Here is a 57,671-nt window from a genome sequence, read left to right as displayed (position 1 = left end):
GTAACGAAGCGCAGCGGACAATTCGCCATCCGCACCCCCGTATTGCTCCGCCAAATATTTGGCCATTCGGATATCACATTTACCCACGCGAACCGGATATTGCAGTTTCTTCTCATATATCCACATTGCTTCGCATTACCTCCTTTAGATTATCGTTAAGAGGGCTGGCAGGTAGTTTATACCTGCCAGGGCCATGGGGCCTGTGACCATTCCCATGGATACTTTGAATAAGCGCGTCCGAAATTCTGCAGCGGCCCATAGAGCTGCTGAAAATGGTTGGCCAACTGTGTCCTTTCCTGGGTCAACTGGTTGAACTGCTGAATCGAGGCCAAGTCATCCGGGTGAGTATCGAGAAAAAGATTTAGCTCAACCAGGACGAAATCCAGCGCCTGCAGTTTTTCCAACAGTTCATAATACTCGGGATCACAATGCGGTTTCGATGTGGAACTCATTTTAACACCGTCCTTTTCCCCATTTGGATTCATAGGGGCTGTACAATGCCGGCCACAGCGTGCCATGCCTTAATGCTTCTTGCGGAGAGAATTGCGGGAGATTCAGCGGTTGAAAGCACATATATAAGTGCGGAGGTGTGCTGTATGTTTTACAGGTAATAGGCGGGCATGGATCAAAGGGACCGATAAACGGGGCAAAAGAATGCTCATTGGGAAAGCTCAATCTTGGTTCCTCCTTTATGAAATTCCCTTATGCAAAGGACTACCTGGTCCCCTGCATCCTCATCATTAACATATGACGTTCGCCCAATTTATGAACCCGATTTCGTGATAAAACGCAAAAAAACGTCAGGCCTTGTATGATGCCAAGCCTGACGTTCTTATTATTTATGATCTAAGTTCCGGGTTTAAGTTCATCCTCGGATATGGGTTCAGGTGCTTTTTGCTTACTGATTTTCACCCGTGTGATTCGCAATCGCCCTGATTCGGCGACTTCAAAGGTTATATTATCGACGACTTTCTTCTTGCCTTTCGCCGGAGCGCCTTCCAGCTCCTTAAACAGCCAGCCTCCGACGGAATCGACTTCATCGTCTTCGATATCGATGCCCATCAAATCGTTTACGTCTTCGAGAAGAGTTCTTCCGTCAACGGAGTACACGCCCTCGCCCAGCTTCTCGATTTCGGGACGTTCGTCCTCAAACTCGTCATGAAGATCGCCGACGATCTCCTCCAAAATGACCTCGACCGTCAACAGACCGGCCGTTCCCCCGTATTCATCGACAACCAGTGTCAATTGGGAGTGCTTTTTCTGCATCAGCCGGAGCACATGGCTGACTTCCATAGACTCGGGCACATTCAGGATCGGGCGAACCATTTCCGCCAGATTAAGCGGGCGTCCGGCTTCGGGAAGCAGCAGGTCCGTAATATGGACAAAACCGATGATCTGATCTTTATCCTCCACGGCCACCGGATAACGCGAATGCTTCGTCTCCGCCACAATCTTCATATTTTCTTCCCAAGTCAGATTGGTATATAGGCAATCCATATCGGTCCGGGGCAGCATGACCTCGCGGGCCAACATATCGGAGAAATCAAAAATATTGTCCATCAGCTTCATTTCATCCTTATCGATCACCCCGCTCTTGGCGCTCTGGTTCATCAGGATGCGAATTTCCTCTTCGGAGTGGGCTGCCTCTCCTTCGCCCGCCGGTTCAATTCCGATCATCCGCAGCAAGCCGTTTGCCGCTGAGTTCAGCAACCAGATGACCGGCAGGAACACCTTGTAAAAGTACAACAACGGTGCGGATAACCAAAGCGAAGTACCTTCCGATTTCCGGATCGCGAGCGATTTCGGAGCAAGCTCACCGATGACAATATGTAGAAACGTAATAATCGCAAACCCGATCGCAACCGATACGGTCGAGATCAGCGTAGGATCGCTTACGCCCATTTTGTGCATTAACGGCTCAATGAGCAGTTCGGAAACGGCCGGCTCCCCGACCCAGCCTAGTCCAAGCGAGGCCAGCGTAATACCGAGCTGGGTAGCCGACAAATAGGCATCCAGCTTCTTGTTGACCCGAAGGGCGTATACGGCGCGCTTGTTTCCTTCACTGACGAGTTGGGTCAGTCGGGATTGACGTACTTTAACAAGCGAAAACTCCGCAGCAACAAAGAAACCATTCAGGAAAACCAGAACGAACACGATGAATAGATTCAAAAACAATCGGCCGAACTCAATTTCAGTGTGAGCGTTTGTTATGGCGTAGTGCATGTAAAATGCCCTCTTTCCTATAGTGTGATCGCTTTACGGGACTTGAAATCGATGTCTTTGTAATACATGTCGGCGACAAGCAAATTCGGCCCGCAGCAACCCGCCGCATCGCAGTGGCAGTTTACTTTTTGATTCATAGGGTGGTTGTTCAGCCATTCGGCAAAAATGTCATCCAGTCGCATGTCCCGCACATTGCCAAAAGCCGGAATGGCCGCAAAATCGGTCACATACACATCTCCGGTAAACATATTGACATTAACCCGATTTCGCCCGTCAGGATCATTCCTCACCGTTACGTTGGGTTCCTGACGCAAGCGGCGCAGCAGTTTGGCATCCTCCCCCTCGCCGTTACAGGCGAAGAAAGGAAGCGTTCCGAACAGCATCCACAGATCAGGATCCCGTGCGTCAAGGAGAGAATGAATGGCGGTTCGCATATCCTCAAGAGGCAGAACCGGCAATCCCTCGGCAAAATCAGCCGCATACATCGGGTGGACCTCATGACGCTGACAGCCCATCTCCCGAATCAGCCGATGAATTTGCGGCAGCTTGTCATGAGTACGGTAGTTAATCATCGACTCGGCCGAAATGAACATGCCCGCTTCACTTAGCTTTTGACTATTTTCAATCATTTTGAAATACATTCTCTTGGCGACTTCCTCTTGTACGGGATGGCCGCTGCGGGCAAATCCGACCTCGTGAAAGTCACGCTCGCTGGTATAGTTGAACGAAATGTGCATGACATCCAGGTAAGGCAGAAGCTTCTCATACCGTTCGTAATCCAGCGTCAAATTGGAATTGATTTGCGAGCGCACCCCTCTTGCCTTGGCATATTGCAGCAAAGGAACAATAACTTCATCGACCGTCTGCTTACGGAAAGTAGGCTCCCCGCCGGTGATGCTGATCGTCCGCAAATTCTCCACCTGATCCAATGAATTCAATATGACGGACAAAGGGATCTGTTCCGGTTCCTTTAACATGAGGCTGTCGCCGACTGCGCAGTGCTCACATCGCATATTGCACAGATTGGTAACCGTCATTTCCACGCTTGTCAGTACATGCCGGCCAAATTCACGCAGCGACACGATCGGATCCCAGGGGTCATAGCTCGGTGTGATTTCGATTTCTCTATCCGTTTTATAATTCTCTATTTTCATCATTTACTCACCTTATTTCTTTTATTAACCTAAAAAAGAAGAAAATGCACCTCATCGGTGCAGAATCCCCATTTAGGCAGTCCCGTCAAGAGACCGACTCCTCAGTTTTAAATTCCATTCCGTCCACTTTGGTAATAACAATAGATAATTGATTTTTCAGGTCCACATCGTAAGGAGACTTTAATTCCGCACCGAGGGGATCCTCCAGAATACGAATGACCGGGCGATGCGGAATGTCCTTATGTATCTTCACCACTACGCCTTTCTCACCCGTATTAAGTGTCACCGTCATCCCGAGCGGATAAATCGCCACATGATCCCGGAACAACTCCAGCTTCGATTTTTCATACCATTCCCCGCATCCCGTATAAAGCACTTCAAGCGCCTGATGGGGCAGCATCGCCGGCCGGTATACCCGGTGGGTGGTCATGGCATCGTAGGCGTCAGTAATGGCGATCCAACGGGCAAATTCGGATATTTCATCGCCCTTAAGCCCCCGTGGATAACCCTCGCCGTTGATACGTTCATGATGCTGATATGCGCAGTGCGCCGATTTGAGCGGAATTCCCGGCTCGTCCTTGAGCATTTGGAAACCGATCTGCGTATGCTGTTTGATTTGATTGAATTCCACTTCGCTCAATTTGGAAGGTTTGTTCAATAGCTCAATGGGCAGTTTGGTCTTACCGATATCATGAAGCATGGCCCCAAGTCCAAGCAGGGTCAGCTCTTCTTTGCTATATCCGTGGATTTGTCCGAGCAATAGCGTATAGACGCAAACATTAAGCGAGTGCCGGTACAAATACTGATCCATACTGTTGATATTCATCATCATAATCATGGCATCTTCCCTGGAACTAAGATCATCCATGATGGATTCCACCAGACCTGTGAAGGCCTTGCCCAAAAAAGGATATACGATCCCTTTAACGGAAGGCTCCGTCAATTTACGGAAGCTGGTCCGGATTTCCTGAAGCGCACGACGGCGCGTCTCATCTTCGATCATGTCCTGAATGACGACATCATCGGTCCGCGAATCGGCCACATAGACAAAATCCAACCCGTGCAAACGCAGCCGGCGAATAACCGCTTCGCTCAGCTCCGCATTTTCCGACAGTAATATGATTCCTTCCTCGTTATATATCTTCTTTCCAAGTTTCATTCCGGGCTTCAAAGAGCTCACTGGTATCAGCCGCAAAAAACCACTTCCGTCTCTCATTGTTTGCTGTAAACATAGGATGTATTTGACTATCTTTTATTATTATAGAATACAATGGATCAGCCGGGAATGCATCTTCCGTATTACACTCCGTTTTTTTTCCATCTTGGAAGAAAGCTGTCTTCCACAGCCCCCGCTGTTTGGAGCTCCATTTTCAACAGATCCCGTAAAAAATCGGGCAGCATATACTGTCTTTCCTCCCCGTTCTTTAACCGTTCATAACCAATGCCAAACGTAAACATATCCAGCGTACCGACGTCATAGTCCTTATCGGGTGAGATCGGCACCCCTTGGACGCTGGCCTGTATAATTTTGTCGAACGGCGCTCCGGACGGGTCATATAAAATATCCATGCCATCCACGCAGATCCCGCCAAGCACCTTGCCCCGAAAGCCGAACCCGTAAATCGCCCGATCCGTCATCTCGCTTAGAAGGGATTCCTCCAGAGTATAAAGGATATCCGCTCCCTTCAGCTTCATCCGGCAGGGATTGATCGGAGACGGGCACCGTTCATGCAGCATTCCCTCGCTGATTTCACCTTTGGGAAGATCCATCAGCAGCTGGCCGCTGTTAATGATCGACAGTTCGCTCCCCGTGTATCGTCTGACCGCCTGTGCCAGCAAATTTCCGAATGGCGATTCCGATGTATAGTCAATCGGCAGCTCCCGCTCCGTGACCGCAACAGTCCGATCCATTCTCCGTTTCGCGCCTTCTTGGTGAATAGAGATAGCTTTCAGCACACGCTCGCTCTCTTCCCCGTTCTCCACGGCTACACAGCGTCCCTCGACAACAACAGGTTTTCCGTCCGTCGTGTTTTTGCGAAATGAGATATGACCTAGATACCGCCCGAATTTTCCGGCGGCCGTAATCATCGTCGTCCCGATTCTAAGCGGCTCCTCCAGCAAATGATGCGTATGCCCTCCAATAATCAGGTCGATGCCTGGTATGCTCTTTGCAAGCTCTTCGTCGAGCTTTATTCCCAAATGAGACATAACGATGATCAGATCGACCTGATCGCGCAGTCGCGTTACCGAATCGGCAATGGTCGTTCTCGGGTCAAGCGCTTCAAGTCCCAGCAATTCGTAAAATTCAGGATAAGAGGCCGTAGCTCCGATTAATCCGATCGTCATCCCGCTCCGCCGGACAATCAAATGCTCCTTCATCCACTTCGGAGGCTTTCCGGTATCCAGTTCACGAATGTTTCCGCAAATTACGGGACAGGTCAAACCGGCATAAGCCTGTTCCAGCAATTCTGGAGTAAAGGTCAATCCTTCATTATTTCCTATCGTGATCGCGTCATATCCGGTCAGATTAAGCACATCCACATTAGCTTGTCCCATCGTTCCTTCCGTTTCGGGAGCCGCCCTGTCCATATGATCGCCGATGTCCAGCAGCAATACGGAAGTTTGAGGTGTGGCGCGAAGTTCATCGACCATAGCGGCAATGCGACCCATAGCGCCGAAATGGCTGTGCAAATCATTGGTATATACAATCATTAACGTTTCCTGGTCCGTCTCCGGCTGCATGGCCTTTCCTCCTTATAAAGTGCACCTACTGAATCCGCGCGATATTAGATGAACTTAAGAATGTGATGCTGGCAAGGTAGTAAAATGATTCCGAAGAAGCGGAGCGTTCGCCTTTGATTCCGGATTTCTGCATTATCCGATCTTATAAGATCAAGAAATCTGGAATCAACAGCGATTGTAGGAACATTTTACGGACTTGCCCCACATCCATTTCAATAGCTCATCTTATTTAATTATAAAGAATATTATATACCTTAAATTTATATGTTGTCTTCTTTATATGATATATTAGAATGGTTTCAATACCATTCCGAGGTGAAGTAAAATGATAATCAACATTTCGCTATTTGCAGGCCTTGCCGACCGGATCGGAACGTCAAGCCTTGAATTTAATTGTGAAGTAGCCGAACTGAACACCGATCTCCTGAAGCAGCTCCTCTCCGAGGCTTATCCTGATGCCGCTTCGCTGATCGCTGTTTCCTTCGTTGCGGTCAATCAGGAATATGCCGCAGGCGCGTCCCCGATTACCGAAAAAGACGAAGTAGCGCTCATTCCCCCCGTTTCCGGCGGCGAACCCGTATCCGGATCCCGGAGACATGAGAGTGAAGATGGACTATATGCAATTACGGACGAGGAACTCTCCGTGGACGCGGTGACCGCGAAGGTCATTACCGCAGACCATGGAGCAACCCTGACTTTCACCGGTACAACGCGTGAAATGACTGGGGATCGCCGCACCGTACACTTGGAATACGAGGCTTATATCCCTATGGCTTTGTCCAAGCTTCGGCAAATCGGCAGCGAAATCGGCGAAAAATGGCCCGGTACCCGCTGTGCGATCACGCACCGGATCGGTCTCGTCGGAATCGCCGAAGCGAGCGTAATCATCGCCGTATCTTCCCCACACCGGGCCGGCTGCTATGAAGCAAGCCGTTACGCCATCGAACGTCTGAAACAGATAGTACCTATTTGGAAAAAAGAATCCTGGGAAGACGGTACCGAATGGAAGGGTCACGGACTGGGACCTTGGGACCCATCGGCTCCGGGAAAGCTCTCCTAGGTTGCCGGATCGCAAGTCCTGAATTAGCATTGTCAATCCATTTATTCCCTGTTATGATGAAAGAAACTTCAGAATAACGAGGTGTCATCTTCCTTGAAAGTACACATTATGGATCTCAGTCCCGGCGACCGTTTAGAATCCGATGTTTTCAATCAATTTGGGGTACTAGTTCTTCAACAGGAAAAAGAATTAACAAGTGATGCAATCGTAAAACTCATGCAGCATGGCATTGATTACGTAGATGTCGTACCCTTTACACCTCAAGTTCAAATCCCCGTAGCTCAATCGTTTTCGGAGAGTGTCCAGAAAGTTAAGCCCTACTTCGATAACGCGGTTGACGGATTTGAATCGATTTTCCTGGAAGCGCTAACTACAGGCGCCTTTGAAGATAAACAGGTCGACGAGTTGCTTGAGCCCATGGTCGAACAGCTGGTTGTCCAAAAAGACGTGGTATCTCTGCTGTTGATGCTGAACGACAGTGACAATTATACATATAATCATTCCATGCAGGTTGGAATGCTATCTTATTATATCGCCTCCTGGCTCGGTTATCCCAAAGAGGAAGCCTATGCGGCGGGTAAGGCCGGTTATTTAATCGACATCGGCAAAAGCAAGATCCCTCAAGACATTTTACATAAACCCGGTAAGCTGACGCCTGAAGAATTCGATGAGGTCAAGCGGCATACCACTTACGGACACGATATTATATTGAAATCGACCGGCGACGAATTGTCGGCACTCGTAGCGCTGCAGCATCATGAGCGTGATGACGGAAGCGGCTATCCTAAGGGTCTTACGGAAAAGGAGATCCACCCCTTCGCCAAGATTGCGGCCGTAGCGGACGTATACAGCGCCATGACCTCCAATCGGGTGTACCAGTCGAAGCAGGAGCTGCTGTCCGTTCTGCGGGAATTGAACAGTCTCAGCTTCGGCAAACTGAGTCCGGAACCGACCCAAGCACTGATCAATCACTTACTTCCTAATTTTATCGGCAAAAGAGTACTGCTCAGCTCCGGAGAAGTCGGCTCCATCGTTATGACCAATCAGTCCGATTTCTTCAGACCGCTCGTCCAGACCGATTCCCGTTTCGTCGATTTGTCCAAAGAGCGGGATACCGCGATTGCGGAAGTTTACTTGTAATATTGAGGCCTCTCATATACAAAAAATGTCTTCATAATTTTCAAAACTGGTTTAGTTTCACACCTTAACTACCGATATAGTATGAAGGCAGATTTAGAAGGGTGGCTTAAATGGGTAACATGCATGAACTAAAAATGGCAGTAACCTTGGAACACCAAGTTGTACTAACGCTGGAAGACGGGAATTCCATCGTGGGTTTACCTAAATGGGGGCGTAAACCGGAAAAGGTTCAGATCAGAACCATTGATGGCGCTGCTTGGGTAATGTTGGACGAAATTAAACATGTAACACGGATTATTCCGTTGCAATTCTAGCTACTCAGGAAGAATTTGAGGCAAAGAAAAGCCCGCTGACCTATATGGACAGCGGGCTTTTTATTAGCTATTTCTTAACCGATGGAACCTTCCATTTCGAACTTGATTATTTTCGTGCTTTTTCTCGCTTATCGGAATTTATCGTTTTTTATTAACAAGTGTGAAGAATCCAATAATGGCAAGGGTTTAGAGACCTTCTGTTTATTGGATTTTGGTAACGATTATAAAACATTCGTGGTCTTTATATGGGCAAAATATGGGCAACGATATAGAATGATTCCTCCGCATGTATATCTTCATGTTGTACAGCTAGGACTGGTCGGTCTATCTAGTCCTTTATTACAATTTGCGGTTACGACCCGTAAAGATCTCAGCTAGGAACAATTTACATCGATCAGGCAAATCGGTTTTATAAGGATCAATCAGCACCCGTTTATCACCATCCATCATATAATGCGCCACCACTCTTAACTTTTTGCGCTTAGCCATCTACCTTTGCAATCCTCCTATTCATTGCTTTTATAAGTCCCACTCTTGACGGCTCTCTTTATCGTACTCTCACGTTCCTTCTGTTTATTTAATTTATTGATTTCATCTATGTACTTTGGCAGCACTCTCCCAAGGAATTTATATAGATTCTTCATAGCCTTCTCAGATGGTTGAATAGTGTCCATTTTGTTTTAACACCTCCGAATTTATAACTGTATTTATTATTTCTCATCAGCCCAACTTTTTAAACCTTTAACATATTCGTTTATATAACTGGATTAAGGGGATAAAGGGGAATTAAGTGGGAATGGCTTGATATATAGGGCTTTATAAGCTCTTCTTATTCCCACAATTAACTCTGAATAAGTCGGGGGTTAAGTCTTAGCGCCGGATAAGCTCCCCCAACCTGAACTTTAATTTGCTCAATTTTCGTATAAAAAATGGGGGTAGCGATGTAGATGCAAATAAACACAAAAAGCCCCACCAGATGTTTTCTGGCAGGGCTTCTTTACCGGTGCTACCGGATTACATATTGGCAGGGCAGCTAATATGTTGAGTATAGAATACAGCGTTTGTCTTAATTTGTAAACCACATAAAAACAGGTGTCCTTCACATGATTCCTGATCCTTTTATACTGGTCATACTACTACACCGTTACCCCCCCTTTTTTTTACTTTATATCATTCATTGTCATTGATCTTCCAAGCTGAAAGATTATTTGCACATCATTCAAAATTCTATACCCGTCAGTTTGACGGGAGTTCAAGTTGCTGTTGAGTCCAACTTTGGACTGTGGACTTTAACCAACGTAAAATTGCGTTCGTTGGCCATCAAGCGCAACAAACTTGCTCACAAGCGCAAATATACCGAGCATTAAATAGCCCGGTTAGTACTGAGAGAGATTTCTCCCTTAGTAGATTGCATCTTTCTTTTATATGTAATTAAACCTCAACATTTCTCAACAAAAGGGGTGCAAACAAAATGCAGATCAATACTCGGAAATACTCGGATAAAATCGCGTGATTAGTTGATTCCGCGGTTCTCTCTCGGGCAGTTTCTCGCATTTCTTCGTTGCAACGTTTTTGCGTTGCGTTGCATCGTTGCGTTGCCAATTCTCCCTATTCTTTCGACTTCGTGACGTCGACCGATTTCACTTCGATTGTAACGGCCCCAGCGTTCGATTAGAGCCTTTATTAAGGGACCCGGCTGTTATGTGCGCATTGACAATGATTAAGGGGTGGACGGTCCGTCCAGCCCCTCATGTCCGTGCATTAGCGGTAAATATGTGAGCATTTGTGAGCAATGCGTTGCACCCCTTTTACGATTAAATGATTAGAAATGATAAGGTTTAATCATAACAATCATGTACTTAGAAAGCTCTTATTACTGCATTCAGATATACAAGCATTTACTAGCGTCTTGGCGCAGTTTGTTGCACTTAAACCCTAAGAAACCCTAAGAAAAAAACGGGAGCATGACAATAAAAGGGATGGCGTAAAATGCGCTACCCCTTGGAATTAGACGCTTCTTTTATGCTAGCATTTGCAAGCATCCTGTTGCATTTTTGTTGCACCCCTTTTTCGCATATAATACTGGGTTTTACTAGGATGCAATCTTTCTGTTTGTGTGCATTAAATGCTAGGGAATGTTAGGGTGCAGGAATGTCACAAGATACTTTCCTCTGTGGTAGGACGTTTCATCCTATCATCCTCAATGGTGAGATGACCGAACTTCCCACAACGTTGGGAACATTGGATTTACCGCCATAAAGGGGATGGCTCCCGATACCCTTGGACATCCTTAGCCATACGAAAAACTCTAACCTTCTGAATCGGAATGTTAGAAAGTTACACAACACGGGCAAACACGACCACGTGGTCGCTTTTAAGAACCGGCAGACGTCTACCGCTTTGAGTTGCGACGTCGTATCTGCTGAGCGCCCAGGAAAGCTTTTATAGGCGAATTCGTAGACATCGACGAATAACGGGAGCATATGAGCAACAGATAACGACGTTCAGACGTCTGAAGATTTACCAAAACGTACGACGTCGTACGATTCATTTGTCGCAATTTGCGAGTTAAAGGTACGACGTCGTACCGTATTAACGAATCTGTAAATTCGGATTCGAGTCGGAATATCGGGTTCAATAAAGAGTGCGACGCCGCACCATTTGGAAACCCGGGATTCCATTATAAAATATCCCCTTAAAGCCTCCGGAAACTCCGGGTATTAACTTCAGATAGCTGAACGCAATTTTGCGTTTTGATGTGACAGTGGCTCGCCATCCCAAACCGTGGAACGTGCCACGATTTCATCAGAACGAATGATGTGACCCCGTGGACCGCGGAGCCATCTTTAACAGTGCGAATTCCGTTACAATTATGTTAGGGTTTGCAAGGCGTGTTCGTTGCACGTTAGATCCCTCTCAAAGTTCTGAGAACGCAATTTTCCGTTTTCAAAACCAAACAGGTCGGCACGGATCCGTGCTCATCCTGCGCCGTCTTTTGATCCTGAGTATATACCGCCCTGGTAGGTACTCACTTACCGACAAACTGTCGAATACTGATACTGTCCGTTTTGTGGACTTAAAACCTGGCGACGTCGCCAACTTTGAAAGGGGGTGGCTGATCTTTCAGCAGCCCTGTTTCTGCTTCAGAAACTCCACAGTAACCCATACTATTACTTGATGGCCTACTTTCAAAGTATATCGTCATGGACTCATTTAGCCGGCAGATAGAAGGGCGACCCAAATTTGTCCTACCCTCTGAACCGAAAATTCGGCTGAGTGAATTCTCTGTGTTGAAAACGGAATTCAAGTTCCGGTTTTGATTGCTGAAAACCGAATTCAAGTTCGGATATGATCACCATGCTTTAATCAATTAACGCAACCTACATATGTACAAAATTCATATTTTGACTAAATGTATCCCCTTGTTGTCAATTGCCACAAACCGCGTCATTATAAGGTTTTGCATTTGGCCCGCTTCTCTAATCGTTGTGAATCATAGTTGAAATCGCTTGAAATTGCACTTTTTTGATGTTTTGAGAGGGGTTTTTCACTTAAATTCATCTTCGGATATGGTGATTCGCCATGTCTGAATTTCTAACAGGTTCCCGGAAGTGAAGGACAATTTGTCCGGTACTCACCACAATTTTGTTGTCAGTCGAACGGTCCCCTGATTTGGTGAGCGTTGTAATTCTCACCCTCCAAAATTGGAGGATCACTTTACCACGGTCTTTCTTTATATACTTTTAAATGTTGGTGTTCGTTACCCTTATCGTGCGGATTTCATACGAAGCCACAATGCAATCGTGAATTTCAAGGTTCGCTGAACGCGCACAACAAAGAGGACCCCCTAAACCTCGGGAGTCCTTGATAATGATCACTATTCCTTTACTTCCAGTACATCCCCTTACGCTTCAGCATGTTCTTCACCATGCGATTGAATATCCCAGGCTCATCTACCACATGATTCGGCAAGTCAACCCATACGGCGCTATTAGGAAGCTCTAACTCATCCCGATACGTAAAGAGTAGGCCGGCTGCCTCGTGAAGTATCATCTTCTCTTTCGATGTAAGTCCCAGGCCGTTATTAAACCGAATATGGATACTGTACATGCCGGATTCATCAGCTTCAGCAGCGATATATTTACCTTCAGGAAACCGATCAAAGGGGTTATGGTCATCTAAGTAATAAGTATTAAATTGAATATTACTCATCGTGGCCACACTCCAGATCCTCCGGAATTCATTTCTTCTTCTATCGATCTTTCAAGGGCCTCGCTAACCTTTTGAGCAATTTTATCAATGTCTTCCTCCCCCTTTACGTGTGTATCACCAAAAGAAACAGTAGGAGTAAGAGTCACAAAGTTCTGAATAGATTTCATCTCGGCCAGTTCACGCATGGTCTTCAGATCCTCGCTGCTGATGTCCACCTTATCTTCGATCTTACCGACCTTGTTTACTTTGTCGATCTTGTCAATTGCCGGGCTTTTAGCTGCTAGGCCACCGCCTGTACCTGCAAAGTTTTCACCGGCTCGCGTCATCTTCTCCGCTTCCACTGCCGCTCTCTTTTTCGATCGATCGTCCAGGAAGTCAAGCACCTTCTGTTCCCTCTCCTGGGCTTTGACCGCCGCTTGAGCATAGGCTGCATCCTTCTGAGCGCCTGCATAATCGGAAATCTTATCTGCGATATCCTCCATATTAAATTTCGCTTCGATTTCGTAGCTGGATCCGGTTACTTTGTTGATCAAGCTTAGTACCGCATTGATACCCGATATAATGCCGTTTATTACAGTGTCATAAATCTTACCGATGCTTCCGGCCCACCATTGGAATGGCACAACCAGCCACTCGACAAGCTGCCAAAAGAATGCCGGTATTTCACTAAAGAAGTTCATCACAGAATTAAATGCCCGGTAGATACCAGCAACAACCTTATCATTTGTGTTCCAAAGGTTTATAAGCCATGCTATTAAGGCAATTATGACAGTTACGACAAGGATGAATACATTTGCCTTCATTGTAGCGTTAAGACCGGCCCAGGCCACCCTCAGGCCGTTTGTAACGGCAATCTGCGCAAAGGTTGCAAGAGTCTGTATTGTCGTGGCTGCCACAGCTGCCATCTGCGCCGCCTTCGTGAGAAGCATAATCGCTTGTAATGCTGCAAACGCACCTACAACCCCGTACACTATAGGCGCTATTTGTGGCCAGTTGGTAGAGAAGAAGTTGAATACATTTGTCGCACTATCTAACACCCACATTAATCCATCGACAAAGCCAGATACCACGGCAGTTAGTCCAGTAAAGAATTGATCGCCGCTTGTACTATTTAGCCAGGCGGTTAATTCCATCATTCTTTCCGTGATCTTACTTAGTGGCCCTTCTGTGGTGTTCATAGTCCCTATCCATTCGGCCACCCTGTTTTTCATTAGGGTTATCGTATCGCCAAACGTAACCGGCATCTGCTTAAACTGTTGTTCTATGAAATCGCCCTGAGTTTCAAACGCCCTGACAATAACATCCGCTGTCAATTCGCCTGCCGAACCCATTGCCTTCAGATCCCCTGTAGCTACGTTCATGCTTCGAGAAAGCACTTTTAAAATGCCTGGAGCTGCTTCACTAATTGCTCTAAACTCATCCCCTTGCAATCTCCCGCTCGCCAAGGCCTGGGACATTTGAAGTGTTGCACTCTCTCTTTCAATCGTGCCCGATCCCCCGGCTGTGAGCACCTTGTTAAACCTTTCAGCAAAATTAATCATTTGGTCATTGTTACTAAAGACTCCTTCCGTAAACAGTCCGAGTTTCGATACCAATGCCGCCGTAGCCTGGTAACTCGAACGAGTACGGTTAGCCGAATCCATTACTTTCTTTTGGAGTTGTAATTGGGTTTGTAGATTGTCATTAACCATGCCGAGCCTGGCATTTGCCGATAATACCTGATCGCTGAAATTCATAGCCCCCGACATGGTAGACCATGCCTTTTTAGCCAGTTCAATGCCTTGGTTTACAACTACAATAGAGGCTCCTAACCGGCTAAACGCTGAGCGAGAGTTATTTACTGATCTATTGAAATTGTCTTGAGACTGTTTTGCCATGTTGATTTGACGGTTTATTTCCGCTTCGGCTGATGCAATTTGCTGCTTGGCTGCATTTAACGATTTATCAATGTTTGTATTCCGGTTGGTCACGTCCTGCATTCTCTGCATTGTGGAAACCATCATATTCATACCGTTCACGATGCTTTTAAGTGGACCAGACATGCCGTCGAACATCTTTACCGTTGAACTTACTGTGGCCATGCGATCCCCTCCTGATCCTGTAGGTCATCTTCATCATCACAGCCAATATCATCTATGATAATGATTGTTTTATCCGTTATGCCTGGCGGTAACTCGTCACCTGGGCCAATCAATACTACCGGTATAAATCCTTTATCTCTGATCGCTTGCTCTAACTTTTCTAGTCGCTTCTTCAACGCTTGGTTTGCCATATTATTCACTTCTCCTTTCCAGCTCTGTTAATCGTGCTTCAATCTCCTCTAATTCAACCGCTTTAATGGCCGTATCTAACACTGTTTTAGCAGCCATCACTCTAGCCATAGCAGGGGCCTTTGAATTATCCATAACGCCCTCTAACGTCTCCACAGCCTTTACAGAGGACTGTTGTATTCTTGATATGGCTTGACCTACCGCCTGACGCTTTGCCCCTCTATAAGCCTCCTGGAAGCTGTTGTCCTGCATCCATCTGCGCAATGTTGTTTCACCAATGCCAGCAACTTTAGCAGCTGCGCTAATAGAAGGCTCTGACAATAAAGCAATAACCGCATGCTCTTGCTTCCTGCTTTTCTTCTCCCCATGACCTTTGGAAATATTACTACTCATCTTATTCACCTCTCTTTATACAGAAGGAAGGTGAGAAGTCCCCACCTTCCCCCTCTGTTTAAGCTCCTGGGACGCCATCACGCTCACCTGCATATTGATGTACCCAACTAGGTACTTCGCCCACATTGGCAGCCTTCATAATTTCCCCAACCTCTGTAAGGATTCCGATTTTCCCCTCAGCATCATTAAGCACACTGTGCACATCGACTCCCCAAGAAATTCGGCGTCTACGCGCTCTATCATAATCACACACTGATTCTGCTCTAAACACTTCCTCATAAAGCTGGTACAACTCAGCGTACGCCTCTTGGTGGGCTTTCTGAAGCAACAATAGCATTTGGGCGCGGTGGCTTCTTAATTCATCAAACGTACTGTCTAAAAACTCTTTTAATTCGCCCTCTCTCGCGTGGACGCCTTGCCTCACCGCTTCTATTAACGGCTTCAACTGTTTACCCTTTGATTCCTCAATTCGCCCTACCCGCTCGCGTGCAAACTCTATCTCATCCTTCAGCTCAGCTAATCGGTTCTTAATTTTGTTAAACTCCGACATGCTGTAATGTTTTGTTCCTGCTGTATCTTCTTCATTCATTTGGCGATACTCTTGAGTGAGCTTGGATTGTTCCTTTTCCATGCTCCAAAGCTCGTTTTTCACTGCCGTTAATCTGTCGTCGAATTCTTTTTCCGCTGCTTTAAATTCTTCCAATGCTCTAATTGTCATTAGTTAGTGACCCTCCCGAAAAATTGATCTTCCTGTTCTGTACCGCCGAAATAAATATCTATGCCGGTTTGAATCTTTTCGTTTTCTGTTTTCATTTGCTCGCACATCTCAATGAACGCCTGCTGAACGGTTTTATCCACGCGTTCACCCCCATCCATTTCCTGTCTTTTTGTCTTGTACCCAAGGTGACTTTTCATGAAGATCCTTACGATACTGATCCACTTGGTTCCTCTGTTCCGCTGCTACCTTGCCCACTCCTTCAATTTGGTTACGCCATTCATTTTTCTTCTGATCATCTTGCATTGAATATCACTCCTGGTATTTGATTTAAAAACTCATGAAGCCATCTACCTGCGACTATCTGCGCTCTAATTCTGCAATGGTGGTCTCTTCATCAACCCATCCCAAAAATCAAAATCATCCAGTGGCTCCGGCGGTTCTTCTTTAGGTTTCAAACGGTTAGTGATGATTTCATAATGAAGGTTCATTCTGGCCATGAATTTATCCAGCTCTTCCGGCTTCTTCTTGCTGTACTCATGCAATATAAGCCTGATTAACGTTTCTAAGCTGCCGATCCTAGTCCTGTCCGTTTCAATCGTGACTATGTTCCCCTTCATTCTGATTTCAAAGCGTTTGCCTTCCTTCTTCAAAATCACTCACCTACCATCAAAGTTTTTTATGTTTTTCTAAGTCGACTAGCAAGTGATACTTGTTAATTCCTTCTTTAAAATCGACGGTTGCCGTCAATCCATTAGGGTGCAATCTTCTTACAACCCCTGTTCCCCAATGTTTATTTTCTTTGTGCAGCACACTGTCTCCATCCTTTAACTTCTCGGAAGTCGGATCATCGATCCCGGCATTTTTAAGAGTCACTTTCAAGAGTTCATTTTCGGCTACAAGAGGTAAGTACATCTCGCAATAAAAACACCATTCCCCATCAATATGACACACACATGCGCTACTCATATTGTCCGACCTTTGGACTTGGCAAAATCGCTTCTTCCTGATAACACATTTCTTCAATCGCCGAGCAATCTCTCACCCTCTCTATTAAGTCCTTGATAATATCATTTCTCGAAAAAGAATTTTCCTTCTCGTTCTGGATCGTGATCACCAGATCAAGAATATCCTTTTTCAAGGAAACAACCTCATGTAACAAACAAAATTGACGAATTTCCATATTAATCAGCCTCTTTTCTTCGTGATGAAAGCCATATATTTATTTGCTTGTTGTACCGCAATATCAAAAGGAACATTGTCCACAATAGATTTTATTGATATGGAACGTTCCTTCCCTGGCTGCCATGTCTCACGCCATGCGCTCCACTTACTACCCTTACTCATGATGAATACATGGCTGTTACTGTTGTACTGTGATTCATAAGCTTCACCAGAGATAAGAGGAAGGAACCCGGCCTTTTTAGCTTTCTTGTCCATTCTCTCAACCTCGTTAATGCGAATGATTTCATTTGCTGTTGGCATAGTATCCTTCCTCTCAAAACATTGATTTGTTATTTATCCTCTGAAAAAGGGGATAAAGGGGGTTAATTAGCAAAACCCTTATCCTGATTGGGTTTGTAGCATCTACTTATTCCATAATTAAGTTCAGAATAAGTCGAGGAATAAATGCTTATGCGATCTCGCTTGATTGATTCAGTTCGATTAATCGCTTTGGCCTACCCCGGCCCGAAATGGTTTTTACTGTAATGAGACCGTTATCCTGCATTTTCTTTATTGCCCCTTGAAGTTCGTCACTCTTAACCGTCCCTTTAAACAAATCGTTTATATCCGTTAGGCTGAGACCTTCTGGCTGCTCTTTAAGCCGTTCTAGTATCTTGCTGATAATAGGATCATTGGTAAGCTCTTGTTCACCAAAGATGAACACAACCGATTTATAACAATAATCCCAAACGGCTAAAGCGGCCTTAAGATGTTCGACCCGGACAACGTTTGACAGGTCTAGCAAGGCGTATACGCAAGCTAATCGCATCAGGTAGGGAATAACCCGGCTCGTTGATGCTCCTATGATTCCGGTTGCATCACGCTGTAATGGCTCATATATTCGTTCCCATAATTGGTTAGCAGCTTCATCTCTTTCCATAGGAAGCGGTTCGCCATTTTCATCAACCGGCATTTCATTCATGGCATAGTCACAGGCTTCCTTAATCCTTTCAACCATCGGACCAACGTCCAACTTGTGGAAATCACCGCCACTTGGTAATGATTTAGATTGCTGAACATATAGCCACAGAAATCGGTTTACAAAGCCGTTATGAATCTCGTTACCCGTTAATAGCTTTCTAAGTTCCTCCGGCGTTATATGGCCTAATATGGAGATGTGGGAACGTGATGCTTGCATAGGGTTCTTGGTTAGCGTTCTGATCTCTCCGCTTCCATCCCAAGCGTTACGAATTATTGCTGATAATGTGTTGCCTTCCCGGCGCAATACGTTAAGGACAGAACCAAACTCGCTTTCAATGACTAGCAAACGCTTGTCCTCAACTCCGTAATCAGTGATTACATCCTCATATTCACCAGTTGGCTTCCTAGCTTTGCCCTTTCCCTCATATACAGGTTTCGTCTCTATCACCTGGTCCCGGACTGAATAAATAAGCCCCTCACCGCTAGATAGTCCCGACTTTTTACGTGCGTTAAACTCCACATCAACAGCATTCATAAGCTTGAGAACCGGATCAAGAGAAGTCCCTTTCTTCCCTCGGAAGGTTGCTCCAACCAATACAGCAAACAATTTCATGCGATGCTTACCGCCTGAAACCACAAAGTGTGGGCCATCACCGACCATATTCCCATACATAGTTAGGAAGTTGATAAGTACGGCAGCCGGATCCGCTTCGGTATGTGGATCAATAAACCTAACAATTTCACCGGCTAATCCATGAAGCGCCGCTTCTCCTAGCTTCCCATCAAATTCAGGTTTGGGATTGAAAATGAAGTCAAATTCGGACTCGTCAAATTCCCCAGGCTGTGGTATATTATTATTAAGTTTTGAACTACTAGACGGCTTTTTGTATTGCACCACAACACCTTCTAACGCTTTACTTATGGTTCGTTCTCGGTAGTCATCACGGTCCCATTTATCACGCATTAATCCACTGTTCCTGAACAAACGGTCAATTTGTTCGGGATTTTTTGTGTAAAAAGCTATCATATTGCAAAGGGCTTGTTCTGCTTCACTTTGGCTATTGAATGCGCTCCACTTTCCGGAATAAAGCTTTTCAAACTTAGTCCCGTTTTTGGCTTTTCTTGCAAGCTCTAAAATCATTTCATCTTCTAGGCTTGGCCCATTAACAGGTTCAGCTTCATAGGTAGGCGTTTGCACCGGGAACAGATGATTGTATAAATAAATGAGTTCTGCTTGCCTTTCCTCAATCTGTTGCGGTGTTCCGTTTACATGATCGCCGGTGAACACAATGAACCTTAGATCATCGTACATCTCTATGTTGCGTGCCCTGCTTCGTTCCCCCGGCTTGCTTCCCCTTATTACAATGTGAATGCCTTCTCCGCTCTGGCTCCGCTCTGTGTAGCTGTTGAAGCTTAATATGATTTCCCTGGCTTCATCGTCCAGCTTTCCGTTCCTTATACAGTGATCAATGTCAATCACCACAATGGAATGATCTGTTTGATTCTTTGTGAGTACCAAGCCGATACCTGAATATGACTTGTCACTTTGAAATGTTGCTAATACTTCATCAAAGCTTGACCAGGTTGAAGGATCGCTAACGGAAGCATGTTGACCACTAATTGAATATGGAACCTTTGTATGCTTGGCCCCTTCCCTGCGCTGCTCCAGCTTCCACAATACCCATTGGGGAACGCTTCTTAATTCTGGCGGTATCTTCTCATATAGCATCCAATCACCGCCTAAGCCTGGGCGGCTTGCGCATGTTCTCCACGCAACCAAGATTCAATGACTTCCCGGTGAAACAAGATCCGACCCCGTACCCGAGCGTGTGGAATCTGCCCCTCCCTTGCCATTGCGTAAACCGTTGTTTGAGATACACCGATCAATTCGGCAGTTTCAGTTACCGTCATTGTGACTCGCTCGATTCTCTTTGCAACTGGTAGTTCCGAATTCAAAGTATTAATATTACTCATTTATGCCACCACCTTATTAATGTTTTCAATCAGACTTGCCATGATTTCGTTCTCTTTCCCGATAGCGATTTGGTTAATGGATACTCCATAGGCCTTCACCAATCTCATGAATGGATCAAATTTCGCTTTGCCGCTGTCCTTCTCATACTTACTCAAGGTTCTCGGGGTAATGCCCCCGATCTTAGCAGCTTCCTTCAGCGTCAGGCCTTTGTTTAAACGAGCCATTTTCAACGTGATTTGATACATGCGAATCGCCTCCGATATTATAGTTAAATTTGAATGAATAGAGAATTCACCATGACCGGCAAACTACATGAATAACAAGTTTGTCATTCCAGTACCTAATAGAACACCTACCAAGAACACAGCAGCGAATAGTACAGCGTCCTTCCGTTCTCTCTGCATCCTGCTACCCCCTCTGTTATTCCTTCTCACCTAGCACAACAATCAACACACCATCTTCATCAAACCAGTGATCACCTAGGCAATAGCCATTTTTGATAAGGGTGAGGATAGCTTCTGATTGTTGAACTAAATCCACACTGTCATTACAAGGGTTTAATTTGAATGTTATATCTTCTTCCCGCTCCCGGATCGTATCGGCGGCCATGCTGATCTTCTCTAGGATATAGCCGAACATTTCCCGATCATGGTTAAAGAGGTCTGACAGGATCGTTCCAACAACTGGAGTAAGCTCCTGTTCAACTTCAAAATCATTCATTTTCCCTTCTCCGGCCTTGTCCAAAACTTCCAAGCATTCTTTAATTGGCAGAATTCCTAAGTTCTCCTGTAAGTACTCCGCATAAGTCATTTTTTCCATTGTTCGTCATCCTCTCAAAATTAATAAATTGAACCACGGTAAGCACACTCAACTTCATTAATAATCGTGCAAGCAATACCCTCCGATCGATCACCTCATCTTCACTTTATGTTTAGATATTAAATCATATTGATCAGTAGTCTGAACAATTTGTTAATTAGAAGATAACAGACGATAATTTAAAAGTCAACACATTATGTTGAATATACAAAGCAAATTGTTTATACTTATAAGCAAATTAATAATAAAAGGTGATGAATAATGATAAAGTGCAATCTGGCTGTCTTGTTAGCCGAAAGAGGGATGAACATTTCTGAAATGTCTGAAAGAACGGGGCTTTCAAGAAATACGCTAAGCGCCCTTCAAAACAATACGGGGAAAGGTATTCAATTCGATACAATGGATGCTATTTGCAAACTTCTCGACATCACTCCGTGTGAATTGTTTACATATGCCGATATCAATGCTTCTATTTTTAGTCATCCAAATAAGAATCAAATTCGTAAAAACGAGGAGTTCGGATATTTAGAGACAGTGAATTATTCAAGTTTTTATGAATTGGAGATTTTTTACAACGAATCACGAATAACATTTCAGGGACTGTTAAATACTTCGCAATATCCTGACCACTCATATATTGTTTTTTCCGTTAAAGTTAAATCCATTCTTGAAAAGATACCTTTGATTTTTAGACAAGAGATTTACAATTCTATTATTGAATGCGCAATAAACGAGTTAAATAATAGCTATGATCTCCCAACTAAAATTGATAAGAAATCTCTGGGAATAAAGTTTCTTGAGGATGACTACATCACTAATGAGATTAGGGAATTTATCAAACAACAAGATGGTGAATTGGATGAATTTTTAGAAAAATAGCTCTCTACCTTGATAGTCCCCCACTTATTCAGAAGCATTTTAGGAAAAAGAAAAGCCCGCAAAGCCTTATGTATCAAGGGATTTGATTTTAATCCCCTTTATCCCCTTTTTCAGAGGAATATTATTTAATGCGTACCTTAATGCGGCGATAATGCGTAATGGCAAATGCACATAAAAGCCTTATATACCAACAGTTTTTCTTAATTATTGCGTTAATGCGTTTAATGCGTACACATAAAAGGGAGTGAACAAACTTATGGCTTCATTTCGTAAACGTGGGGCAAAGTGGGAGTATCGCATTGTATACATTGACAGACAAACAAGGAAGCAAAAAGAGAAATCAAAAGGTGGCTTTCCAACAAAGAGAGAAGCCCAGATCGCTGCCGGTGAGGAAGAAGCAAAGATAAGGCATTTTGGATTTAGTGAGAACGGGGAAGAACAAATAGACCATTTTTTCAAAGAATGGTTAGAGGTATACAAAAGGCCAAACGTTAAGCCTATAACCTACTCTGTCCAGGAACGGAATGTAAGGCTTAATATTTTGCCGCGCTGGGGCAAATACAGATTAAAAGAACTTTCCAGAAATGAGTATCAAAGATGGATTAACGAGTTACGGGGACATTATAGTGAGGGAACAGTGAGACGTATTCACAGTATATTCAGCAGCGCCATGACAGACGCTGTTCATGAATTCCAGATACTCCGAATCAATCCGATCCAGAAAATCAAGATCCCTAAAGACGTGGAGAAGTCCGGAAGCATATCATTTTTCACACGGGAGCAGCTAAACGCTTTCTTAGAATCTACAAAACCCATGAAGAATTCCAAATATCAGCATTCAATTCAGCATTATGCTTTATTCTCGTTGCTGTCTCGTACGGGTCTGCGGATCGGTGAAGCGCTGGCGCTTACTTGGGACGATATAAATTTTGAAGCTGGTAATCTAACCGTATGCAAAACCCTTGTTTATCCTCTCAATTCCCAGCCTTATATCTCAACACCAAAATCAAAAAGCAGCAATCGAACTGTAAAGCTAGATGATGCAACATTAAAGCTCATGAAACGCCATCGGATCAATCAAAAGGAAGTTGTCCTCCGATATGAAAACTATAAGCCTTCCGATCAGAATCTAATGTTCCACCAACAAGATGGCCGCTGGTTGCGTACTAATGTAGTCAGAGAGTACTTCAAGGAAGTTTGTAAAAGGGCCGGCGTTCCTGTGTTGTCTCCACATGCTTTGAGACATACACATGCCGTTCATCTACTGGAAGCAGGGGCAAACTTAAAATACGTGTCCGAGCGACTAGGACACAAAAGTGTGAAAGTCACTGCGGACACGTATCTACATGTTACCGAGAAAATTGAAGATGATGCTTTGAACCTCTATGCCCAGTACATCGAAAAGTAAAATGGGCAAATTATGGGCAAATCGCGTTTCGGGAGCATAGAAGCCTTGATATATAAGGCTTAACCTATGCTTCCTTCCATTTCGAACTTGATCAATCTGTTCATTTCCACCGCATATTCCATCGGCAGTTCCTTGGTGAACGGCTCGATGAAGCCCATGATGATCATTTGCGTCGCTTCGGCTTCGGAAAGCCCGCGGCTCATCAGATAGAAGAGCTGCTCCTCGGACACCTTGGATACGGTAGCTTCATGCTCCAACATGATGTTGTCGTTCATGATCTCGTTATATGGAATCGTATCTGACGTTGATTCATTATCGAGAATGAGCGTATCGCATTTGATGTTCGATTTGGCGCCTTCCGCCTGGCGTCCGAAGGATGCCAGACCACGGTAGGTAACTTTACCGCCGTGCTTACTGATCGACTTGGAAACGATCGTGGACGTGGTATCCGGCGCAAGGTGAATCATCTTGGCCCCTGCGTCCTGATGCTGTCCTTTGCCCGCTACCGCGATCGACAGCACGCTGCCTTTCGCGCCGCGGCCTTTCAAGATAACAGCCGGGTATTTCATCGTCAGCTTGGAACCGATGTTGCCGTCGACCCATTCCATTGTGGCGTTCTCTTCAGCTACCGCCCGTTTGGTAACGAGGTTGTAGATGTTCGGAGCCCAGTTCTGGATCGTCGTGTAACGAACGCGAGCGTTCTTTTTGCAGATGATTTCAACGACGGCGCTGTGCAGGGAATTCGTGCTGTAAATCGGAGCTGTACAGCCTTCCACATAGTGCACGAAGCTGTCCTCGTCGGCGATGATGAGCGTCCGTTCGAATTGGCCCATATTTTCCGAATTGATCCGGAAGTAAGCTTGCAGAGGAACTTCACATTTCACGCCTTTCGGCACGTAGATGAAGCTTCCGCCCGACCATACGGCGCTGTTCAACGCAGCAAACTTGTTGTCCGCCGGTGGAATGACCGTTCCGAAGTATTCGCGGAAAATTTCCGGATGCTCTCTGAGCGCGGTATCGGTATCCGTGAAAATAACGCCTTGATCTTCCAGATCCTTTTGCATGCTGTGGTATACGACCTCGGATTCGTACTGCGCCGATACCCCGGCCAAGAACTTCTGTTCAGCTTCAGGGATACCGAGCTTGTCAAAGGTTTCCTTAATTTCGGAAGGAACCTCTTCCCAAGTCTTCCCTTGCTTTTCGGAAGGTCTTACATAGTATTGGATATCGTTAAAGTCGAGTTCATCCAGGTCTCCGCCCCAACGCGGGAGCGGCATTTTTTCGAATTGCTCCAAGGATTTCAGCCGGAAGTTCAACATCCATTCCGGTTCGTTCTTGATCCGGGAGATTTCCGTGACGATTTCGCGGGTCAAGCCTTTACCCGATTGAAAAACCGCCTTATGCTCATCCCGGAAGCCATATTTATACTCTTCCATTTCAGGCGCTTTCTTTGCCATGGCTGCATTACCTCCTTAAATATTATGATTCCTCGTTGATGCCCTTCTTGAGCGCGTTCCATGCTAACGTAGCGCACTTGATGCGGGCAGGAAATTTATTGACACCCGATAATGCTTCAATATCTTCATAATCCTCGAATTCCGCCGACTCGCCCTTCATCAGGGAAGAAAAGCGGTTCGCCAGATCCATTGCTTCTTCATAAGTGCGGCCTTTGACGGCCTCCGTCATCATCGAAGCGGAAGACATACTGATCGAGCAGCCCTCGCCTGTAAACCGCGCATCCTTCACGATGCCGTCCTCGACTTTAAGCTGAAGCGATATGCGGTCACCGCAGGTTGGATTGTTTAAATCCACCGTTAGTCCACCGTCTTCGAATTTTCCGCGATTGCGCGGATTTTTATAATGATCCATAATAACGCGGCGGTATAAATCATCCAATTGCATTACGCGAAGTACTCCTTTGTTTGGATTAGAGCTTCCGCCAATCGGTCGATGTCTTGCTCCGTATTGTACAAGTACAGGCTGGCTCTCGCCGTCGAGCTCGCCTGAAGCCAGCGCATCAATGGCTGACAGCAGTGATGGCCCGCCCGGATGGCGATCCCCTGCGCATCAAGTACAGTGGCCACATCGTGCGGATGAACGTCCAGCAGATTAAAGGTAACCAGGCCGACCTCGCGTTCGCGGGGACCGTACACCGTAACTCCTTCAATTTCCGACAACTTGCCCATGGCATATGCCGCGAGCTTCGTTTCATGCCGATGGATTTCATCCAGACCGATCTCTTCCAGAAAATCAATGGCTGCCGCAAGACCGACAGCTCCGGCAATAATCGGCGTTCCGCCTTCGAATTTCCAAGGGAGCTCTTTCCATGTCGATTCGTAAAGGCCGACATCGTCGATCATCTCGCCGCCGAACTCAATGGGTTCCATCGATTCCAGCAGTTGCTTCTTACCATATAGTACCCCAATCCCGGTCGGAGCGCACATTTTATGTCCGGAGAATGCGTAGAAATCACAATCCAGGTCCCGTACGTTCACCTTCATGTGCGGCGTGCTTTGCGCACCGTCCACAACCATAACGGCCCCGTGGCGATGGGCGATCTCGGCCATTTCCTTCACCGGATTTACCACGCCGAGCACGTTGGATACATAAGCGGTGGAGACGATTTTCGTCTTGTCGGTGACCGTCTTCTCCACATCCTCCAACGCAATGCTGCCGTCAGGCTGCATCGGGATGAACTTCAAGGTCGCCCCGGTCCGTTTGGCAAGCTGCTGCCAAGGAATGAAGTTGCTATGGTGCTCCATCTGGGTAATTACGATTTCATCCCCGGCCGATAAGGCCGAGGGGCCATAGGAGGAGGCCACCAGGTTCAGTGCGGTTGTCGTACCACGGGTAAAAATAATCTCCTCGGTACGATTAGCTCCGATGAACCGTGCAACCTTCTCCCGGGCGCCTTCGTAGGCATCCGTAGCCCGGCTGCCCAGCGTATGAACGCCCCTGTGCACGTTTGCGTTTTCCCATTCGTAATAACGCTGAAGTGCTTCCAGTACGGCGAGAGGCTTCTGTGAAGTTGCCGCGCTGTCGAGATAAACGAGCGGATGGCCGTTAATCTCTTGATTTAATATAGGAAACTGTGCTTTGATCAGTTCCGCGTTCATTGTCCTAACTTCCTTTCCACCAGTCCCTGCAATTGCTGTTGCAGTTGCTCCAGTGGAATATCGGAAACGACCGGAGCGAGGAAACCGTAGATAATCAAACGCTCAGCCTGCTCGCGGGAAATCCCGCGCGACATCAAGTAATAAATTTGCTCCTGATTGACCTGACCTACGGAAGCCGCATGGCCTGCCGTTACATCGTCCTCGTCGATCAATAGAATCGGATTGGCGTCCCCGCGTGCTTTCGGGCTAAGCATCAGCACTTTCTCTGTTTGCTCTCCGTTCGCCTTCGTTGCGCCTTTCTCGATCTTGGTGATCCCGTTAATAATCGCGGTAGACTGCTCCCGCATTACCGCACGGGTAATCATTTGGCTATCGGAGCTCTTGCCGAAATGTACCGCTTTGGTCGTATAGTTCAGTTTCTGAGAACCGGAACCAACAGCGATAACTTTAGCGTCGGATAAGGAACCGTTGCCTTGAAGCACGGACAAGGTTTCGCTGGCGGAATCCCCGGCGTTCATTTCACCGACGATCCATTCAATGCTGCCGTCGTTGTCGACGATCGAACGGCGGTTGATCAGATCCGTCGTTTGTTCATTTAAATGATGGACCGAAGCAAATTGCACCTTGGCCCCTGCTTTAATGAATACTTCCGCAGCACCGTTATGCACGACTTTGCTGTCGTATTGTCCGGAAATATAATTATCGACGTAAGTAACACGGCTGTTCGCCTCGGCAATGATCAATACGTGCGGAGCGAATGAAGACGCGGCATCGTCGATCAGGAAAATGCTTTGCAGCGGAATATCCACTTCCACATTTTTCGGCACGTACAGGAATACGCCGCCGTTCCAAAGTGCCGCATGCAATGCCGTCAATCGGTTCTCTTCCGGCTTGACTAAAGTATGAAGATAAGGTTTTACCAAATCCTCATGCTCGCGAACCGCCGTTTCGAGATCGGTGAAAATAACACCCTTTGCCGCCAGTTCGGCGGACAGGCTCGCATATACAGCTGCGCTATTGTGCTGAACGATCAAATTGCTGTCTTCCTTCAAATCGACCAAGGAAGCGACGCTTTCCGGAAGCTGCTGTGTTACCGACGGACGCTCCGTACGAAGCGTTCCGAAATTGCTCAAGTCCCAACGTTCGAGTTTAGTCTTTTCCAGTTTCGGCAAATCCAGTTCCGCGGCCAGCCGAAGCGCATTAACGCGGCTTTCGGTCAACCAGGCCGGTTCCCCGTTGTTCACGGATGTGCTTTGAAGCGCATCTGGTTCTACCGGAAGAACGGTTTGTGTAGTCATCTTTGGTTCTCCTCCTTCCGCCTAGGCTTCTTGACCTACGGTTTCATCCACGATGCCCAATTCTTCTTTAACCCAATCGTAACCGTCGCGCTCCAGGCGTTCAGCCAGTTCAGGCCCGCCGGATTTCACAATACGGCCTTGCATCATAACATGGACATAATCCGGAGTAATATAGTTCAGCAAACGCTGATAGTGAGTAATGATCAGGAAGCCGCGCTCTTCACTGCGCATAGCATTTACACCGTTCGCAACGATCCGCAACGCATCGATGTCAAGGCCTGAATCGATTTCGTCCAAGATGACGATTTTCGGATCAAGCAGCATCATTTGCAAAATCTCGTTACGCTTTTTCTCCCCGCCCGAGAAGCCTTCGTTCAAATAACGGTGTGCGAACTCAGGGTTCATTTCCAGATCCTTCATTTTGCCTTCCATTTGGCGAATGAATTTGATCAGCGAAACTTCATTGCCTTCACCGCGGCGGGCATTGATCGCGCTGCGCAGGAAGTCGGAGTTTGTAACGCCGGCGATTTCGCTCGGATACTGCATCGCCAGGAACAAGCCGGCGCGAGCACGCTCGTCAACAGCCATATCCAGTAAGTCCTCGCCGTCCAGAGTAGCCTTGCCGTCCGTAACTTCATACTTGGGATGACCCATCAGTGCGGAAGCCAGCGTACTTTTCCCGGTTCCGTTCGGTCCCATGATCGCGTGAATTTCTCCGCCCTTTATTTCAATGTCGATCCCTTTCAGAATCTCTTTGCCCTCAATTGTCGCTTTAAGTCCCTCAACAACGAAATGTGTAGCCATGTTTTTACTGCTCCCTCCATTAGTCGTTAAAATCTATGCCTTTATTCTGTTGCCATTATACCATACTAATTATCACTTTAGAATTATTCTAAGTGATTCTCACTGATTCTCACTACATTCTAACCTACTTTCAAAGCTTAATCAACGTACCTTGGCGGAGAACCGCCGTTTCCATAAGCTTTGTCACAGACATTTGGAATTTGCAGATATTGTCGAAAACAGGAACGGGCCTGGCCATGATGGCCAAGCCCGTGTCATGTAAGTCGTTCTTTTTGAAAATATTACCCCAAATAAGAACGCAGCATCCACATATGTTTTTCAAGTTCGCCTTTAAACCCGGTCAGCAAGTCGCTCGTCGCCTCATCGCCTTCCTTGTCGGCAAGCTCAATACCTTCCTGGAACGATTCGGACAAGGTTGCAAAATCCTCGATCAGATTCTGAACCATTGTTCGTGGATCTTCCTTGCCGGTTGCCTCCTGGATCGTGGCGATCTCCAGATATTCCTTCATGGTTGCCGCAGGGCTGCCCTTGATCGTAAGAAGCCGCTCAGCTACCGCATCCATTTTTTCCGTAACCTCATTGTACAGCTCTTCAAATTTAACATGCAGAGTGAAGAAGTTTTCCCCCTTCACATACCAGTGATAGTTGTGAATTTTCACGTAAAGCACGTTCAGGTTCGCAACCTGCTCATTAAGTACTTGTTCCAAACTGGATTTCTTTGTCTTGCCGGATGTCTTAGAGTCCGTTTTAGCCATCATAAACCCTCGCTTTCTATAAAGGTATGTTACGCCAATATTCTAACTTTACCCGAGCCAAGTTTTGCCGAAACAAGCAGCTTGTCCTTCTTATTATAACTGATGTCTGCGAAAATGGAAAAGAAAGCCGATCAAACCTGACCAAACGGGCTTTCCGTCATATATTTCCAAGTAAATAATCCAAAATCAGAACGGTTTAGGACTATGCTTGTCCCCCCTCCGGTGCTATGATGGTTAATGCAACGATATTTAACACGTGTTTTTGGGGGCTATATGGACAATCAGAACGAACATCACAAGAAAGAAGATTTAGGCTATTTATTCAATGTAGAGATCCTTGTAAGAAACGACTCCAATGCCAAGGCGCTGCAATCTTTACTGCAGGTACTTAACAGCGGCGAAAGTATCATTGATTACAGAATTAACTCAGGGATCGAATTGGGAGAAATTATCGAATCCTTACTCACCGCAAAAAAACAGTCCATTATCTCCAAATCCTATAAAAGACTAACCGCGACCGATCAAGCCAAAAAGCCTGCGGAAGCGCAGACGGCGAAGCCCAAGGCTGCCGCCAAAGAAGCTGCGGCTCCGGCGGAATCCGCCCGCTTTGAAGAAATCGCCAAGAGCGGCGATTTTGAAAACTGGATTAAGAAATATATTTCCGGGAATCAGCTGGTTCGCTTGCTGGTCAATCGGAATGGGGAGCGAATGAGCATCCCCTGCCGGATCTTGAATTTCCTGCCGGAGACTTATACGATCAACGTGTACCATGTGGATGAAAAGCAAGTATACACTTTCAATCTTAGCGAGATTATCGATTTTATCGATAAATAAGGGATACTTAGTTGCCCTTATATTACAAAAACGGCTGGACCTAGTCTGCTTGCAGACGGGCCAGCCGTTTTCTTTATCATAGGTTCATCTTATATCCTCAATTGCTACTACTTTTCTTTTTTTAGCAGAGCCAATGCAAACATCAACCAGCCGACGATAAACGATACGCCGCCGAGCGGAGTAATCGGTCCAAACCATTTCCAGCCGGTAACGGCGAGCAAATACAAGCTGCCCGAGAACAGGATAATTCCCGTCAGGAATAGCCGGTTTGCCCACAGCAGGCGTTTCTGATCCAATCCCAGCCCGGCTGCGAATGCCGCCAATATCATAGCAATCCCGTGGATCATATGATAATGCACCCCGGTTTCATATGTACCGATCGCCTTCTCCCCGATCTGAGGCTCCAGAATATGTGCTCCGAAGGCTCCAAGCGCTACGGCAACCAGCATTACAATCGCGCCGATTCCGGCAAATTTCCGCTGCATCTATTTTCCTCCCTGTAAGAAGATTAACTTCTACTATCATAACCTAGGATCGTCATGCAATCCAGAGAACCGGCGCTCTTCCGGCAGCGAGCTTTTCCGTATAATGAAATGTAGTTATTGATTTTTACTGAAATATGTGAAGAATTAAACAAAAGGATGATTTTCTCAAAAAAGGAGTCTAACGAAAAATGAATTCATTTGAACAAGGCAATATGAACGGGATGCCCCCTTACCGGGAACCAAATGCCGCCCCTGTCGCCGAGCTCAAGCATTCCGGCCCCGGCATCGCTTCTTTCATCATTATTTTGGTGGCTATTGTCGGCTACATTTTTTCCATCGCAATGATCACCGCTGCCGTTATCGGCATCGTGGACCAGCCTATTGAAGCCATCACCGAAAGCCTGATGGAGCAAGCCGGAGCGATCCTCGGCATCCTGTTGATGATGGTCGCCGCCATCCTTCATTTAGTCGCTCTCATTCTAGGCATAATAGGCCTGCTGATTAAGAACCGCAAAAAGCTTTTTGCTATTCTCGGCCTATCCCTTTCGGGAGGCATATTAATTCTGCTCATCATTTTGTTTGCTTTAGGCTCACTATAATGTATCTCTTGCATTACTTATTGCTCCTATGATTTCACTCTTCACCGATCCCCTGTACCAGCGGTTTTCCGGCCCGGTTTGAGGGGATCTTTTACTATACGAACGAAATACTGCGATCAAAAGGTAGACTTTTGAAACGCTTTATTAAAACGATGTTAAATAGATGAGGTTTTTGATAAAATATAAGCTGGACTATCTGAATTTAAGGAGATACTTATGTCAAAGGTCAAAATATTCGCAGACAGCACTTCTGATCTGCCGGCGGGATGGAAGAGTCAATATCAAATCGGAATTATTCCGCTTTACGTCGTATTTGAAGACAAGACTTACAGGGACGGATTGGATATCACCCCTCCGGATCTTTACAGTAAGGTGGAATCCGGCGGAAGCTTGCCAAAAACAACGGCTCCGTCACCAAGAGACTTTATGGAGATGTTCGCTCCCCATATTGAGCATGGTGAAGATATCGTTTATATCAGCCTGTCCTCAAAGCTGTCTTCCACCTACCAGAACGCTTTGATAGCGGCTGCCGAATTTCCCGAAGGCCGTGTGCATATCGTTGATTCCCTTAATCTTTGCAGCGGAATCGGCCTGCTTGTAATGAAAGCCGTAAGAGCGGCCGAAGAGGGAATGAGTGCAACCGAAATCGTGTCTTTGCTGGAAAAGTCTCGGCCTTTGGTCGAAACGGAATTCGTCATCGATACTTTGGAATATTTATATAAAGGCGGACGCTGCTCAGGCATGCAAAATTTCATAGGCAGCCTGCTGCAAATTCGTCCTGTATTAAAAGTGGTCGACGGGAACATCATTCCGGCCTATAAAGTACGCGGCAAGAAAGAAAAGGCGGTTCAGCAAATGCTGGACAATGCGCTCGCCAACGTTGGAGAGATGGACAAAGATTTAATTATCGTCGCCCACACGCTTGCCGAAGAGGAGGCGCTGCGCCTAGCTGCAATTCTTAGAGAACAGACCAGCGTGCGCGAAGTGGCCGTCGCTGAAGCCGGGTGCGTTATTTCGAGTCATTGCGGCCCGCACACAGTAGCAATTATGTATACCAAGAAGGCATCCAACTAAAGCACCCGCATATCCGAATTCAAGGGAGGATTTGAATCATGGGAGCCATTAAATTTTTTGCTGACAGCACTTGCGATCTGCCGCCGGCATGGATTGAGAAATATGATATAGGCATTGTCCCGCTGTACGTTACGTTTGGGGATACCAATTACCGCGACGGCGTCGACCTGCAACCCCCTCAGCTTTATCAAAAAGTGGACGAAACCGGGCGGCTCCCGAAAACTGCCGCCCCGTCTCCGGCCGATTTCATGCAGGCATTTGCGCCGTTCATTGAAGAAGGTCGGCAAGTTCTTTACATAAGCTTGTCCTCGGAACTGTCTTCAACCTATCAGAATGCGTTGATTGCCTCCGAGGAATTTAGCGAAGGCCAAGTAACGGTATTCGACTCGCTCAATCTGTCCACCGGGATCGGCCTTCAGGTCATGAAGGCGGTCCGGGCAGCCGCCGAGGGCAAGAGCGTCACCGAGATCGTAGCCTTGCTCGAAGCGGTTCGTTCTCGTGTTGAAACCGAATTTGTTATTGACTCGCTGGACTATTTATATAAAGGCGGCCGATGCTCCGGTATGCAAAACCTGGTCGGCAGCCTGCTCCGGATTCGCCCGGTCATCAAGGTGACTGAGGGCAAAATGACTCCGGCATATAAAGTCCGCGGCAGCCGGGAGAAAGCGCTGGACCAACTGCTGGAGAACGCCATTAGCCGCATCCCGGAAATGGACCGTGATCTTATTTTCATCACGCATTCTTTAGCCGATGCGGATGCGGTCCAACTGCAAAAAGTTCTTCAGGCTAAGACAGGGGCAAGAGAAGTTGCCGTGTCCAACGCCGGCTGCGTCATTTCAAGCCATTGCGGCGCCAAGACCATCGGCATTCTATATACAAAATCATTAAATTAATTATACCGCAGCATTAATTTACGTCTCAAAATCCCTCGCCATTGGCGGGGGATTTTTAATTAATACCACTCGGATAAATCATTCTCGAACCGATCGGACGGAGGTTGGCCCGGGTTTTCATTTCTCTAACGGACACAGAAGCCGCTATTTGGACGATTTAAGCAGGTTTTGAATTTTAACGGACATCACGGCACTTATCATGGTGCTTTTTGCGGAACAAAGTCCCTTTTTCTCCGGATAAGGCCTTCTGTGTCCGTTAGAATTTCAAAACAGAGGATTTGATGGAAATAACGGCACTGATGTCCGTTAGCAGGCTAATGACGAAAAAGGCGGATAGCAAAATGAACGCAGCCAAGGGCCGCGTTCATTTTTGGTATATTCCATTACGGTTGATCACCGTCTTGTGACGCCGAAGCAGAGCCCCGAGCGCTTCGCGCATTGCGGAACCGTAAGCTCTAATGCTTCCGGGAGCCCTCACGCGAGAGCAGCTCCGCGCCCCATGTATCCAGCAGCTGCCGAATATCCCGCTGTTTGAGCGGTTTGGTGATGATCGTTTCCATGCCGCTCGCCATGCATCTTTCACGGTTTTCAACTCCGCCGCAGGAGCTCACGCCGATAATGACAGGGAGCCTGTCCAGCGGCAACAGCTGACGAATTAGCCTGGCTGTTTTGATCCCATCCATTACGGGCATCTCGATATCCATAAAGATGAGATCGTACTTCCTTCCGATCAAAGCCTCAATCACTTCCATACCATTATGAGCTACATCCGGCTGATATCCCAGCTTCTCCAACATCTGAACGAAGGCCTGGCAATTTACCGGATGATCCTCCGCAATGAGAACCGATAATCCGCGGTTCTGAAGGTCCTCCTCCGACGATTCCAAAGGTTCCAGAAGCAGGCTTCCCGCTGCTTCTCTGCTTACCGCGATTTCTTCCAAATTCCCCGTCTCATTTTGGAGACTTTCCGGCAACTCCTTGTTTGATGAATCGCAAACCAGGGTAAAGCGGAAGACGGAACCTTCCCCTTCTATACTTTCCACGGAAATGTGGCCGCCCAGCATTTCAACGATTTTTTTACATATGGCCAGCCCCAACCCGGTTCCCCCATACTTGCGATTCATAATCGGATGAACCTGGGAAAAAGATTGAAACAGCCTATGCAGCTTGTCCGCAGGAATCCCGATCCCCGTGTCGGTAATGCTGAATTCGAGCAGATCCGCCGAACCATATCCGGGAGCACGCTGAATACGCACGCTGACCTGCCCCCGGTCCGTGAATTTCAAGGCATTGCCGATCAGGTTGACCAGAATTTGACGCACCCGTGACGGATCGCTATATAAATAGTCAGGGACATCAGGTGCAATGAAATAACTGATTTCGAGTCCCTTTTTGTCGGCCTCCGGCAGGAACAAATCGACCGCGCTTGCCACACAGCTCTCCAAATGGAAGGTTTCGTATTCCAGCGCCATTTTTCCGGCCTCAATTTTGCTGAAATCCAAAACATCGTTCAAAATGGATAACAGCGCCCGGCTGCTGCTGGAAATAATCTCCGCATAATAACGCTGATCCTCGCTCAAATTCGTATCCATCAGCAGGTCGGTCATGCTGATCACGCCATTCATCGGCGTGCGGATTTCATGGCTCATCATCGCAAGGAATTCCGATTTGGCCTGGGTCGCACGCTCCGCCGATTCTTTGGCTCTCAAGATTTCCCGTTCCCCTGTAATATCGTTAAACACGACGACAGCGCCGATCAGCTGCCCCCGCTCGATCATCGGATTGACGCGATATTCCACCAAGAAACTGGAACCGTCCCTTCTCCAGAATACGTCCTCTTTCACAATACGCGGAGTACCGTCGCGCATCGTCTGGATGATCGGACATTCTTCCAAAGGGTAAGCGGCTCCGTCGCTTTTGGTGTGATGAATCAGAAGATGATTCGACTGGCCGATAAATTCCTCCATATCGTAGCCGAGCATGTCCGAGGCCGCCTGGTTGATGAACACGGTTTTGCCGTTCTCGTCCAGCCCGTAAATCCCTTCGGAAACGGAGCCCAGAATCAGGGAATGGAGATAGCTCAGCTTCTCAATTTGTTCGACATACCGCGTTCTTTCCGTAATATCGCTGGCGATTCCATAAACGCCGACCACCTGTTTATCCACGATAATCGGTACGTTCGTTACCGCAATTTCCAGACGGCTACCATCTTTGCGGGTCACGGTCGTCTCATAATTTTGCGGGATGCCTTCTCTGGCTTGTTCAAAATGATGCAGTGTATGAGCCAAATCTTCCCGGTCGATGATCTGCTGGAAATTCATCCCCAGAAGTTCTTCCCCGGAATAACCCATCAATGCTTCCAGATTGGAATTCAAAGAGGTATATTTGCCGTCTAAATCCATGGAATACACACTGGACGGACTATACTCGAACAGCGAACGATAACGCTGCTGGCTCTCCTGAAGTCGCCGCTCGCTCTCTTTGCGCTCTGTTACGTCGCGGGAAATGGAGATAATTTCGCCGATCTCTCCGGAATACGCCAAATAACGGTACCTTCCCGTACTCTCAAACCAAATGTAGCTCCCGTTCTTATGACGGACTCGATACGTGATTGTATAGACGCTCCTGGAATTCATCTGGATTTTCATCCGCTCTTTTACCATTTGCACATCTTCGGGATGCACATAGTCATAAGCGCTGGTTCCGATCAATTCCTCAGGATCATACCCCAGCAGCGTAGTGGAGGATGGTGAAACATAGATATACCTGTTGCTCTCATCCGCAGAATGCCTGGAGATCAAATCCATGGAGTACTCTGAAATGAGCCGGTATTGTCCCTCGCTTTCCCGGAGCGCTTCCTCTATCCGGTTTCTCTCCGTAATTCCGCGGGCCTGGTTAATTTTTTCCGCAGTAATGTCCTTGGTAATCGAAAAAACACCGACCACTCCAGTATCATGAATGATCGGAATATATGTTGAATAAGCGTCGCGAATTTCCCCGTCCTTTCGCCGAAAGGCGATTTCAAAACTTCCCGTTTCTCCGCGTAACGCTTTTCTAAAATATTCTTCCTTCTTTTGCTGCCCTTTTTCACAAAATAGCTGATCCAGACTCAGTTGCATAAAATGCGTAGCCGGATACCCGGTCAGCTTCTCGGTCGCCGGATTCACTTCCACATATTTACCGTTCACATCAATGATGCAGATCGCATCAGGCAGATTCTCGTACAGTAACTTGTATGTGCTATCCTCGGAAATGAGCTGTTTCAGAAGTCGGCTTTTATCATAGGCCACGGCTAAGGCTCCTTTACTTCTAAGGTAGAGTGGACAAGTTATGATCTTTATCACCATCCATTCTACCCGATTCCTGGAAACGGTGAATAGGGTCCTTGTGCCTAGAACTCATGTAATAGAAAACAGCGTCCCGCAGGTTTCGGGGCGCTGTCTCTTATAATAAAATCAGGTTCTCTCGCGTTTCTTATAGTTAGCTCGGGACCGGTATTGTTGAGGTGCTCTTGCTGGGTACCTTGCCGGCAGAGAGAACATGTGCACAAGGTGGGTGAACGGAATTGACGCAAACAGCAGGAAAGCAAGAACGATATGGAACTGGAACAGAAAGGGAACGGTTTCCATCAGATGATATTGCGGATTAAACGTGAACAGACTGCGGAACCAGGGACCGATCGTGGTTCGATATTCATAAGCAACCACCGTTGTATTGTATATCAGCGTCATATAGGTTCCCATAGCCGCTACGATCAACACCAGGATAACGGCAAAATAATCGCCGAACCCGGCATGAACGCGTACCCGCCGGTTGGTCATTTTTCGGATCAGAAGAAGCACCAGCCCACCGACGACCATCAGCCCGGCAAGGCCTCCGCCCACGATCGCAAACACGTGATAGGTCTCATCGGAGACGCCAAGTGAATGATACACGCTTCTCGGGATCAGAACCCCCATAACATGACCGATGAACGCGAATATAATCCCGTAGTGAAAAACGGTCGAACCGACTCTAAGCCATTTTTTCTCGAAAATTTCTGTGGAAGGCGCAGTCCAGCTAACTTGACGAAAGGCAAAACGGTACAACAGGCCCACGATCATTACCGCCAAGGTGATATACGGAAACACGACCCACCAGAAAATACCGGTCATCGATGTACCTCCATTCAATTGCACATTTTGTATACCGGCAGACCGGTATCACTGCGGGCGGTTCCGTCCATGCCGAACAAAATCGGATACGGGAGCTCGTCCAGGTCGGCTACTTCCCGTTTACTTTCCAGCCTGCGGACATCTTCTTCCGACGGCTCCTTAAATACTTCGGACATGAGAATCCGGAACAGCTCCCGATAGGGGCTGTCTTCTGCCAAATTGTCACGAATCCGCTTGCTGGCTACCGCCAGTCGAAGCTCCAGCGCACGCACATGGATATGGTCGGATCTTAGCGCGAGCAGTTCGAACAGCATCGGGATATAATCGCTTAATTCCCCGTTCGTCAGGCTGAATCCGGCATCCTGCACGATATGCTGCAGCAATATAAGCGCCGCTCCCCGCTCCCTGCTGTCACCCAGCTCATGAGCGGTCAGGTACAGTCCCGTTTTGTCCTTCCAGTCAAACGTCCATACATAAAGCTCCCTCAATTCCTTAAGCGGTATGGCATAGAGCGACTCCAGCGCCTGCTCCACGCGTCCCCGCAGAACCGGGTCGTCAATGCCGGAGCGAATGGCCTCCAGCATTTCCGGGCGCGTCTCTAGAAATTGATCGTCCGGATAGCCAAGCATTCTTGACGTCACGGCCAGCATCATAGATTTTGTGTCCATTCTTACTCCTCCTTAGCGAATAGATGTGACATGAAGTCGGAGGATGGAGTAATCGATTCTATGCTGCAAGCCCCCTGTTTGTAATGCAGTCCTTCCTCGCCATCCATTTCTCTTCTGCCCGTAGGGATTACAAACCGCTCATTGTATTTTGCGACGGCGAACAATCTAGCCATATCTTCGATTTCATCCACCGTAATTCCGGCCTCTTCCAGCAATTTGCTGTGTCTCAGCTCGTCCATCCCGCCGACGGCCTGGTTTCTCATATGCACGCGCATCGCGGTCATTTTCAGCAGAACCCTCCGAATCACCGAGGTATCCCCCGCTGACAGCAAGGAAGCCAGGTACTCCATAGGAATTCGCATCTGATCTACTGCGGGAATGTAATGGTCTGTCTGCAGATCGTTTTCTTCGATATGATTCATGATCGGGCTGAGCGGTGGCACATACCAGACCATCGGAAGCGTACGATATTCCGGGTGTAGCGGCAGAGCCACTTTCCATTTCACGGCCATTTTGTAAATCGGCGAACGCTGGGCCGCATCGATCCAGGAATCATTGATTCCCGCTTTCCTTGCCTCCTTGATAACTTCCGGGTCGGACGGGTCCAGGAACACGGAAAGCTGGGATTCGTACAAGGCCTGTGGATCTTCCACGGAGGCGGCTTCTTTGACGCGGTCGGCGTCGTAGAACACTACGCCGATATAACGGATTCTTCCCACGCAGGTTTCCGAACAGATCGTCGCCATGCCCGCTTCGGTCCGCGGATAGCAAAAATTGCATTTTTCCGCTTTATGGGTATTCCAGTTGTAATACACCTTATGGTAAGGGCACCCGTTCATGCAGAATCTCCAGCCCCGGCAAGCGTCCTGATCCACAAGCACGATACCGTCCTCATCCCGCTTGTATAGAGCTCCCGATGGGCAGGAAGCTACGCAGGAAGGATTCAGACAATGCTCGCAAATGCGCGGCAAGTACATCATGAAGGTCTTCTCATACTCCATCGCGATATGCTCCTGGAGCTTCTTGACGTTCGGATCGAGCGGAACGATTTCACTGCCGCCGGCCAGGTCATCATCCCAGTTCGGCCCCCACTCCGGTTTGTCCATAAACTCTCCGGTAATAAGGGAGACGGGACGTCCGACCGGCAGGTGTTTGCTTTTGGGACTATGGATCAAATTATCGTAATCATAGGTCCAAGGTTCATAGAAGCTGTCCAGACTTGCCATATTCGGATTGTAAAAAATGTTGGCCAGCTTCGTGATCGGCCCGCCCGCCCGCAGCGTGAGCTTGCCGTTTCGCAGCACCCAGCCGCCCTTGAATTTCTTCAAGTCTTCCCATTCCTTCGGATAACCCGGGCCAGGGCGGGTCTCCACGTTGTTGTACCACATGTACTCCGTACCGGGGCGGTTGGTCCAGGTATTCTTGCATGTCACGGAACAGGTATGGCACCCGATGCACTTGTCAAGGTTCATTACCATAGCGACCTGCGCTTTAATTCTCAAGCCAATCGACCTCCTTCAGCGGACGGATGATGGTCATTGTATCCCTCTGGTTCCCCGTCGGACCGTAATAGTTAAATCCGTAACTGAGCTGTGAATAACCGCCGATCATATGTGTCGGCTTCAGCGTAATCCGCGTGACGCTGTTATGGGTTCCGCCCCGCTGTTTGGTGATCGACGTGCCGGGGACGCCAAGCGTGCGGTCCTGCGCATGATACATATACGCGATCCCTTGCGGAATCCGGTAGGTCAGCACCGCTCTTGCGGCAACAACCCCGTTGCGGTTATACACTTCGATCCAATCATTGTCCTTGATTCCGATGGAAGACCCGTCCTTCTCGTTCATCCAAACCACCTGCCAGCCGCGGAATAAGGTCGACATCTGGTTCGTGTCCGTGAACATCGTATGAATGCCCCATTTTTGATGGGGGGTCAGGTACCGGATCGTCAATGATTTACCGTTGTTAGGAACTTCCTTTTCTCCTTTGAGAAAAGGAACATGCGCAAGCGGCGGCAGATACAGCGGCAAGGCTTCCCCGAAGTCGAGGATCATCTCGTGATCGAGATAGAAGCTCTGCCTGCCGGTCAACGTTCGCCAAGGAATGCTGTATTCCGTGTTCAAGGTAAACGGCGAGTAGCGGCGATTGTCCTTCTCGAGTCCGCTCCATACCGGGGCCGAAATGGCTTGACGCGGCTGCGCCGTTATATCCAGCAGCGTAAAGGCATCCTCCTCCCGCGGCTCCGCGATTTCGGCGAGCTGCTTGCCGGTCTTAACTTCCATGGACCGCCAACCCTCTACCGCACGTTCTCCGTTCGTGGCTCCCGACATGAGCAGAATCGCTTCGATCGCCTGCCGGTCATCATACAAATCCGGCTGGCCTTTGCCGATGCCCTCGCGCTTCGATACGCCAAGCCGATCCAGCAACTGGGCATATACCTTCTCGCCCGGGATCTTCACGCCCTTGGCGCCGTAGCCTTTTTTAATATTCGGGCCGATCGTAATCATCTTGCCGTAGACATTCGGATAGTCCCGTTCCACGAATTGAAAATGCGGCATCGTCTTGCCCGGAATAGCCTCCGTCTCACCGGAGCGCCAATCCTTGATCTTCCCGTGAACCTGGGCAATCTCATCCGGGCTGTCATGGCCGAGCGGGGTCATCACTACATCTTCGCAAACCGGAAGGTGCTTCTTCGCAAATTCGGAGAAGTACTTCGCGATTTCCCGGAAAGCATTCCAGTCGCTCTTGCTTTGCCATGGCGGCTCAATCGCCGGATTGAACGGATGCACGAACGGATGCATATCCGTGCTGCTCAAATCGAATTTCTCGTACCAGGTTGCGGCCGGCAGCACGATATCCGAGAAGAGACCCGTACTGGTCATACGGAAGTCCATACTGACGAATAAATCCGTTTTGCCCTCAGGCGGCACTTCGTCGGTGTGCACCGTTTCCGGCTGCCAGGAATGGCTCGGATCGGTAAGTACCTGGTTGTCCGCTCCAATGAGGTGCTTGGCGAAATACTCGTGGCCTTTACCGCTGTCGCCCAACAAATTCGACCGCCAGTTGAAGAAGACACGGGGAAAATTAGCCGGATCGTTCGGGTGTTCGATCGCCCAATCCAGCTCCTCTTCCTTGAACATTCTCGCTATTTCCGCTTCCGCATCCCGGTCATCCGTGAATCCCTTTTCCCGGACCTGCTTGGCCACGTCAATGGAGTTCTGGCTGAACTGAGGGAATGACGGCAGCCATCCCAGTCTCGCGGCTAACGCATTCACATCCGCCGGATGCATTTTGTTGAACCGTCCGCCCCAAGGCGACTCCTGCTCTTCATTCACTCTGGTTTCATACCGGAACTGCTCGGTGGCGAAATAAAAGAACGAAGTCCCGTTCTGCAACCGGGGCGGTTTGATCCAGTCCCCGGCAAACGCTACCTGCTGCCAGCCTTCAAGCGGACGGACCTTCTCCTGTCCAACATAGTGGGCCCAGCCGCCGCCGTTCACGCCCTGTGTTCCCGTAAGCAGAACGAGATTCAGAATCGACCGGTATATTTGGTCGCTATGGTACCAGTGGTTAGTTCCGCCGCCCATCGCAATCATCGACTTGCCTCCCGTACGGGCGGCATTGTCGGCAAACTCCCTCGCGACCTGGATGCAGTGCGATTTTTTTACGCCCGTGATGGCTTCCTGCCAGGCTGGGGTATAAGGCTTCATATCATCATAATCGGTGGGATAATCACCGGGCAGATTTCGTGGAACACCTACATGGGCCATCATCAGATCATAGACGGTTGCCACCTTGATCGTTTGGCCTTCAGCATTCTGCAGGTATTTGACCGGTACGCCGCGCTGTACCACGGCTCCCTCTTCTTCCGCAAAATAAGGAAAGTCGACAAGTCCGAACTCGTCAGCCTCCTGGATAAACGTCAGCTGAGGATCGATCGTGGTGCCGTCCGGCTTCTCCAGATCCAGATTCCATTCGCTGCCTTGATCCCAGCGGAATCCCTGACTGCCGTTCGGTACTTCAGGCGTGCCGGTGGAGACATCCCAAACCACGGTTTTCCATTCTGCCAGCTCATAAGCCCCGTCTAGATCGGAAGCCCGCAGAAACCGGCCGGAGCGCAGGCTGCCGCCTTGCTCCTCCAAAATAACGAGGAACGGTAAGTCGGTAAACTTCTTCACATAGTCCGTGAAATACGGAGTCTGTTGGTCCACATAAAATTCCTTAAGAATGACATGCGTCATCGCCATGGCGAGAGCGGCATCCGTCCCTACCCTGGCGGGCAGCCAAATATCGGCGAACTTCTCGTACTCGGAATAATCGGGACTGACCCCGACTACCTTAGTTCCGTTATATCTGGCTTCGACCATGAAATGGGCGTCAGGAGAGCGGGTCTGCGGGATATTGGTTCCCCAGATAATAAAATATTTGGTGTTGTACCAGTCCCCGCTCTCCGGAACGTCGGTCTGTTCGCCCCAGACCTGCGGCGAAGCCGGCGGGAGATCCGCATACCAATCGTAGAAGCTGAGTATCGTTCCCCCGATCAAGGATAAAAAGCGGGTTCCTGCAGCATAGCTGACCATGGACATCGCGGGGATCGGGCTAAAGCCCACCACCCGGTCCGGCCCGTATTTACGAATCGTATGAATCGTGGCTCCGGCGATCATCTGACAGGCCGTATCCCAGTCTGCCCGTACGAATCCGCCTTTCCCCCTTGCCGTGACATATCTCTCCCGTTTCTCCGGGTCGCTGACGATGTTCTCCCAGGCGATGACCGGATCCTGCACCGTCTCCATCTCCCGCTGCCACATCTCGTACAGATCACCGCGGATATATGGATACTTCACTCGAATCGGGCTGTAGGTATACCAGGAAAAACTGGCACCACGGGGACAGCCGCGGGGTTCGTATTCCGGGAAATTGGCGCCGGTCGTCGGATAATCGGTCTTTTGCGTTTCCCAGGTGATGATGCCGTCCTTGACAAAAACGTTCCAGCTGCATGATCCGGTGCAGTTGACGCCATGCGTCGATCTGACGACTTTGTCATGCTGCCAGCGGCCCCGATACAGTCCTTCCCAATCGCGATCTCTCGGGCTTTCCTCGGTCCAACCGTCATTGATGGTCTCCCCGCGCTTCAAATACTTGAGGGTCTCGAACAGCTTGTTTTTTTTATCGCTCACAATGACGCCCCTTTCCCGCTTGAATTAGCCACCGGATTAAATCTTTCGCCAGTCAGCTTAAAACTGCCCTGGCCGGCATGCAGTTCCTCAACAAAAACCTCCCACTCCGCGGCGTTACAAGCCGCAATAATCAGGCGCTGAAGATCGTTCAGGTCTTCATTCAGGCCGATTACTTCTCGAACGTCATCCGGCACCGGGCCGAACCGCATCTCCAATAACGCGAGCAAATCTTCCCGATCATTCTGAGCAAACTGTTCCATTTCCGCTTGATTCATCCGGGTCCACCTCTTCCGTAAGGATTTATGCACTTCAGCCTATCTTCCGTAATTTGGATGCGCCTAGGATTCAGACTTCATCATCTTAAAATAATCCGCGATCAGTGTTTTCTTCATTAATTCGGCCGTCTCCCGAAAATGAGTAGCGATTTCGTCATCGCCTGTCTCAATGGCTTCCCAAGAGAATTTCCGGCTGGTGAACTGCCCCAATTGTTCGCCGAACCGCAGATTGACGGTCACCCCGCGTTCGTCCGCGCTCCCCCCGGCCTTGACGTCATAGGGATGCAGGTGCAGCAGCTCAAGCTCGCGTACCAGCAGGTTATACAGCCTCGGTTCGATTAATTGCAAAGGCTTGTCGGGCAGCATAGCAGCCAGAGAGTAGTTGTTCTCAATGATGGTCATGATGCACCACCCCCTCGATTTCTTTTTCCAGCATCTCCATCTCATCCCGATTATGAAGCTGATCCAGCACGATCAGGGATTGAAAACGGTAAAGAATTTCTCTGGATACCTCTCCGCCAGCCAGCATAATCTTGACCTCCTGAACAATTTCCCTCAGCAAATCATGATCTCTGGTCAAGGCAATGATGACCGGTTGGAGCTCCGGTTTCATATTTAAAGCTTCAATATATAGACCCTCTTCCTCACTTAAAGCATGCTGAAGCGTACGAGTTTCCCAATGCTCCACGGTAATGTATGCAAGCTCCAGGGCTCTTTCCCTTTCACCCAGCTCCAAAGCGCGTCCAAACAGTTCGGTCAGCTCTCTGGCTTCCTCCAACGCTGCTTCATGAATGGATGAATGACTGTCAACCTTCCTTAATGCCGGTCCTGACATACCGCTCACTTCCTTTCTCCTGGTTTTGGAATTCGGTTGCCAATGCTAGCATTCGCGTCCTCTGTATCCGATCGAAGCACGGAGTCGGCCTGCGATAAATCGCTGAAAATGGCAACATATTGCTTTACGCTGTCCTGATCGTCCTTCAGTGCGGTAACGGAGAGCCATTCCCGGTAAATATCCCCGTTCGCCCTTCGGTTGACGATCTCGCCCTGCCATTTGCCGGTCGCCTGCAGGGTGGACCAAAATGAATCATAAAAAGCTTTGTCGTGATAACCGGAGCTTAACAAGCTTGGATTTTTACCGATGACATCCTCCTTGGAATACCCCGTGACCCGCGTAAATGCCGCATTCACGGATTGAATGACGCCTTTCGTATCGGTCACCATGATGGCATCCGCCGTTGACCTGATAATGTCAGCCGCGAATTCCAGTTTGTTATTGAAGAATACCCATAGAACAAGAATGAAGCTGGCAAGCGAGGCCTCCGACAAAGCCATAAAACCGATCGCGTAATGGCCCGTCCAATTAAACAGCAGGGTCAATAGAAGCGGAGGAAAAAAGCCGCCAAGGCCGCCGGCCGCAGACACGACCCCGCTTGCGATTCCGCCCTGTTTGGAGAAGTACAGTGGCACCAGCTTGAAGACGGCGCCATTCCCGATCCCGGCGCAGATAGCCACGACAAAACAGCCTGCTGTAAACAACGGCATAGTCAGACCGAAAGACAACAGCACGCCCGATACCGTTAGACCGGCAAACACGAACATGAGAACTTTAAATGGATTGGTTTTATCCGAGAGCACGCCGCCTGCGGGGCGAAGCAATGTTGCAAGTGCAATGAATCCTGCCGTTCTGAGGCCGGCATCCACCTTGTCCAACTCGAAATAGCTCACAAGGAAGCCGGGAAGATAAATCGTAAAGGCCACAAACGAGCCGAAGGTAATAAAATAGAAAATGCTGAAAAACCACAATTTTTCATTCCGGTACACCTGCTTGAACTGGCTTATCCAAGAGCTGCGGGTCCTTTCTTCCTTCCTGTCGCCAAACAAGAGATTCAGCGCGGCAAAAAGGACCAGCAAGACCAGGAACCAGGTTACGGCCATCTTCCAGCCGACGGCATCGGCCAGCAATGGCGCTCCGAACGTCGAAATGGCGGTACCCAGGTTGCCTATCCCGTATATCCCGTTGACGGTCCCCTGTTTTTCCTTCGGATAATATTTGGGCAGAGAAGTAACCCCGATCGAGAAGGTAGCCCCACCAATCCCCAGGAAAAAGCCGCTAATGGCCAGATCGAGAAAGGAATCGGCCCGGCTCAAATAAAACACCGGCAGCAGAAGAATGAAGAAACTGATCGTATACATCCATCTGGAGCCATATCTGTTGGTCAGAAAGCCTGCCGGGATTCTCAGCAAGGAGCCTAGAATAACGGGTATCGCCGTGGTCCAGGCTTTTTCCCCCGAGGTCAGCGGAATATCACTCCCTATGTACGCAATCAACGAGGAAATCAGTACCCAGGCCATAAAGGAAACAACCAGACTTAATGTTTGAAGAGGCAGCTGCATTCTTTTAACCATATAATCCCTCCTTTGGCGGTCGTTTCTTCTAATACCATACCCACTCACCCAGTTCCCAACCATATTTTTCCCGTATCAGGAAAACGCGCATGGGATTATATCCCTATTTTCAACAAACTATTTGCAAATATACTACTTCCGGCACCCTTTTATGGATTTCCGCCCTATGCCTCCTCACATATCGCGAGTCCCCGTGAATATACTTTATTTACAACTACTCTCGCCGTTCAAGCAAGCCAATTGGGGAGGTGCTTATCATTGTCGTCATTTGATCCGAACAAAGGAAACTTCGTAGTGTCGAAAGAGGACTGGTCGCTGCACCGCAAAGGCTATCAGGATCAGCAGCGCCACCAGGAAAAGGTGCGGGAAGTCATTAAGCAGAACCTTCCGGACCTGGTCACTGAAGAGAATATCATCATGTCGGACGGTAAACAGATCATTAAGGTCCCCCTCCGCAATTTGGAGGAATACCGGTTTATTCATAATTTTCAAAAGCAAAAGCATGTCGGTCAGGGAGACGGGGACAGCGAAGTAGGCGATGTGCTCGCGCAGGACAGTCCCAAGGAACCGGGCAAAGGGGGAAAAGCCGGGGATCAAGCCGGAACCGATTATGTGGAGGCGGAGATCAGCATCGAGGATCTGGAGGATCTGCTGTTCGATGAGCTTGAGCTTCCTTTTATCGAAGACAAGGATAAGGAAGAAATGGAGACGGTCTCCTTCCGTTTCAACGATATCCGTAAAAAAGGACTGATGTCCAACATCGATAAGAAGCGTACCATCCTGGAAAATCTCCGGCGCAACGCCACCACGGGCGTACCGGGCATCCATGGCATTTCACCGGACGATCTCCGCTATAAAACCTGGGAGGACGTGCGTATTCCGAAATCCAATGCGGTCATTATCGCCATGATGGATACAAGTGGAAGTATGGGGGCTTTTGAAAAATACTGCGCTCGCAGTTTCTTTTTCTGGATGACGCGGTTTTTGCGGCGGCAGTATGAGAAGGTGGAGATTATTTTTCTCGCCCACCATACAGAGGCTAAAGAGGTCAGCGAGCAGGACTTCTTCACCCGCGGGGAAAGCGGAGGCACGATCTGTTCCTCTGTCTATCAAAAAGCGCTGGAAATCATCGATGAGCGTTACTCTCCCTCCAGCTACAATATATATCCCTTCCACTTCTCGGACGGAGATAACCTTACTTCGGATAATGAGCGGTGCACCCGGCTGATCGGGGAACTGCTCAAACGCAGCAATATGTTCGGTTACGGCGAAGTGAACCAATACAATCGGGGCAGCACGTTAATGTCGGCTTACCGGAACTTGAAGCAGGACCGGTTCTTGTACTATGTCATTAAGGAAAAAGGGGAAGTGTTCAGCGCTTTGAAGCGCTTTTTCCATAAACGGGAAAAGGGGGTCCAGTCGTGACAAAGGAACTCTCTGCACTGGAATACGCGATCGCGGAAATAATGGAAATCGCCGACGGTTTCGGGCTCGATTATTATCCGATGCGCTACGAAATTTGCCCGGCCGACATCATATACACATTCGGGGCTTACGGGATGCCCACCAGGTTCTCTCATTGGAGCTTCGGAAAAATGTTCAATAAAATGAAGATGCAATACGACTTCGGTCTCAGCAAAATCTATGAGCTCGTCATTAATTCGAATCCCTGCTACGCGTTCCTATTGGAAGGCAATTCCCTGATCCAGAACAAGCTGATCGTTGCGCATGTACTCGCCCACTGCGATTTCTTCAAAAACAATATGCGCTTTAGCAATACGAACCGGGATATGGTGGAGAGCATGTCAGCGACTGCGGAACGGATCAGCCAATATGAGCTGGAATATGGCGCAGCAACCGTGGAATCGTTCATCGATTCCGTACTCGGAATTCAGGAGCATGTGGACCCGCAGTTGATCAAGCCGATGCGGTACGACAAGCGCAGACAGACGGAAGAAAAGCTCCGTCGAGCGAAGGAAAGCCGCAGCCGGAATGATGCTTCCGGACGAAGCGCCTACGACGATTTATGGGCATTGGATGAGCCGGCGGCGGAGTCGGCGAGCGGGGTGAAAAAGGGAAAAGCCGATATTGTGAGCTTTTTCCCGCCTGAGCCGGAAAAGGATATCGTCTGGTTCATCCAGGAATATTCCGAGACGCTGGAAGACTGGCAGCGCGATATCATGAGCATGCTGCGCGAGGAAATGCTGTATTTCTGGCCGCAGATGGAGACGAAGATCATGAACGAAGGCTGGGCTTCCTACTGGCATCAACGGATCCTGCGCGAGCTGGACTTAACGAGCGACGAAACGATCGAATTCGCCAAGCTGAACGCCTCGGTCGTTCAGCCGTCCCGGCAAAGCCTGAACCCGTATTATCTCGGGCTTAAAATATTCGAGGATATAGAACGGCGCTGGGATCGACCGACGGAAGAAGAAATAAAGAGGTTCGCGCGGGAACCCGGCAAAGGCAGGGAAAAAATATTCGAGGTGCGCGAGCTCGACTCCGATCTCTCGTTCCTGCGCAGTTATTTAACGAAAGAACTGGTGCGGGATCTTGACCTGTATATTTTCGAGAAGCAGGGCGCGGAATGGAAAATTACCGACAAATCGTGGGAGAACATCCGCGACCAGCTGGTCGCCTCCCGCGTCAACGGCGGTTCGCCTTATATCGTCGTCAAGGACGGCGATCATCAGCGAAACGGAGAACTGCTGCTGAAGCATCAGTATGAAGGAATTGAGCTGGATTTGAAGTACTTGGAGCGTACGCTGCCCTACGTATTCCGGCTTTGGGGCAGACCGGTCCACCTGGAAACTGTCGTCGAGGGCAAAACCGCGCTGTTCAGTTATGACGGGGAAAAGCATTACCGGAAGATTTTATAATTCTATAAACTAATTACTGGCAAAGAAGCAGCCGATCCGCCTAAAAGAGCGGAAAGGCTGCTTCTTAGTTTGTGATTGGGCGTTTCTAATCTGACACTTGATCCATTGTGGCTTTCCCTTGACTTAAGAAAGAGCTATATCTCTTGCTGCCGTTAAATTAACTGTAAATTCTACAGTTAAATGTATCAACTTAGCCGTTTTAGATAAATTAGATGTAAAACCTACCGCTAAATTCACCCTTTTCGGCGAAATCACCACATTCCGGCTAAATTAACGGTAGGTTTTACAGTTATTTCACATCAAACCGGGAATTCCAGAAGATTAGATGTAGGTTATACAGTTAATTCATTCACCAAACTATCATCACTTGTCACTTTGGCCCATTGGGGCGCCCTAGCACGCTGAATTCACTTAGCACCTCGACACTTTGGCTCCGTGACACTTTATTACTCATTATGCACTTTGGACTTTGGCTCCTTCGTACCTTAGCCCTTTACCAACATCAGTTACTTCTTACTGCGACTTCCCGTTCTTCACCCACTCCGTCACGGACACGGTGCGTTTGGCCTGGTAGATCACGCCGTCGCGAAGATTCTCCTGGATTTTGCCGTCCTGGCCTACTGTGGCGCTCATACCGTAGGGGTTTCCTCCGGATGCGAAGGTAACCGGGTCCGTGTAGCCCGGAGCAGCAATGATCGCACCCCAGTGATACATTGTCGTATACAGCGACAAGATGGTCGCCTCTTGTCCGCCATGCAGGTTGCTTGCACTGGACATGGCGCTGACCACTTTGTTGACCAGCTTGCCTTGAGCCCACAGTCCGCCAGTCGTATCCAGGAACTGCTTCATCTGGGAAGGGACGTTGCCGAAGCGGGTAGGCACGCTGAAAATAATTCCGTCCGCCCAAACCAAATCGTCCAATGTAGCAACCGGGACATCCTTGGTAGATTCCACATGCGCCTTCCAGGCCGGATTACTGTTGATTGCGGCTTCCGGCGCCAATTCCTCGACCTTCAACAATTTCACTTCGGCCCCCGCCGCCTTTGCCCCTTCTGCTGCCCAACTTGCTAATTGATGATTGGTTCCCGTCGAGCTGTAATAGATAACTGCCAAGTTTATATTTGCCATGAACAGATTTCCTCCTTAGTGTGAACGATCTTATCCCTCATAACTTAACCAATTTCGATTTCCCCGATTCCACATCTATAGTTAAATAAATAAAGCCCGGCGACAAAAAGCGTCGTCAGGCTCTCACTCTCACAGTACTCCATTAGATTAGCGGTTCAGCAAACTTCCCACATACCGAAGCAATTCATTGGCGCAGACCGGGCAGTAGCCGTGCTCGTCAATCAGCCGCTTGCTGACCTCGTTGATGCGTTTCAACTGGTTTTCATCCGGCGTTTTGGTGGAAGTCGTGATTTTCACGATATCCTTGAGGTCCGCGAACAGCTTCTTTTCGATCGCCTCGCGCAGCCGGTCATGATGATTGTATTCAAACTTTCTGCCCTTACGGGAGTAGGCGGAGATCCGAATCAGAATTTCCTCGCGGAACGCCTTTTTGGCATTCTCCGAGATGCCGATTTGCTCCTCGATCGAGCGCATCAGCCTTTCGTCCGGGTCCATCTCCTCATCGGTCAGAGGATCGCGGATCTTGGTCCAATTGCAGAATGCTTCGATATTGTCGAGATAATTCTCGAACAAGGTTCTGGCCGACTCTTCAAAAGAATACACAAACGCTTTTTGCACTTCTTTCTTAGCGAGCTCATCATACTCTTTGCGGGCGATGCTGATGAAATTGAGGTAGCGTTCCCGCTCCTCTTTCGTGATAGAAGCGTGCTGATCCAGGCCGTCCTTGATGGCGCGGAGTATATCCAACGCCCCCATGCAGTGCAGATCCTGCTTGATCAGCGCGCTCGAAATCCGGTTAATGACATATCTCGGATCCACGCCGGACATGCCCTCTTCCAAATATTCGTTCTGCAGCTCCTTCAAATCGGCATCCTTGTAGCCTTCGACTTCCTCACCGTCGTACAGCCGCATCTTCTTCACGAGATCGATGCCCTGCTTTTTGGTCTCTTTGAGCCGGGTAAGTATAGAAAAAATAGCCGCGGAACGCAGGGCGTGCGGAGCAATGTGCACATGGCTCATGTCGCTCTGTCCGATCAGCTTGGCGTAAATTTTCTCCTCCTGGGACACTTTGAGGTTGTATGGAATCGGCATTACAATCATCCGTGACTGCAAAGCCTCATTTTTTTTGTTGGCAATAAACGCTTTGTACTCCGATTCGTTAGTGTGAGCAATGATTAGCTCATCGGCGCTTATGAGCGCAAATCTCCCGGCTTTAAAATTGCCTTCCTGGGTTAGGGACAGCAAGTTCCAGAGGAATTTTTCGTCGCATTTCAGCATTTCCTGAAATTCCATTAAACCGCGGTTCGCTTTGTTAAGCTCCCCGTCAAACCGATAAGCTCTGGGGTCCGATTCCGAACCATATTCCGTAATGGTAGAAAAATCAATACTTCCCGTCAGGTCCGCGATATCCTGTGATTTCGGATCCGAAGGACTGAACGTGCCGATACCGACCCGGCCATCTTCTGACAACAGCACTCTCTCAACAGCAACCTGTTCAATGTCACCGTCATATTCCGTCTTCAATCTCATCTGGCATACCGGGCAAAGATTTCCTTCAATCCGCACGCCAAGCGCCTTTTCCACCTCCGGCCGAAGCTCATGAGGCACCAAATGAAGCGGGTCTTCATGCATCGGGCAACCCGCTATGGCATAGACAGCCCCTTTGTCGGTACGCGAGAACTTCTCCAATCCTCTTTTTAGCAGCGTCACCAGTGTCGATTTGCCGCCGCTGACCGGCCCCATTAGCAGCAGGATCCGCTTCCTAACATCCAGTCGTCTTGCCGCTGAATGAAAATATTCCTCCACCAGCTTCTCCACCGCACGATCGAGCCCGAAAATTTCCTGTTCAAAGAACTTATACCTTTTCCGGCCGTTCACTTCTTCTACGCCATAAGATTCGATCATTTCATATACCCGGGCATGGGCTGTCATGGCAGGCGCAGGGTCTGTGGCGAGCAATTCGATATATTGCTTGAATGTTCCGTTCCAGACAAGCGAATCGCTCTCCGCCCGGTATGCCGCTATACGTTCAAAAATATCCATATTCGGTACCTCCTGTACTCCGCTTGGTGTGTTCTGATTCCCCCGTTAGTGATCCTGGCTGAAACGCTGGGCTCATGCCTTGCTCTTTGTCCCGTCGGCTCTTTACACCGGGTGTGAATGCGGCGTTACATCGCCGCTCTTTTTGGAAAAAGTGTATTACATACCTATGCGGAGGGAGCGGATAAGTTGACCTTCGGATATGATATAATTTTTTGGTAAGCAAATTTTCTTGAAAAGGAAGATCGTGATGGCAGTACAGCATGAGACGGAATTGTATGCGCCGCTTAAGGCATTTTTCGAGGAGCGGGGCTACAGTGTCAAAAGCGAGGTTCGACACTGCGATCTGGTTGGAATTTCGCCGTACAGCGAGCAGCCTCTCATCGTGGAAATGAAAAAGACATTCAATCTCCACCTGCTGCTGCAAGGGCTGGAAAGACAAAAGCTAAGCAGCGACGTCTATCTCGCCGTGGAACGCAACCGCGCCAAACGCGGGGCCCACAATCAGCGCTGGAACGAAATTACGATCCTTTGCCGCAGGCTGGGTCTAGGCCTGATCACCGTAACGCGCTATAAAACAAAACCGCCCTTTGTGGAGATTCTCTGTTCCCCGGGCGACAAAGTTATCGTGCCATCACCGAAAGTGATCAAAGCACGGGCCTCCAAGCTGCTTTACGAGTTCAACGAACGCAGCGGAGATTACAATGTCGGCGGCAGCAACGGAACGAAGCTGGTCACTGCCTACCGCGAAAAGGCGCTACGAGTCGCCCTAGCCCTTCAGGCAGGCGGAGAGATGGCGCCGCGCGAGGTCCGCGACCGGAGCGGCATCGGCAACGCCGCCGCATTCCTTCAGCGGAACTACTATGGCTGGTTCCGCCGGGTTGCGCGAGGCCGCTATGTCCTGACGCCCGAAGGCGAGCAAGGAATTGCGCTCTATCAGGGCGTGGTCGACGGATGGCACCAGGCTGCCCCAGCGGCTGATGACAGATACCCGCATGAATAATAAATTCGCGATATCCCGGAGAACGAGCACCGGTTTCAACACTCGAAACGTGCGGTAAACTCCGACAACGCCTCGGCGATCCGGTCCATCCCCGTGCGGATCGCCTTTTCGTCATGTCCTCCAAAAACAACGGTAAAGACCTCGGGATCACGGACCAGCTCTATGGCAGGGCCGTCCTTCCCCTCATCCTTTTCTAGGACCGAGCCCGGCCAAAATGCCGTTCCCTTAAGCAACGAAGCCCTTAACAACGACTCCGCATGTAGTCCGGGAGGCAGGACGAAAGTTACATAGTTGCCGTTCTCATGAACCCGCCACTCTGTCTCCTTCCAAGCAGGTTGTTTCAACAAGTCCTGAATAGCCTCCTTTCCTGCCCGTCCTTTCTGCTCGATTCCGTTTTCGCTGTCGCTTGCTTCTCCGACCGTTACCTGCCCGGCAAATGAAATAAACGTTCCTTCATCTAAATAACCATCAACCTCATTTTTCAGGCCTGCCGGCAAGCTGCGAATCATCTCTCCGAGCCATAGCTCCATGTCAGCGCCCCCCGTTATTCAACTTTAAAGCGATTGTACCCGAGGACAAATTAGGATCGCAATTCACTTTCCGAAGTTAAATTTACGCCGCTTTGTCAGAATCTAGTGTATTTTGCGATAATAGAAACCACATGATAGAATGTAGTCTGGAAATAAAGACCCAGAGGTGATCACATGTCATACAATACCGAACTCGCAACCGAGCCCTCTCGCACCAGAAGAACGTCACGCAAGCCATCCGCCAAACTTATCGTTTTGATCTGGATTTTGTTAATAGGTGCGGGAGGCGCTTCCGCTTACTTATACAGCAATCATTTGAAGGAATCCATGATGCAGCAGCTGGATGCCAATTGGCAAGCCAAGACCGAGGAACTCAAGGCCGACTATACGGCGCAGCTATCCGCGCTTAGTACCGAGGTAAACAATTTGCAAAGCAAAGTGGAGACATTTAATGAGCTCCTGGAATTCACGAAGGACAACACCACCGATAAGACGGACAACAGCAACAAGCTCTACACTCAATTAAGCGAAGTGAAAAAACAGCTGGCCGAGCTGCAAAAGAAGATGGATTTGCTGAAATGATAACACCGACCAAACAAATCAACCGTTTTTTTCTGCTGGCGACCGGTCCCCTCTTGGGACTGTTAATTGCGCTGTTCATCGGAGGAGCCAATATCGATCTGAACCGGGACAAAGTAAGCTTTGCACCGGATTCGGAAATTCCCCAGGTTACCGGGCAAATCGCCCAAAAGCTGGATGCAGCCGAAGGAGCGGCCAAACTGACGGCCTCCTCCATCAAGGAAACTGCCGAACTCTATCATAAAACGACTTCCACTATGTCAACGATCGTAGAGACGGCTCAACAATCGGCTAACCGTCCGGAGGCCATTTATAACAAAAGAATTACCGTTAAGCTGGGCACGCCTTTCCAGACAATACAAAGCGATAAAATCCGGATCGAATTGTATAAAGTCAATCCGGGAACTTATAAAGGCTACGCCATGAAGGTGAAGCTGAAATCGCCGGATGCGATGAAAATGTCGCTAGGCAAGGACAAGCTGGGCGGTGCGGAAACGACGCTCCGGGCTGTTCAGCGGCATGGAGCCGTAGCCGGGATCAATGCCGGAGGATTTGCAGATTCGCAAGGGAAGAGATACCCGCTTAGCACTACCGTATTGAACGGGGAGTATTTGACCGGATTCGAACCGACCTTTAAGGATTTATTCTTTGTAGGTCTCAGCAAATCCGGCAAGCTGATCGGAGGAAAGTATAAAAACAAAGCCGATTTGGACAAGCTGCAGCCTTCGTTCGGTGCGTCCTTTGTCCCGATTCTGCTGAATAACGGCGTGAAAACGACCATTCCGCAAAAATGGAAAACTTCGCCGCTGCGGGCTCCCCGTACGGTCATCGGCAACTACAAGGATGATCAGCTTCTGATCCTCGTCATCGACGGCAGGGATGAGAACGGAAGCTCCGGCGCCACGCTGCCCGAGTTACAGGACAAGTTGTTCAAGCTTGGCGTTCAGGACGCATATAACCTGGATGGCGGAGGCTCCTCTTCCCTGATCGTGAACGGCCGGGTCGTCAACAAGCCTTCCGACGGGCAGCTCCGTCCGGTTCCAACGCATTTTCTGTTTTTTAAATAGGTAATCACGAGACTCTTTTATTTTGTCTATGAAATAGATCATAATTTGATTTATTTTTAATGGAGAGATGGGTATAATAGGAGCAGGAGTATAACGTGGAGGTGTTCCGCTATGAGTTTTTCGCTAACATTTTGGATTATTACTGTGGTGCTGGCCATGTTCCTGTGCGGCATTCTGACTTCATCCTACAATGATGACAAAACAAAAGGCCTGTAAATAAATGAGCTTCCCCTTCTGGGGAGGCTTATTTATTTCAGACCGCATCGCAGGCAAGTCTCCCCGCGTAACCGCCAGGCAGCTCGCCACTCCGAACGGGTTAGGACAACCGGTTCATTTCCAGCAGACACTGATGGCAAATGGAACGTTCCTTGAAGTCGCTTACTTGTTCCATGGAACCGCAGAACACACATTTTGGGCGATATCTCTCTAAAATGATGTGGTCACCCTGCACTAAAATTTCTACAGGATCCCCCTCGTTCATCTGATATCTCTTTCGAAGCGATTTGGGCAAGACAATTCTTCCCAGCTGGTCCACTTTGCGGACCACACCAGCAGGTTTCATAAAACGTACACCTCTCCTGAAAAAATATTATGTAAAATAGAACCAAATACCTATTCCTATTTTATAATTCGCTATTTTTTTCAGGATTCCTGCTGATTCGCTAAATCTCAACGTATTTAATTATTTTCGCAGGATTCCCGCCGACAACCGCATTATCAGGTACATCCTTCGTGACTACCGCCCCCGCCGCGATGACTACGTTATCGCCGATCGTGACGCCCGGCACAATAACAGCACGGCCGCCAATCCAGACGTTATTGCCGATGGTCACCGGCTTCCCGAATTCGGCCCCGGAGTTCCGCTCGTTCGGATTCAAAGGATGCGCCGCCGTATAGATATGAACACCCGGCGCCATGAAACAAAAGTCCCCGATCCGCACTTCGCAAACATCCAGTATCACGCAATCAAAGTTGGCGTAAAATTGGTCCCCGACGTAGATATTCGATCCATAGTCGCACCGGAATGTCGGTTCAATATAAATATGCTCCCCGGTAGATCCGAATAGTTCCTTCAGAATGGCCGTTCTCTGCTCTCTTTCATCCTCAAGCGTCTGATTGTATTGGCGGGTCAGTTGGCGGGCCTTTAACCGTTCAGCGACCAGCTCCGCATCGCTGGCGTCATACCACTCGCCCCCGAGCATTTTTTCTTTTTCTGTTCTAAGTTGAGACATGTTCAGTACCTCCACAATTTATATACCGCTATTCCTCGCAATTTCCCCTTATTCCATCCCCGGAAAATCCAGCTGCCGCAGCGCTTCGTAAACGATAATCGCCGCGGAATTCGATAAATTGAGCGAGCGGACCTTGTCGGTCATCGGCATCCGCATCACCGTTTCGGGGTGGGCCTCCAAAATTTCAGGCGCGAGCCCCTTGGTTTCTTTACCGAACACAAAGAAATCTCCATCTTGGTATTCGAAATCCGTGTAACGCTTCTTGGCTTTAGTTGTAGCGAAGAAAAACCGGCTGCCGCTGTATTTCTCTTCTACCTCGGCAAACGAATCGTGATATTCGATATTTACGGCGTACCAGTAATCAAGTCCCGCCCTTTTTAACGTAGCGTCATCAGTTCGAAAACCGAGAGGCCGCACCAGATGCAAGTGAATGCCGGTCGCCGCGCAGGTTCTCGCAATATTCCCGGTATTCGCCGGAATCTCCGGCTCTACGAGTACAATATGCAATGCCATGTTGATCAACACCTCTATATGTCTTTTTTGAACTCAATCTCTTTATTATAACAGTTTATCCGGAAAAGCCGCATCAAAAAGAATGGTCCATAAGTCAGCGCCAACAAAAACGGCAGCCGGAGGATTATCCTCCGCTGCCGCTTCAAGCTTGCTTAATTAATTGTTATCCGTTCGCTTTTTGAAACTCGGTCATGAAGTCAACGAGTGCTTTGACGCTGTCATAAGGCACTGCGTTATAAATGGAGGCACGAAGCCCGCCGACGCTGCGGTGACCCTTCAAGCCCACGAAACCTTCCAGTTCCGATTGCTTGATGAACTGCTTCTCCAGCTCCTCGGAAGCAAGACGGAAGGTCACGTTCATGATCGAACGGTCTGCCGCATTCGCGCATCCGCGGTAGAATCCGCCGCTGCCATCGATCGCCTGGTACAGAAGATTCGCTTTGTCCTTGTTCTTCTGCTCGATTCCTGCCAGGGAACCCTGCTCTTCGATCCATTTCAACACTTCGTTCACCATATAAATCGAGAAGGATGGCGGCGTGTTATAAAGCGAGTTATTCTCGGCATGGGTATCGTAACGGAAATAGCTAGGCAAGTGCTTAGGGGAGTTCTGAAGAAGCTCCTCGCGGGCGATTACCACCGTTACGCCGGATGGTCCCAGATTCTTCTGTGCGCCGGCATAAACGACGCCGAACTGGGTCAAATCAAAAGGACG

At 48.5% G+C, this 57,671-nt stretch carries 60 protein-coding genes (2 of these 60 cut by a window edge); 14 read left to right on the top strand and 46 right to left on the bottom strand.

All coding sequences use genetic code 11. The features are described 5' to 3' along the window. The 7 genes from KJS57_RS21065 to KJS57_RS21035 all read right to left on the bottom strand — a co-directional run. A protein-coding gene (locus KJS57_RS21065; protein ID WP_211025333.1) for a manganese catalase family protein crosses the window boundary here: on the bottom strand, positions 1 to 126 show its beginning. It extends 444 nt beyond the left edge of the window; the window shows 126 of its 570 coding nt (coding positions 1-126); its start codon is at positions 124 to 126; the stop codon falls past the left edge of the window. A gap of 50 nt (positions 127 to 176) precedes the next feature. Next, positions 177 to 452, bottom strand: coding sequence for a spore coat protein CotJB (locus KJS57_RS21060; protein WP_211025331.1), 276 nt, complete (start codon positions 450 to 452; stop codon positions 177 to 179). 1 nt (position 453) lies between these two features. Continuing rightward, positions 454 to 675 carry a spore coat associated protein CotJA gene (locus KJS57_RS21055; protein WP_211025328.1) on the bottom strand — a complete coding sequence of 74 codons (222 nt, stop codon included), beginning with the start codon at positions 673 to 675 and terminating at the stop codon, positions 454 to 456. A gap of 171 nt (positions 676 to 846) precedes the next feature. Continuing rightward, positions 847 to 2,223, bottom strand: a complete 1,377-nt coding sequence (locus tag KJS57_RS21050; protein ID WP_211025326.1) for a hemolysin family protein — start codon at positions 2,221 to 2,223, stop codon at positions 847 to 849. Positions 2,224 to 2,240: 17 nt separating this feature from the next. Then, a complete protein-coding gene (yfkAB, locus tag KJS57_RS21045) occupies positions 2,241 to 3,377 on the bottom strand; it encodes a radical SAM/CxCxxxxC motif protein YfkAB (protein WP_213656251.1) in 1,137 nt (378 codons plus the stop codon). An 85-nt stretch (positions 3,378 to 3,462) separates the two neighbouring features. Continuing rightward, positions 3,463 to 4,572 (bottom strand): HD-GYP domain-containing protein, encoded by a 1,110-nt coding sequence (locus KJS57_RS21040; protein WP_213656250.1) that lies wholly within the window; start codon positions 4,570 to 4,572, stop codon positions 3,463 to 3,465. A 104-nt stretch (positions 4,573 to 4,676) separates the two neighbouring features. Then, positions 4,677 to 6,119: a bifunctional metallophosphatase/5'-nucleotidase gene (locus tag KJS57_RS21035; protein ID WP_213656249.1), complete on the bottom strand. Its 1,443-nt coding sequence runs from the start codon at positions 6,117 to 6,119 to the stop codon at positions 4,677 to 4,679. 325 nt (positions 6,120 to 6,444) lie between these two features. Between KJS57_RS21035 and KJS57_RS21030 the strand changes: the two genes are divergently transcribed. The 3 genes from KJS57_RS21030 (at position 6,445) to KJS57_RS21020 (ending at position 8,633) form a co-directional block, all read left to right on the top strand. Then, the gene (locus KJS57_RS21030; RefSeq protein ID WP_213656248.1) at positions 6,445 to 7,179 is read left to right on the top strand and encodes a molybdenum cofactor biosynthesis protein; all 735 of its coding nucleotides are present in this window, start codon (positions 6,445 to 6,447) and stop codon (positions 7,177 to 7,179) included. Positions 7,180 to 7,272: 93 nt separating this feature from the next. Next, the gene (locus KJS57_RS21025) at positions 7,273 to 8,319 is read left to right on the top strand and encodes an HD-GYP domain-containing protein (protein ID WP_211025315.1); all 1,047 of its coding nucleotides are present in this window, start codon (positions 7,273 to 7,275) and stop codon (positions 8,317 to 8,319) included. Positions 8,320 to 8,429: 110 nt separating this feature from the next. Then, positions 8,430 to 8,633, top strand: a complete 204-nt coding sequence (locus KJS57_RS21020; protein ID WP_244861654.1) for a hypothetical protein — start codon at positions 8,430 to 8,432, stop codon at positions 8,631 to 8,633. A gap of 339 nt (positions 8,634 to 8,972) precedes the next feature. Here KJS57_RS21020 and KJS57_RS21015 read toward each other — a convergent pair whose 3' ends face one another. The 16 genes from KJS57_RS21015 to KJS57_RS20940 form a co-directional block, all read right to left on the bottom strand. Continuing rightward, positions 8,973 to 9,122: a hypothetical protein gene (locus KJS57_RS21015; RefSeq protein WP_213656247.1), complete on the bottom strand. Its 150-nt coding sequence runs from the start codon at positions 9,120 to 9,122 to the stop codon at positions 8,973 to 8,975. 3,396 nt (positions 9,123 to 12,518) lie between these two features. Further along, complete coding sequence (locus KJS57_RS21010) at positions 12,519 to 12,854, bottom strand: hypothetical protein (RefSeq protein ID WP_213656246.1); 336 nt, start codon at positions 12,852 to 12,854, stop codon at positions 12,519 to 12,521. Then, positions 12,842 to 14,926, bottom strand: a complete 2,085-nt coding sequence (locus KJS57_RS21005) for a tape measure protein (protein WP_213656245.1) — start codon at positions 14,924 to 14,926, stop codon at positions 12,842 to 12,844. Before KJS57_RS21005 ends, KJS57_RS21010 begins: the two co-directional genes overlap by 13 nt. Next, positions 14,914 to 15,117, bottom strand: coding sequence for a hypothetical protein (locus KJS57_RS21000; protein WP_213656244.1), 204 nt, complete (start codon positions 15,115 to 15,117; stop codon positions 14,914 to 14,916). Before KJS57_RS21000 ends, KJS57_RS21005 begins: the two co-directional genes overlap by 13 nt. A 1-nt stretch (position 15,118) precedes the next feature. Next, positions 15,119 to 15,508 (bottom strand): hypothetical protein, encoded by a 390-nt coding sequence (locus KJS57_RS20995; RefSeq protein WP_213656243.1) that lies wholly within the window; start codon positions 15,506 to 15,508, stop codon positions 15,119 to 15,121. Positions 15,509 to 15,566: 58 nt separating this feature from the next. After that, on the bottom strand, positions 15,567 to 16,226 hold the full coding sequence (locus KJS57_RS20990; RefSeq protein ID WP_213656242.1) for a hypothetical protein: 660 nt from the start codon (positions 16,224 to 16,226) through the stop codon (positions 15,567 to 15,569). Then, positions 16,226 to 16,366, bottom strand: coding sequence for a hypothetical protein (locus KJS57_RS20985; RefSeq protein WP_213656241.1), 141 nt, complete (start codon positions 16,364 to 16,366; stop codon positions 16,226 to 16,228). The genes KJS57_RS20990 and KJS57_RS20985 overlap by 1 nt, the downstream gene beginning before the upstream one ends. A 4-nt stretch (positions 16,367 to 16,370) precedes the next feature. Beyond that, positions 16,371 to 16,529 (bottom strand): hypothetical protein, encoded by a 159-nt coding sequence (locus KJS57_RS20980; RefSeq protein ID WP_213656240.1) that lies wholly within the window; start codon positions 16,527 to 16,529, stop codon positions 16,371 to 16,373. A 65-nt stretch (positions 16,530 to 16,594) separates the two neighbouring features. Beyond that, on the bottom strand, positions 16,595 to 16,876 hold the full coding sequence (locus KJS57_RS20975; protein WP_213656239.1) for a hypothetical protein: 282 nt from the start codon (positions 16,874 to 16,876) through the stop codon (positions 16,595 to 16,597). Between the two features lie 16 nt (positions 16,877 to 16,892). Further along, the gene (locus KJS57_RS20970; RefSeq protein ID WP_213656238.1) at positions 16,893 to 17,177 is read right to left on the bottom strand and encodes a hypothetical protein; all 285 of its coding nucleotides are present in this window, start codon (positions 17,175 to 17,177) and stop codon (positions 16,893 to 16,895) included. Positions 17,178 to 17,184: 7 nt separating this feature from the next. After that, a complete protein-coding gene (locus KJS57_RS20965; protein ID WP_213656237.1) occupies positions 17,185 to 17,364 on the bottom strand; it encodes a hypothetical protein in 180 nt (59 codons plus the stop codon). A 47-nt stretch (positions 17,365 to 17,411) separates the two neighbouring features. Continuing rightward, positions 17,412 to 17,708: a hypothetical protein gene (locus KJS57_RS20960; RefSeq protein WP_213656236.1), complete on the bottom strand. Its 297-nt coding sequence runs from the start codon at positions 17,706 to 17,708 to the stop codon at positions 17,412 to 17,414. A 148-nt stretch (positions 17,709 to 17,856) separates the two neighbouring features. After that, positions 17,857 to 20,097 carry a phage NrS-1 polymerase family protein gene (locus tag KJS57_RS20955; protein WP_213656235.1) on the bottom strand — a complete coding sequence of 747 codons (2,241 nt, stop codon included), beginning with the start codon at positions 20,095 to 20,097 and terminating at the stop codon, positions 17,857 to 17,859. Between the two features lie 11 nt (positions 20,098 to 20,108). Then, positions 20,109 to 20,342 (bottom strand): helix-turn-helix domain-containing protein, encoded by a 234-nt coding sequence (locus KJS57_RS20950; RefSeq protein ID WP_373316846.1) that lies wholly within the window; start codon positions 20,340 to 20,342, stop codon positions 20,109 to 20,111. Then, positions 20,343 to 20,588, bottom strand: a complete 246-nt coding sequence (locus KJS57_RS20945) for a helix-turn-helix domain-containing protein (RefSeq protein WP_213656234.1) — start codon at positions 20,586 to 20,588, stop codon at positions 20,343 to 20,345. A gap of 175 nt (positions 20,589 to 20,763) precedes the next feature. Further along, positions 20,764 to 21,162, bottom strand: coding sequence for a hypothetical protein (locus tag KJS57_RS20940; protein WP_213656233.1), 399 nt, complete (start codon positions 21,160 to 21,162; stop codon positions 20,764 to 20,766). Between the two features lie 261 nt (positions 21,163 to 21,423). On the opposite strand from KJS57_RS20940, the gene KJS57_RS20935 reads away from it, so the two are divergent. Beyond that, positions 21,424 to 22,041: a helix-turn-helix domain-containing protein gene (locus KJS57_RS20935; RefSeq protein WP_213656232.1), complete on the top strand. Its 618-nt coding sequence runs from the start codon at positions 21,424 to 21,426 to the stop codon at positions 22,039 to 22,041. 256 nt (positions 22,042 to 22,297) lie between these two features. Then, positions 22,298 to 23,449: a site-specific integrase gene (locus KJS57_RS20930; protein WP_213656231.1), complete on the top strand. Its 1,152-nt coding sequence runs from the start codon at positions 22,298 to 22,300 to the stop codon at positions 23,447 to 23,449. Positions 23,450 to 23,508: 59 nt separating this feature from the next. Here KJS57_RS20930 and sufB read toward each other — a convergent pair whose 3' ends face one another. The 6 genes from sufB to KJS57_RS20900 form a co-directional block, all read right to left on the bottom strand. Further along, positions 23,509 to 24,906, bottom strand: a complete 1,398-nt coding sequence (sufB, locus tag KJS57_RS20925) for a Fe-S cluster assembly protein SufB (protein ID WP_211025313.1) — start codon at positions 24,904 to 24,906, stop codon at positions 23,509 to 23,511. 22 nt (positions 24,907 to 24,928) lie between these two features. Then, complete coding sequence (sufU, locus tag KJS57_RS20920; protein ID WP_211025311.1) at positions 24,929 to 25,351, bottom strand: Fe-S cluster assembly sulfur transfer protein SufU; 423 nt, start codon at positions 25,349 to 25,351, stop codon at positions 24,929 to 24,931. After that, the gene (locus tag KJS57_RS20915; RefSeq protein WP_211025309.1) at positions 25,351 to 26,565 is read right to left on the bottom strand and encodes a cysteine desulfurase; all 1,215 of its coding nucleotides are present in this window, start codon (positions 26,563 to 26,565) and stop codon (positions 25,351 to 25,353) included. The genes sufU and KJS57_RS20915 overlap by 1 nt, the downstream gene beginning before the upstream one ends. Beyond that, the gene (gene sufD / locus KJS57_RS20910; RefSeq protein ID WP_211025307.1) at positions 26,562 to 27,863 is read right to left on the bottom strand and encodes a Fe-S cluster assembly protein SufD; all 1,302 of its coding nucleotides are present in this window, start codon (positions 27,861 to 27,863) and stop codon (positions 26,562 to 26,564) included. The genes KJS57_RS20915 and sufD overlap by 4 nt, the downstream gene beginning before the upstream one ends. A gap of 21 nt (positions 27,864 to 27,884) precedes the next feature. After that, on the bottom strand, positions 27,885 to 28,667 hold the full coding sequence (sufC, locus tag KJS57_RS20905) for a Fe-S cluster assembly ATPase SufC (RefSeq protein WP_211025305.1): 783 nt from the start codon (positions 28,665 to 28,667) through the stop codon (positions 27,885 to 27,887). Positions 28,668 to 28,948: 281 nt separating this feature from the next. Further along, complete coding sequence (locus tag KJS57_RS20900; RefSeq protein WP_211025303.1) at positions 28,949 to 29,422, bottom strand: Dps family protein; 474 nt, start codon at positions 29,420 to 29,422, stop codon at positions 28,949 to 28,951. Positions 29,423 to 29,695: 273 nt separating this feature from the next. Here KJS57_RS20900 and KJS57_RS20895 point away from each other — a divergent pair, with 273 nt between their 5' ends. Continuing rightward, a complete protein-coding gene (locus KJS57_RS20895; protein ID WP_213656230.1) occupies positions 29,696 to 30,256 on the top strand; it encodes a hypothetical protein in 561 nt (186 codons plus the stop codon). 107 nt (positions 30,257 to 30,363) lie between these two features. On the opposite strand, the gene KJS57_RS20890 is transcribed toward KJS57_RS20895, so the two are convergent. After that, positions 30,364 to 30,741, bottom strand: coding sequence for a DUF423 domain-containing protein (locus KJS57_RS20890; RefSeq protein WP_213656229.1), 378 nt, complete (start codon positions 30,739 to 30,741; stop codon positions 30,364 to 30,366). Between the two features lie 188 nt (positions 30,742 to 30,929). Between KJS57_RS20890 and KJS57_RS20885 the strand changes: the two genes are divergently transcribed. The 3 genes from KJS57_RS20885 (at position 30,930) to KJS57_RS20875 (ending at position 33,307) form a co-directional block, all read left to right on the top strand. Then, complete coding sequence (locus KJS57_RS20885; RefSeq protein ID WP_213656228.1) at positions 30,930 to 31,340, top strand: hypothetical protein; 411 nt, start codon at positions 30,930 to 30,932, stop codon at positions 31,338 to 31,340. A gap of 216 nt (positions 31,341 to 31,556) precedes the next feature. Next, positions 31,557 to 32,414, top strand: coding sequence for a DegV family protein (locus KJS57_RS20880; protein ID WP_213656227.1), 858 nt, complete (start codon positions 31,557 to 31,559; stop codon positions 32,412 to 32,414). A 38-nt stretch (positions 32,415 to 32,452) separates the two neighbouring features. Continuing rightward, positions 32,453 to 33,307, top strand: a complete 855-nt coding sequence (locus KJS57_RS20875) for a DegV family protein (protein WP_213656226.1) — start codon at positions 32,453 to 32,455, stop codon at positions 33,305 to 33,307. A gap of 455 nt (positions 33,308 to 33,762) precedes the next feature. Here KJS57_RS20875 and KJS57_RS20870 read toward each other — a convergent pair whose 3' ends face one another. From KJS57_RS20870 to KJS57_RS20830, 9 genes are all read right to left on the bottom strand, one after another. Next, positions 33,763 to 36,597: a PAS domain S-box protein gene (locus tag KJS57_RS20870; protein ID WP_244861652.1), complete on the bottom strand. Its 2,835-nt coding sequence runs from the start codon at positions 36,595 to 36,597 to the stop codon at positions 33,763 to 33,765. Between the two features lie 165 nt (positions 36,598 to 36,762). Beyond that, positions 36,763 to 37,461 (bottom strand): respiratory nitrate reductase subunit gamma, encoded by a 699-nt coding sequence (gene narI / locus KJS57_RS20865; RefSeq protein ID WP_211025289.1) that lies wholly within the window; start codon positions 37,459 to 37,461, stop codon positions 36,763 to 36,765. Between the two features lie 14 nt (positions 37,462 to 37,475). Next, positions 37,476 to 38,129: a nitrate reductase molybdenum cofactor assembly chaperone gene (gene narJ, locus KJS57_RS20860; RefSeq protein ID WP_213656224.1), complete on the bottom strand. Its 654-nt coding sequence runs from the start codon at positions 38,127 to 38,129 to the stop codon at positions 37,476 to 37,478. Positions 38,130 to 38,131: 2 nt separating this feature from the next. Further along, positions 38,132 to 39,631 (bottom strand): nitrate reductase subunit beta, encoded by a 1,500-nt coding sequence (gene narH / locus KJS57_RS20855; RefSeq protein ID WP_213656223.1) that lies wholly within the window; start codon positions 39,629 to 39,631, stop codon positions 38,132 to 38,134. Beyond that, positions 39,621 to 43,304, bottom strand: a complete 3,684-nt coding sequence (locus tag KJS57_RS20850; RefSeq protein WP_213656222.1) for a nitrate reductase subunit alpha — start codon at positions 43,302 to 43,304, stop codon at positions 39,621 to 39,623. The genes narH and KJS57_RS20850 overlap by 11 nt, the downstream gene beginning before the upstream one ends. Next, entirely contained in the window at positions 43,301 to 43,579 is a 279-nt protein-coding gene (locus tag KJS57_RS20845; protein WP_211025280.1) for a hypothetical protein, read from the bottom strand. The genes KJS57_RS20850 and KJS57_RS20845 overlap by 4 nt, the downstream gene beginning before the upstream one ends. Positions 43,580 to 43,642: 63 nt before the next feature. Beyond that, a complete protein-coding gene (locus tag KJS57_RS20840; RefSeq protein ID WP_211025278.1) occupies positions 43,643 to 43,981 on the bottom strand; it encodes a hypothetical protein in 339 nt (112 codons plus the stop codon). Further along, entirely contained in the window at positions 43,968 to 44,414 is a 447-nt protein-coding gene (locus KJS57_RS20835; RefSeq protein ID WP_211025376.1) for a hypothetical protein, read from the bottom strand. The genes KJS57_RS20840 and KJS57_RS20835 overlap by 14 nt, the downstream gene beginning before the upstream one ends. Positions 44,415 to 44,419: 5 nt before the next feature. Further along, entirely contained in the window at positions 44,420 to 45,988 is a 1,569-nt protein-coding gene (locus KJS57_RS20830) for a nitrate/nitrite transporter (RefSeq protein ID WP_211025276.1), read from the bottom strand. Between the two features lie 258 nt (positions 45,989 to 46,246). Between KJS57_RS20830 and yhbH the strand changes: the two genes are divergently transcribed. Both yhbH and KJS57_RS20820 read left to right on the top strand, forming a co-directional pair. Continuing rightward, positions 46,247 to 47,413, top strand: a complete 1,167-nt coding sequence (yhbH, locus tag KJS57_RS20825) for a sporulation protein YhbH (protein WP_211025273.1) — start codon at positions 46,247 to 46,249, stop codon at positions 47,411 to 47,413. Beyond that, on the top strand, positions 47,410 to 48,867 hold the full coding sequence (locus KJS57_RS20820; protein ID WP_213656221.1) for a SpoVR family protein: 1,458 nt from the start codon (positions 47,410 to 47,412) through the stop codon (positions 48,865 to 48,867). The genes yhbH and KJS57_RS20820 overlap by 4 nt, the downstream gene beginning before the upstream one ends. A gap of 513 nt (positions 48,868 to 49,380) precedes the next feature. Here KJS57_RS20820 and wrbA read toward each other — a convergent pair. Both wrbA and KJS57_RS20810 read right to left on the bottom strand, forming a co-directional pair. Further along, positions 49,381 to 49,995 carry an NAD(P)H:quinone oxidoreductase gene (wrbA, locus tag KJS57_RS20815; protein ID WP_213656220.1) on the bottom strand — a complete coding sequence of 205 codons (615 nt, stop codon included), beginning with the start codon at positions 49,993 to 49,995 and terminating at the stop codon, positions 49,381 to 49,383. A gap of 147 nt (positions 49,996 to 50,142) precedes the next feature. Further along, entirely contained in the window at positions 50,143 to 52,038 is a 1,896-nt protein-coding gene (locus KJS57_RS20810; RefSeq protein WP_213656219.1) for a PrkA family serine protein kinase, read from the bottom strand. Between the two features lie 247 nt (positions 52,039 to 52,285). Here KJS57_RS20810 and KJS57_RS20805 point away from each other — a divergent pair, with 247 nt between their 5' ends. Then, a complete protein-coding gene (locus tag KJS57_RS20805) occupies positions 52,286 to 53,038 on the top strand; it encodes a DUF2161 domain-containing phosphodiesterase (RefSeq protein WP_213656218.1) in 753 nt (250 codons plus the stop codon). A gap of 35 nt (positions 53,039 to 53,073) precedes the next feature. Here the strand turns inward: KJS57_RS20805 and KJS57_RS20800 are convergent, their stop codons facing one another. Then, positions 53,074 to 53,568 (bottom strand): aminotransferase-like domain-containing protein, encoded by a 495-nt coding sequence (locus tag KJS57_RS20800; RefSeq protein WP_213656217.1) that lies wholly within the window; start codon positions 53,566 to 53,568, stop codon positions 53,074 to 53,076. A gap of 174 nt (positions 53,569 to 53,742) precedes the next feature. Here KJS57_RS20800 and KJS57_RS20795 point away from each other — a divergent pair, with 174 nt between their 5' ends. Then, on the top strand, positions 53,743 to 54,150 hold the full coding sequence (locus KJS57_RS20795; RefSeq protein WP_213656216.1) for a hypothetical protein: 408 nt from the start codon (positions 53,743 to 53,745) through the stop codon (positions 54,148 to 54,150). After that, entirely contained in the window at positions 54,147 to 55,214 is a 1,068-nt protein-coding gene (locus tag KJS57_RS20790; protein ID WP_213656215.1) for a phosphodiester glycosidase family protein, read from the top strand. Before KJS57_RS20795 ends, KJS57_RS20790 begins: the two co-directional genes overlap by 4 nt. A gap of 316 nt (positions 55,215 to 55,530) precedes the next feature. On the opposite strand, the gene KJS57_RS20785 is transcribed toward KJS57_RS20790, so the two are convergent. The 4 genes from KJS57_RS20785 to serC all read right to left on the bottom strand — a co-directional run. Then, positions 55,531 to 55,776, bottom strand: a complete 246-nt coding sequence (locus KJS57_RS20785; RefSeq protein ID WP_211025257.1) for an AbrB/MazE/SpoVT family DNA-binding domain-containing protein — start codon at positions 55,774 to 55,776, stop codon at positions 55,531 to 55,533. A gap of 100 nt (positions 55,777 to 55,876) precedes the next feature. Next, the gene (locus KJS57_RS20780; protein WP_211025255.1) at positions 55,877 to 56,446 is read right to left on the bottom strand and encodes a maltose acetyltransferase domain-containing protein; all 570 of its coding nucleotides are present in this window, start codon (positions 56,444 to 56,446) and stop codon (positions 55,877 to 55,879) included. A 48-nt stretch (positions 56,447 to 56,494) separates the two neighbouring features. Next, on the bottom strand, positions 56,495 to 56,959 hold the full coding sequence (gene trmL, locus KJS57_RS20775) for a tRNA (uridine(34)/cytosine(34)/5-carboxymethylaminomethyluridine(34)-2'-O)-methyltransferase TrmL (protein ID WP_211025253.1): 465 nt from the start codon (positions 56,957 to 56,959) through the stop codon (positions 56,495 to 56,497). Between the two features lie 163 nt (positions 56,960 to 57,122). Continuing rightward, positions 57,123 to 57,671: the 3' portion of a 3-phosphoserine/phosphohydroxythreonine transaminase gene (gene serC / locus KJS57_RS20770; protein ID WP_211025251.1), read on the bottom strand. It continues 540 nt past the right edge of the window; 549 of the gene's 1,089 nt are visible here — the last part of the coding sequence; its start codon lies beyond the right edge, outside the window — the gene reads right to left on this strand; its stop codon occupies positions 57,123 to 57,125.

Source organism: Paenibacillus vini (assembly GCF_018403325.1).
Lineage (GTDB): Bacteria > Bacillota > Bacilli > Paenibacillales > Paenibacillaceae > Fontibacillus > Fontibacillus vini.
The sequence above is the reverse complement of the archived record's forward strand: the minus strand, read 5'-3'. Positions and strand labels throughout refer to the sequence as shown.

Bases quoted from the DNA above. Each gene is read 5' to 3' on its own strand.
- KJS57_RS21060 (WP_211025331.1), bottom strand. From the start codon at position 452: ATGAGTTCCACATCGAAACCGCATTGTGATCCCGAGTATTATGAACTG.
- KJS57_RS21050 (WP_211025326.1), bottom strand. From the start codon at position 2,223: ATGCACTACGCCATAACAAACGCTCACACTGAAATTGAGTTCGGCCGA.
- yfkAB (WP_213656251.1), bottom strand. From the start codon at position 3,377: ATGAAAATAGAGAATTATAAAACGGATAGAGAAATCGAAATCACACCG.
- KJS57_RS21035 (WP_213656249.1), bottom strand. From the start codon at position 6,119: ATGCAGCCGGAGACGGACCAGGAAACGTTAATGATTGTATATACCAAT.
- KJS57_RS21030 (WP_213656248.1), top strand. From the start codon at position 6,445: ATGATAATCAACATTTCGCTATTTGCAGGCCTTGCCGACCGGATCGGA.
- KJS57_RS21020 (WP_244861654.1), top strand. From the start codon at position 8,430: ATGGGTAACATGCATGAACTAAAAATGGCAGTAACCTTGGAACACCAA.
- KJS57_RS21015 (WP_213656247.1), bottom strand. From the start codon at position 9,122: ATGGCTAAGCGCAAAAAGTTAAGAGTGGTGGCGCATTATATGATGGAT.
- KJS57_RS21005 (WP_213656245.1), bottom strand. From the start codon at position 14,926: ATGGCCACAGTAAGTTCAACGGTAAAGATGTTCGACGGCATGTCTGGT.
- KJS57_RS21000 (WP_213656244.1), bottom strand. From the start codon at position 15,117: ATGGCAAACCAAGCGTTGAAGAAGCGACTAGAAAAGTTAGAGCAAGCG.
- KJS57_RS20995 (WP_213656243.1), bottom strand. From the start codon at position 15,508: ATGAGTAGTAATATTTCCAAAGGTCATGGGGAGAAGAAAAGCAGGAAG.
- KJS57_RS20990 (WP_213656242.1), bottom strand. From the start codon at position 16,226: ATGACAATTAGAGCATTGGAAGAATTTAAAGCAGCGGAAAAAGAATTC.
- KJS57_RS20980 (WP_213656240.1), bottom strand. From the start codon at position 16,529: ATGCAAGATGATCAGAAGAAAAATGAATGGCGTAACCAAATTGAAGGA.
- KJS57_RS20960 (WP_213656236.1), bottom strand. From the start codon at position 17,708: ATGCCAACAGCAAATGAAATCATTCGCATTAACGAGGTTGAGAGAATG.
- KJS57_RS20955 (WP_213656235.1), bottom strand. From the start codon at position 20,097: ATGCTATATGAGAAGATACCGCCAGAATTAAGAAGCGTTCCCCAATGG.
- KJS57_RS20950 (WP_373316846.1), bottom strand. From the start codon at position 20,342: ATGAGTAATATTAATACTTTGAATTCGGAACTACCAGTTGCAAAGAGA.
- KJS57_RS20945 (WP_213656234.1), bottom strand. From the start codon at position 20,588: ATGTATCAAATCACGTTGAAAATGGCTCGTTTAAACAAAGGCCTGACG.
- KJS57_RS20940 (WP_213656233.1), bottom strand. From the start codon at position 21,162: ATGGAAAAAATGACTTATGCGGAGTACTTACAGGAGAACTTAGGAATT.
- KJS57_RS20935 (WP_213656232.1), top strand. From the start codon at position 21,424: ATGATAAAGTGCAATCTGGCTGTCTTGTTAGCCGAAAGAGGGATGAAC.
- KJS57_RS20930 (WP_213656231.1), top strand. From the start codon at position 22,298: ATGGCTTCATTTCGTAAACGTGGGGCAAAGTGGGAGTATCGCATTGTA.
- sufB (WP_211025313.1), bottom strand. From the start codon at position 24,906: ATGGCAAAGAAAGCGCCTGAAATGGAAGAGTATAAATATGGCTTCCGG.
- sufU (WP_211025311.1), bottom strand. From the start codon at position 25,351: ATGCAATTGGATGATTTATACCGCCGCGTTATTATGGATCATTATAAA.
- KJS57_RS20915 (WP_211025309.1), bottom strand. From the start codon at position 26,565: ATGAACGCGGAACTGATCAAAGCACAGTTTCCTATATTAAATCAAGAG.
- sufD (WP_211025307.1), bottom strand. From the start codon at position 27,863: ATGACTACACAAACCGTTCTTCCGGTAGAACCAGATGCGCTTCAAAGC.
- sufC (WP_211025305.1), bottom strand. From the start codon at position 28,667: ATGGCTACACATTTCGTTGTTGAGGGACTTAAAGCGACAATTGAGGGC.
- KJS57_RS20900 (WP_211025303.1), bottom strand. From the start codon at position 29,422: ATGGCTAAAACGGACTCTAAGACATCCGGCAAGACAAAGAAATCCAGT.
- KJS57_RS20895 (WP_213656230.1), top strand. From the start codon at position 29,696: ATGGACAATCAGAACGAACATCACAAGAAAGAAGATTTAGGCTATTTA.
- KJS57_RS20890 (WP_213656229.1), bottom strand. From the start codon at position 30,741: ATGCAGCGGAAATTTGCCGGAATCGGCGCGATTGTAATGCTGGTTGCC.
- KJS57_RS20885 (WP_213656228.1), top strand. From the start codon at position 30,930: ATGAATTCATTTGAACAAGGCAATATGAACGGGATGCCCCCTTACCGG.
- KJS57_RS20880 (WP_213656227.1), top strand. From the start codon at position 31,557: ATGTCAAAGGTCAAAATATTCGCAGACAGCACTTCTGATCTGCCGGCG.
- KJS57_RS20875 (WP_213656226.1), top strand. From the start codon at position 32,453: ATGGGAGCCATTAAATTTTTTGCTGACAGCACTTGCGATCTGCCGCCG.
- narI (WP_211025289.1), bottom strand. From the start codon at position 37,461: ATGACCGGTATTTTCTGGTGGGTCGTGTTTCCGTATATCACCTTGGCG.
- narJ (WP_213656224.1), bottom strand. From the start codon at position 38,129: ATGGACACAAAATCTATGATGCTGGCCGTGACGTCAAGAATGCTTGGC.
- KJS57_RS20845 (WP_211025280.1), bottom strand. From the start codon at position 43,579: ATGAATCAAGCGGAAATGGAACAGTTTGCTCAGAATGATCGGGAAGAT.
- KJS57_RS20840 (WP_211025278.1), bottom strand. From the start codon at position 43,981: ATGACCATCATTGAGAACAACTACTCTCTGGCTGCTATGCTGCCCGAC.
- KJS57_RS20835 (WP_211025376.1), bottom strand. From the start codon at position 44,414: ATGTCAGGACCGGCATTAAGGAAGGTTGACAGTCATTCATCCATTCAT.
- KJS57_RS20830 (WP_211025276.1), bottom strand. From the start codon at position 45,988: ATGGTTAAAAGAATGCAGCTGCCTCTTCAAACATTAAGTCTGGTTGTT.
- wrbA (WP_213656220.1), bottom strand. From the start codon at position 49,995: ATGGCAAATATAAACTTGGCAGTTATCTATTACAGCTCGACGGGAACC.
- KJS57_RS20810 (WP_213656219.1), bottom strand. From the start codon at position 52,038: ATGGATATTTTTGAACGTATAGCGGCATACCGGGCGGAGAGCGATTCG.
- KJS57_RS20805 (WP_213656218.1), top strand. From the start codon at position 52,286: ATGGCAGTACAGCATGAGACGGAATTGTATGCGCCGCTTAAGGCATTT.
- KJS57_RS20800 (WP_213656217.1), bottom strand. From the start codon at position 53,568: ATGGAGCTATGGCTCGGAGAGATGATTCGCAGCTTGCCGGCAGGCCTG.
- KJS57_RS20795 (WP_213656216.1), top strand. From the start codon at position 53,743: ATGTCATACAATACCGAACTCGCAACCGAGCCCTCTCGCACCAGAAGA.
- KJS57_RS20790 (WP_213656215.1), top strand. From the start codon at position 54,147: ATGATAACACCGACCAAACAAATCAACCGTTTTTTTCTGCTGGCGACC.
- KJS57_RS20785 (WP_211025257.1), bottom strand. From the start codon at position 55,776: ATGAAACCTGCTGGTGTGGTCCGCAAAGTGGACCAGCTGGGAAGAATT.
- KJS57_RS20780 (WP_211025255.1), bottom strand. From the start codon at position 56,446: ATGTCTCAACTTAGAACAGAAAAAGAAAAAATGCTCGGGGGCGAGTGG.
- trmL (WP_211025253.1), bottom strand. From the start codon at position 56,959: ATGGCATTGCATATTGTACTCGTAGAGCCGGAGATTCCGGCGAATACC.